The sequence below is a fragment of the Bradyrhizobium sp. WSM4874 genome (assembly GCF_055811835.1).
Genome location: NZ_JBVVPR010000054.1, coordinates 1 through 46,252, shown reverse-complemented (window position 1 = coordinate 46,252; position 46,252 = coordinate 1). Strand labels below are relative to the sequence as shown.

General features: G+C 64.6%; 49 protein-coding genes. 29 read left to right on the top strand and 20 right to left on the bottom strand.

Annotated elements, in window-relative coordinates; all coding sequences use genetic code 11:
* Nucleotides 1–198 precede the first annotated feature (198 nt).
* Nucleotides 199–921, top strand: coding sequence for a bifunctional nicotinamidase/pyrazinamidase (gene pncA / locus AC0L3P_RS34645; RefSeq protein WP_473308721.1), 723 nt, complete (start codon nucleotides 199–201; stop codon nucleotides 919–921).
* A 76-nt stretch (nucleotides 922–997) separates the two neighbouring features.
* Here pncA and grpE read toward each other — a convergent pair whose 3' ends face one another.
* The gene (gene grpE, locus AC0L3P_RS34640) at nucleotides 998–1,612 is read right to left on the bottom strand and encodes a nucleotide exchange factor GrpE (protein ID WP_275168934.1); all 615 of its coding nucleotides are present in this window, start codon (nucleotides 1,610–1,612) and stop codon (nucleotides 998–1,000) included.
* A 96-nt stretch (nucleotides 1,613–1,708) separates the two neighbouring features.
* The gene (hrcA, locus tag AC0L3P_RS34635) at nucleotides 1,709–2,797 is read right to left on the bottom strand and encodes a heat-inducible transcriptional repressor HrcA (RefSeq protein ID WP_007598483.1); all 1,089 of its coding nucleotides are present in this window, start codon (nucleotides 2,795–2,797) and stop codon (nucleotides 1,709–1,711) included.
* Between the two features lie 181 nt (nucleotides 2,798–2,978).
* Between hrcA and rph the strand changes: the two genes are divergently transcribed.
* The 3 genes from rph to hemW are packed head-to-tail and all read left to right on the top strand — an operon-like array spanning nucleotide 2,979 to nucleotide 5,480.
* A complete protein-coding gene (gene rph, locus AC0L3P_RS34630; protein ID WP_027514789.1) occupies nucleotides 2,979–3,692 on the top strand; it encodes a ribonuclease PH in 714 nt (237 codons plus the stop codon).
* An 11-nt stretch (nucleotides 3,693–3,703) separates the two neighbouring features.
* Nucleotides 3,704–4,339 (top strand): RdgB/HAM1 family non-canonical purine NTP pyrophosphatase, encoded by a 636-nt coding sequence (gene rdgB, locus AC0L3P_RS34625; RefSeq protein ID WP_473308718.1) that lies wholly within the window; start codon nucleotides 3,704–3,706, stop codon nucleotides 4,337–4,339.
* A complete protein-coding gene (gene hemW, locus AC0L3P_RS34620; protein ID WP_354064236.1) occupies nucleotides 4,326–5,480 on the top strand; it encodes a radical SAM family heme chaperone HemW in 1,155 nt (384 codons plus the stop codon). Before rdgB ends, hemW begins: the two co-directional genes overlap by 14 nt.
* Before the next feature lie 121 nt (nucleotides 5,481–5,601).
* Here the strand turns inward: hemW and AC0L3P_RS34615 are convergent, their stop codons facing one another.
* Nucleotides 5,602–6,855, bottom strand: a complete 1,254-nt coding sequence (locus tag AC0L3P_RS34615) for a penicillin-binding protein activator (RefSeq protein ID WP_473308717.1) — start codon at nucleotides 6,853–6,855, stop codon at nucleotides 5,602–5,604.
* A gap of 351 nt (nucleotides 6,856–7,206) precedes the next feature.
* Here AC0L3P_RS34615 and rsmI point away from each other — a divergent pair, with 351 nt between their 5' ends.
* The 7 genes from rsmI to AC0L3P_RS34580 all read left to right on the top strand — a co-directional run bounded on the left by rsmI (nucleotide 7,207) and on the right by AC0L3P_RS34580 (nucleotide 14,274).
* Nucleotides 7,207–8,157 carry a 16S rRNA (cytidine(1402)-2'-O)-methyltransferase gene (gene rsmI / locus AC0L3P_RS34610; protein ID WP_473308716.1) on the top strand — a complete coding sequence of 317 codons (951 nt, stop codon included), beginning with the start codon at nucleotides 7,207–7,209 and terminating at the stop codon, nucleotides 8,155–8,157.
* Complete coding sequence (locus tag AC0L3P_RS34605; protein ID WP_473308715.1) at nucleotides 8,144–8,545, top strand: YraN family protein; 402 nt, start codon at nucleotides 8,144–8,146, stop codon at nucleotides 8,543–8,545. Before rsmI ends, AC0L3P_RS34605 begins: the two co-directional genes overlap by 14 nt.
* 10 nt (nucleotides 8,546–8,555) lie before the next feature.
* Complete coding sequence (gshB, locus tag AC0L3P_RS34600; RefSeq protein WP_473308714.1) at nucleotides 8,556–9,500, top strand: glutathione synthase; 945 nt, start codon at nucleotides 8,556–8,558, stop codon at nucleotides 9,498–9,500.
* Nucleotides 9,501–9,864: 364 nt separating this feature from the next.
* The gene (gene cpaB, locus AC0L3P_RS34595) at nucleotides 9,865–10,668 is read left to right on the top strand and encodes a Flp pilus assembly protein CpaB (RefSeq protein WP_354205573.1); all 804 of its coding nucleotides are present in this window, start codon (nucleotides 9,865–9,867) and stop codon (nucleotides 10,666–10,668) included.
* Between the two features lie 10 nt (nucleotides 10,669–10,678).
* Entirely contained in the window at nucleotides 10,679–12,196 is a 1,518-nt protein-coding gene (locus AC0L3P_RS34590) for a type II and III secretion system protein family protein (protein WP_354064225.1), read from the top strand.
* A gap of 57 nt (nucleotides 12,197–12,253) precedes the next feature.
* Entirely contained in the window at nucleotides 12,254–12,988 is a 735-nt protein-coding gene (locus tag AC0L3P_RS34585; protein WP_473308713.1) for a CpaD family pilus assembly protein, read from the top strand.
* The gene (locus AC0L3P_RS34580) at nucleotides 12,985–14,274 is read left to right on the top strand and encodes a CpaE/TadZ family protein (protein WP_473308712.1); all 1,290 of its coding nucleotides are present in this window, start codon (nucleotides 12,985–12,987) and stop codon (nucleotides 14,272–14,274) included. Before AC0L3P_RS34585 ends, AC0L3P_RS34580 begins: the two co-directional genes overlap by 4 nt.
* 30 nt (nucleotides 14,275–14,304) lie before the next feature.
* Here the strand turns inward: AC0L3P_RS34580 and AC0L3P_RS34575 are convergent, their stop codons facing one another.
* A complete protein-coding gene (locus tag AC0L3P_RS34575; RefSeq protein WP_473308711.1) occupies nucleotides 14,305–15,090 on the bottom strand; it encodes a tetratricopeptide repeat protein in 786 nt (261 codons plus the stop codon).
* Nucleotides 15,091–15,169: 79 nt separating this feature from the next.
* Nucleotides 15,170–15,415 carry a PilZ domain-containing protein gene (locus tag AC0L3P_RS34570; protein ID WP_007598461.1) on the bottom strand — a complete coding sequence of 82 codons (246 nt, stop codon included), beginning with the start codon at nucleotides 15,413–15,415 and terminating at the stop codon, nucleotides 15,170–15,172.
* Nucleotides 15,416–15,643: 228 nt separating this feature from the next.
* On the opposite strand from AC0L3P_RS34570, the gene AC0L3P_RS34565 reads away from it, so the two are divergent.
* The 5 genes from AC0L3P_RS34565 (at nucleotide 15,644) to AC0L3P_RS34545 (ending at nucleotide 21,970) form a co-directional block, all read left to right on the top strand.
* Nucleotides 15,644–17,182: a YifB family Mg chelatase-like AAA ATPase gene (locus AC0L3P_RS34565; protein ID WP_473308710.1), complete on the top strand. Its 1,539-nt coding sequence runs from the start codon at nucleotides 15,644–15,646 to the stop codon at nucleotides 17,180–17,182.
* 109 nt (nucleotides 17,183–17,291) lie between these two features.
* On the top strand, nucleotides 17,292–17,759 hold the full coding sequence (locus AC0L3P_RS34560) for a hypothetical protein (protein ID WP_354064996.1): 468 nt from the start codon (nucleotides 17,292–17,294) through the stop codon (nucleotides 17,757–17,759).
* A 140-nt stretch (nucleotides 17,760–17,899) separates the two neighbouring features.
* Complete coding sequence (locus AC0L3P_RS34555) at nucleotides 17,900–20,125, top strand: ATP-binding protein (protein WP_473308709.1); 2,226 nt, start codon at nucleotides 17,900–17,902, stop codon at nucleotides 20,123–20,125.
* Nucleotides 20,126–20,227: 102 nt separating this feature from the next.
* Entirely contained in the window at nucleotides 20,228–20,857 is a 630-nt protein-coding gene (locus AC0L3P_RS34550) for a histidine phosphatase family protein (protein ID WP_473308720.1), read from the top strand.
* Between the two features lie 54 nt (nucleotides 20,858–20,911).
* Nucleotides 20,912–21,970 (top strand): AI-2E family transporter, encoded by a 1,059-nt coding sequence (locus tag AC0L3P_RS34545; protein ID WP_473308708.1) that lies wholly within the window; start codon nucleotides 20,912–20,914, stop codon nucleotides 21,968–21,970.
* A gap of 61 nt (nucleotides 21,971–22,031) precedes the next feature.
* Here the strand turns inward: AC0L3P_RS34545 and AC0L3P_RS34540 are convergent, their stop codons facing one another.
* From AC0L3P_RS34540 to hisB, 8 genes are all read right to left on the bottom strand, one after another.
* Nucleotides 22,032–22,271, bottom strand: a complete 240-nt coding sequence (locus AC0L3P_RS34540; protein ID WP_275168963.1) for a hypothetical protein — start codon at nucleotides 22,269–22,271, stop codon at nucleotides 22,032–22,034.
* A 106-nt stretch (nucleotides 22,272–22,377) separates the two neighbouring features.
* A complete protein-coding gene (gene coaA, locus AC0L3P_RS34535; RefSeq protein ID WP_027514807.1) occupies nucleotides 22,378–23,334 on the bottom strand; it encodes a type I pantothenate kinase in 957 nt (318 codons plus the stop codon).
* 20 nt (nucleotides 23,335–23,354) lie between these two features.
* Nucleotides 23,355–23,681 carry a phosphoribosyl-ATP diphosphatase gene (locus AC0L3P_RS34530; protein WP_007598445.1) on the bottom strand — a complete coding sequence of 109 codons (327 nt, stop codon included), beginning with the start codon at nucleotides 23,679–23,681 and terminating at the stop codon, nucleotides 23,355–23,357.
* Between the two features lie 100 nt (nucleotides 23,682–23,781).
* Nucleotides 23,782–24,558, bottom strand: a complete 777-nt coding sequence (gene hisF, locus AC0L3P_RS34525) for an imidazole glycerol phosphate synthase subunit HisF (protein WP_007604055.1) — start codon at nucleotides 24,556–24,558, stop codon at nucleotides 23,782–23,784.
* Between the two features lie 10 nt (nucleotides 24,559–24,568).
* Nucleotides 24,569–25,315 (bottom strand): 1-(5-phosphoribosyl)-5-[(5-phosphoribosylamino)methylideneamino]imidazole-4-carboxamide isomerase, encoded by a 747-nt coding sequence (gene hisA, locus AC0L3P_RS34520; protein WP_473308707.1) that lies wholly within the window; start codon nucleotides 25,313–25,315, stop codon nucleotides 24,569–24,571.
* Nucleotides 25,303–25,953: an imidazole glycerol phosphate synthase subunit HisH gene (gene hisH, locus AC0L3P_RS34515; RefSeq protein WP_027514809.1), complete on the bottom strand. Its 651-nt coding sequence runs from the start codon at nucleotides 25,951–25,953 to the stop codon at nucleotides 25,303–25,305. Before hisH ends, hisA begins: the two co-directional genes overlap by 13 nt.
* Nucleotides 25,950–26,480: a DUF2628 domain-containing protein gene (locus tag AC0L3P_RS34510; RefSeq protein ID WP_275168967.1), complete on the bottom strand. Its 531-nt coding sequence runs from the start codon at nucleotides 26,478–26,480 to the stop codon at nucleotides 25,950–25,952. The genes hisH and AC0L3P_RS34510 overlap by 4 nt, the downstream gene beginning before the upstream one ends.
* A 66-nt stretch (nucleotides 26,481–26,546) precedes the next feature.
* Complete coding sequence (gene hisB / locus AC0L3P_RS34505; RefSeq protein WP_473308706.1) at nucleotides 26,547–27,140, bottom strand: imidazoleglycerol-phosphate dehydratase HisB; 594 nt, start codon at nucleotides 27,138–27,140, stop codon at nucleotides 26,547–26,549.
* A 191-nt stretch (nucleotides 27,141–27,331) separates the two neighbouring features.
* On the opposite strand from hisB, the gene hslV reads away from it, so the two are divergent.
* The 5 genes from hslV to AC0L3P_RS34480 are packed head-to-tail and all read left to right on the top strand — an operon-like array spanning nucleotide 27,332 to nucleotide 31,502.
* Nucleotides 27,332–27,892: an ATP-dependent protease subunit HslV gene (hslV, locus tag AC0L3P_RS34500; RefSeq protein ID WP_354064981.1), complete on the top strand. Its 561-nt coding sequence runs from the start codon at nucleotides 27,332–27,334 to the stop codon at nucleotides 27,890–27,892.
* A gap of 3 nt (nucleotides 27,893–27,895) precedes the next feature.
* Nucleotides 27,896–28,378: a GNAT family N-acetyltransferase gene (locus AC0L3P_RS34495; protein WP_473308705.1), complete on the top strand. Its 483-nt coding sequence runs from the start codon at nucleotides 27,896–27,898 to the stop codon at nucleotides 28,376–28,378.
* Nucleotides 28,375–28,992 (top strand): DUF2585 domain-containing protein, encoded by a 618-nt coding sequence (locus tag AC0L3P_RS34490; RefSeq protein WP_473308704.1) that lies wholly within the window; start codon nucleotides 28,375–28,377, stop codon nucleotides 28,990–28,992. Before AC0L3P_RS34495 ends, AC0L3P_RS34490 begins: the two co-directional genes overlap by 4 nt.
* Before the next feature lie 52 nt (nucleotides 28,993–29,044).
* On the top strand, nucleotides 29,045–30,349 hold the full coding sequence (gene hslU / locus AC0L3P_RS34485; RefSeq protein WP_354064975.1) for an ATP-dependent protease ATPase subunit HslU: 1,305 nt from the start codon (nucleotides 29,045–29,047) through the stop codon (nucleotides 30,347–30,349).
* 28 nt (nucleotides 30,350–30,377) lie between these two features.
* Complete coding sequence (locus AC0L3P_RS34480) at nucleotides 30,378–31,502, top strand: hypothetical protein (RefSeq protein ID WP_473308703.1); 1,125 nt, start codon at nucleotides 30,378–30,380, stop codon at nucleotides 31,500–31,502.
* On the opposite strand, the gene AC0L3P_RS34475 is transcribed toward AC0L3P_RS34480, so the two are convergent.
* From AC0L3P_RS34475 to AC0L3P_RS34465, 3 genes are read right to left on the bottom strand one after another with little or no spacing between them, the layout of a single operon-like run.
* The gene (locus AC0L3P_RS34475; RefSeq protein ID WP_473308702.1) at nucleotides 31,499–32,089 is read right to left on the bottom strand and encodes a Smr/MutS family protein; all 591 of its coding nucleotides are present in this window, start codon (nucleotides 32,087–32,089) and stop codon (nucleotides 31,499–31,501) included. The two genes, AC0L3P_RS34480 and AC0L3P_RS34475, sit on opposite strands and share 4 nt — an antisense overlap.
* Nucleotides 32,086–33,612, bottom strand: coding sequence for a murein transglycosylase A (gene mltA, locus AC0L3P_RS34470; RefSeq protein WP_473308701.1), 1,527 nt, complete (start codon nucleotides 33,610–33,612; stop codon nucleotides 32,086–32,088). Before mltA ends, AC0L3P_RS34475 begins: the two co-directional genes overlap by 4 nt.
* Complete coding sequence (locus tag AC0L3P_RS34465; protein WP_027566245.1) at nucleotides 33,590–34,285, bottom strand: Tim44/TimA family putative adaptor protein; 696 nt, start codon at nucleotides 34,283–34,285, stop codon at nucleotides 33,590–33,592. Before AC0L3P_RS34465 ends, mltA begins: the two co-directional genes overlap by 23 nt.
* A 415-nt stretch (nucleotides 34,286–34,700) precedes the next feature.
* Here AC0L3P_RS34465 and secB point away from each other — a divergent pair, with 415 nt between their 5' ends.
* Nucleotides 34,701–35,183, top strand: a complete 483-nt coding sequence (secB, locus tag AC0L3P_RS34460) for a protein-export chaperone SecB (RefSeq protein ID WP_007598595.1) — start codon at nucleotides 34,701–34,703, stop codon at nucleotides 35,181–35,183.
* Here secB and dnaQ read toward each other — a convergent pair.
* The 4 genes from dnaQ to AC0L3P_RS34440 are packed head-to-tail and all read right to left on the bottom strand — an operon-like array spanning nucleotide 35,180 to nucleotide 38,014.
* The gene (dnaQ, locus tag AC0L3P_RS34455; RefSeq protein WP_354209771.1) at nucleotides 35,180–35,896 is read right to left on the bottom strand and encodes a DNA polymerase III subunit epsilon; all 717 of its coding nucleotides are present in this window, start codon (nucleotides 35,894–35,896) and stop codon (nucleotides 35,180–35,182) included. The two genes, secB and dnaQ, sit on opposite strands and share 4 nt — an antisense overlap.
* Before the next feature lie 28 nt (nucleotides 35,897–35,924).
* Nucleotides 35,925–36,524: a dephospho-CoA kinase gene (gene coaE, locus AC0L3P_RS34450; RefSeq protein ID WP_473308719.1), complete on the bottom strand. Its 600-nt coding sequence runs from the start codon at nucleotides 36,522–36,524 to the stop codon at nucleotides 35,925–35,927.
* A gap of 23 nt (nucleotides 36,525–36,547) precedes the next feature.
* The gene (locus AC0L3P_RS34445; RefSeq protein WP_473308700.1) at nucleotides 36,548–37,156 is read right to left on the bottom strand and encodes a Maf family protein; all 609 of its coding nucleotides are present in this window, start codon (nucleotides 37,154–37,156) and stop codon (nucleotides 36,548–36,550) included.
* An 18-nt stretch (nucleotides 37,157–37,174) separates the two neighbouring features.
* Entirely contained in the window at nucleotides 37,175–38,014 is an 840-nt protein-coding gene (locus AC0L3P_RS34440) for a pyruvate, water dikinase regulatory protein (protein ID WP_018459640.1), read from the bottom strand.
* Nucleotides 38,015–38,080: 66 nt separating this feature from the next.
* Here AC0L3P_RS34440 and AC0L3P_RS34435 point away from each other — a divergent pair, with 66 nt between their 5' ends.
* From AC0L3P_RS34435 to AC0L3P_RS34405, 7 genes are all read left to right on the top strand, one after another.
* Complete coding sequence (locus AC0L3P_RS34435) at nucleotides 38,081–38,296, top strand: hypothetical protein (protein WP_473308699.1); 216 nt, start codon at nucleotides 38,081–38,083, stop codon at nucleotides 38,294–38,296.
* A 176-nt stretch (nucleotides 38,297–38,472) separates the two neighbouring features.
* Nucleotides 38,473–38,907: a protoporphyrinogen oxidase HemJ gene (gene hemJ, locus AC0L3P_RS34430; protein ID WP_027514824.1), complete on the top strand. Its 435-nt coding sequence runs from the start codon at nucleotides 38,473–38,475 to the stop codon at nucleotides 38,905–38,907.
* 246 nt (nucleotides 38,908–39,153) lie between these two features.
* Nucleotides 39,154–40,419: a transcription termination factor Rho gene (gene rho / locus AC0L3P_RS34425; RefSeq protein WP_007598612.1), complete on the top strand. Its 1,266-nt coding sequence runs from the start codon at nucleotides 39,154–39,156 to the stop codon at nucleotides 40,417–40,419.
* 311 nt (nucleotides 40,420–40,730) lie between these two features.
* Nucleotides 40,731–42,089 carry a tRNA uridine-5-carboxymethylaminomethyl(34) synthesis GTPase MnmE gene (gene mnmE / locus AC0L3P_RS34420; RefSeq protein ID WP_354064963.1) on the top strand — a complete coding sequence of 453 codons (1,359 nt, stop codon included), beginning with the start codon at nucleotides 40,731–40,733 and terminating at the stop codon, nucleotides 42,087–42,089.
* Nucleotides 42,090–42,523: 434 nt separating this feature from the next.
* Nucleotides 42,524–44,404 carry a tRNA uridine-5-carboxymethylaminomethyl(34) synthesis enzyme MnmG gene (mnmG, locus tag AC0L3P_RS34415; protein ID WP_473308698.1) on the top strand — a complete coding sequence of 627 codons (1,881 nt, stop codon included), beginning with the start codon at nucleotides 42,524–42,526 and terminating at the stop codon, nucleotides 44,402–44,404.
* A gap of 139 nt (nucleotides 44,405–44,543) precedes the next feature.
* Nucleotides 44,544–45,185 (top strand): 16S rRNA (guanine(527)-N(7))-methyltransferase RsmG, encoded by a 642-nt coding sequence (gene rsmG, locus AC0L3P_RS34410; RefSeq protein WP_275168989.1) that lies wholly within the window; start codon nucleotides 44,544–44,546, stop codon nucleotides 45,183–45,185.
* A gap of 29 nt (nucleotides 45,186–45,214) precedes the next feature.
* A complete protein-coding gene (locus tag AC0L3P_RS34405; protein WP_007598621.1) occupies nucleotides 45,215–46,069 on the top strand; it encodes a ParA family protein in 855 nt (284 codons plus the stop codon).
* Nucleotides 46,070–46,252: the final 183 nt, after the last annotated feature.

Genomic DNA, 46,252 nt, shown 5'->3' with positions numbered 1-46,252 from the left:
CCCCCCCCCCCCCCCCCCCCCCCCCCCCCCCCCCCCCCCCCCCCCCCCCCCCCCCCCCCCCCCCCCCCCCCCCCCACGACGATATCCGGTCAGCAGCCCAACGACTCACCAAAGCTGGCTGCATTTTCGGGCTTCTGTTCGTATACGAACGGAACTAGGCTCCCCTTCCGTTGAGTTCATCCTGGAGGGAGGCGAATGATGCTGGATCGGCGACAAATCTTGGCGGCGCTCGGGACGAGCGCTCTCGTGGCCCTCGCGCCAACCGCAAGTCTGGCAGCGGCATCGATCAAGCCGGACGATGCATCCGCGCTGCTCGTGATCGACGTACAGAACTGCTTCCTTCCCGGCGGCAGCCTTGCCGTGAAGGAAGGCGAGCAGGTGGTGCCCGTCATCAACAAGATCTCGAAAGCATTTTCGAACGTGGTGATGACGCAGGACTGGCACACGCAGGGCCATATTTCCTTCGCGTCAGTCCACGCCGGCAAGAAGCCGTTCGAGACCGTAGACCTTCCCTACGGCAAGCAGGTGCTGTGGCCCGACCATTGCGTGCAGGGCACCGACGGCGCCGCGCTGTCGAAGGACCTTGCGATCCCGCACGCCGAGCTCATCATCCGCAAGGGTTTTCACAAGGACGTCGACAGCTATTCGGCCTTCCTCGAAGCCGACGGCAAGACCTCGACCGGCCTTGCCGGCTATCTGAAGGGGCGCAAGATCAAGCGTGTGTTCGTCGCGGGGCTGGCGACGGATTTCTGCGTCGCCTGGACCGCGCTCGACGCGCGCAAGGCGGGCTTCGAGGTCTATGTGGTGGAAGACGCCTGCCGCGGCATCGACAATCAGGGCTCGCTCGCAAAAGCCTGGGCCGATATGGCCAAGGCCGGCGTGAAGCGGATTCAGTCCGCGGATATCGCGGCGAGCGCGTAACAGGCGCGACCGAACTGCCAGACCCTCATCCTGAGGAGCGCGCCCTTCGCGCGCGCTTCCTCACCATGAGGATCGATCAGTTGGCCGCGCCGTTCGGCTCGTTGCTGTTGGCGGGCGCAGCCTTGGCGCCGCCCTTGGCGACACCGACCAAGGCGGGACGCAGCACGCGCTCGCCGATGGTGTAGCCGGCCTGCATGACCTGCACGACGGTGCCTGCGGGCACCGACGCATCGGGCACCTCGAACATCGCCTGCTGGAAGTTCGGGTCGAACTTCTGGCCCAAGGGGTCGAATTTCTTCACGCCGTGTTTTTCCAGCGCGCTGAGCAGCGAGCGCTCGGTCAGCTCGACACCTTCGATCAGCGAGGCCAGGCCCGCATCGGCCGCCGCACGGGCTTCGGCCGGAACGGCATCGAGCGCGCGCTGGAGGTTGTCGGCGATGTCGAGCACGTCGCGGGCAAAGCCGGTGACCCCGTAGAGCTTGGAGTCAGCGACCTCCTTGGCGGTGCGCTTGCGCAAATTCTCCATCTCGGCCAGCGTCCGCAGCATGCGGTCGCGCGCCTCGGCGGCTTCCTTCTGCAGGAGCTCGACCGAGCCGGGCTCGGGATCGTCGGGCATGATGTAGGGTTTTGACACCACGGGCTCGCCGGCCGCAGCACTCGTGTCTTCGGGTTGCCGGTCTCGATCGGTCATCGGCTCTCTTTTCGCATTCGTCTCAGGGGGTTTCTGGCCCGGATATCGTGCTTCGGGCGCCGAAAATCAAGCGCCCGTGATCGGGAGAGACGCCGGTCAGCCCCCCAGGAGCCGGCTGACGATGCGGGCAGCGTAGTCCACGGTCGGGATCACACGGGCATAATTCAGCCGCGTCGGCCCGATCACGCCCAAAACGCCGACGATATGGCCGGCGGCATCCCGATAGGGCGAGATGATGGTGGACGAGCCCGACAGCGAGAACAGCTTGTTCTCACTACCGATGAAGATCCGCACGCCTTCCGCGGTCTCGGCCCGGCCGAGCAGGTCGATCACGCCGCGCTTGGTCTCGAGATCGTCGAACAGCAGGCGAACGCGCTCGAGATCCTCCAGCGCATGCAAATCCTCGAGGAGATTGGCGTGGCCGCGGACGATCAGCTGGCGATCCTCGTTTTCGCCGCCCGACCAGCTGGCGATGCCGGCCGAGATCACCTTGTGCGTCAGCTGATCGAGCTCGGTCCGCGCCTCTCCGAGCGCGGTCTCGAGCTCCAGCCGGGCCTCGGCCAGGGTCCGGCCACGGATACGTGCATTGAGGAAGTTGCCGGCTTCGGTCAACGCCGAGGATGGAACCCCCGGCGGCAGCGTCAACACGCGGTTTTCGACCTGCCCGTCCTCGCCGACCAGGATCACCAATGCCTTTTCCGGTTCCAAGCGGACGAATTCGATATGTTTCAGCCGCGCATTGGATTTCGGCGTCAGCACGACGGCGGCTGCGCGGGTCAGGCCGGAGAGCCGCGTCAAGGCCTCCTCGAGCGCAGCCTCGACCGATTGCGCGTGGCCCACGGAGGTCAACTGGCTCTGGATCGCCTGCCGTTCACTGTCATTGAGGTCGCCGACCTGCATCAGGGCGTCGACGAAGAACCGCAGGCCGAGTTCCGTCGGCAGCCGGCCGGCGGAGGTATGCGGGGCGTAGATCAGGCCGAGCTGTTCCAGGTCTGCCATGACGTTGCGGACCGAGGCGGGCGACAGCGGCATGGCAATCAGGCGCGAAATATTGCGCGAGCCCACCGGCTCCCCCGTCGCGAGGTAGCTTTCGACGATTTGACGAAAGATGTCGCGGGAACGCTCGTTGAGCTGGGCGAGGCCCGCGCGCGGCGCGATCAGATGGATCGGATCGTGATGGGCCACAGACGGTAACTCCTCTCAGATACAGGTAATTTGTCTATCCCTGGGGCTTCTGACAAGCGTGGCGTTCGCGGATTGAAAATCGGGGGTGAATAAGGCCTCGATCTTCCCCCTTGCCGCCCACCCTCACCCCACCTACAAGCACCGCCAACAGCCCCTTTCCGAGAGTTTTGGAGGATTTCCCATGCGGCCAAGCCGCCGTGCGCCCGACGAATTGCGCCCCGTAACGCTGGAGCGCGGCGTGGTCAAATATGCGGAAGGCTCGTGCCTGGTGAAATTCGGCGACACCCACGTGCTGGTCACCGCCACGCTGGAAGACCGCCTGCCGCCATGGCTGAAGGGCCAAGGCCGTGGCTGGGTTACCGCCGAATACGGCATGCTGCCGCGCGCGACCTCGGAACGCACCCGCCGCGAGGCCTCCGCCGGAAAGCAGAGCGGCCGCACCGTCGAAATTCAGCGCCTGATCGGCCGCTCGCTTCGCACCATCATTAATCTCGAAGCGCTCGGTGAGCGCCAGATCACGGTCGATTGCGACGTGCTGCAGGCCGACGGCGGCACCCGCACGGCCTCGATCACCGGCGCCTGGGTCGCCCTCGCCGATTGCATCACCTGGATGAAGGCGCGCAACATGGTCAAAGCCAATGTGTTGCGCGACAACGTCGCCGCGATCTCCTGCGGCATCTACAAGGGCACGCCCGTGCTCGACCTCGACTATGCCGAGGACTCCGAAGCCGATACCGACGCCAATTTCGTCATGACGGGCGATGGCCGCATCATCGAAGTCCAGGGCACCGCGGAACGCGAGCCGTTCACGGAAGCCGAGTTCCTGGCGCTGATGGCGCTGGCGCGCAAGGGCGTCGCGCGTCTCGTGGACTTGCAGAAACTGGCGGTAGCGTAGTCAATAGGCCGATGCATCGCCGAATCACCGGAAAGCTCGTCATCGCGACCCATAATCCCGGCAAGCTCGCCGAGATGAAGGAGCTGCTCGCGCCTTACGGCATCGACGCGGTGTCAGCCGGCGAATTAGGCCTTCCCGAGCCGGAAGAGACCGGGAACGATTTCCGCAGCAATGCCGCGATCAAGGCCATCGCGGCAGCGCAGGCGACGAAGCTGCCGTCTTTCGCCGATGATTCCGGCATCGTGGTCGACGCGCTCGACGGCGCGCCCGGCATCTACTCGGCGCGCTGGGCCGGGCCGAACAAGGATTTTGCCGCGGCGATGGCACGGATCGAGCGGCTGTTGCAGGAGCGCGGCGCGACCACGCCCGCCAAGCGCAAGGCGCACTTCGTTTCCGCGCTCTGCGTTGCATGGCCCGACGATCATCTCGAAGAGGTCGAGGCGCACGTCGACGGCACGCTGGTGTGGCCGCCGCGCGGCACCGCCGGCTTCGGGTATGACCCGATGTTTTTGCCCGACGGCCACAGCCGCACCTTCGGCGAGATGGAGAGCATCGAGAAGCACGGCCTGCCGCCGCTCGGTCTCGGCCTGTCGCACCGTGCCCGCGCCTTCGTGAAACTGGCGGAGATCTGCCTTGAGCCGCGCTAAGGAAGCCTTCGGCGTCTACGTGCACTGGCCGTTCTGCCTGTCGAAGTGCCCCTATTGCGACTTCAACAGCCACGTTCGCCATGCCGCGATCGACGAGGCGCGGTTTGCGTCGGCATTCGCGCGTGAGATCGAAACGACCGCGCAACGTTCGCCCGGCCGCGAAGTCACCTCGATCTTTCTCGGCGGTGGTACGCCCTCGCTGATGCAGCCCGCAACCGTCGGCGCTGTGCTCGACGCCATCGGCAAGCACTGGACCGTGGCGAAAGACGTCGAAGTCACGCTGGAGGCAAACCCGACCAGCGTCGAGGCTACGCGCTTCGCCGGCTATCGCGCCGCCGGCGTCAATCGCGTCTCGCTCGGCGTGCAGGCGCTCGACGATGCCTCGCTGAAGGCGCTAGGCCGCATGCACAGCGCGCGCGAGGCACTCGATGCCGTCGCCATCGCGCGCCGCTCGTTCGATCGTTATTCGTTCGACCTGATCTACGCTCGTCCCGACCAGACGCCGGCGATGTGGGCCGATGAATTGCGTCTCGCGATCGACGAGGCAGCCGAGCATCTGTCGCTCTATCAATTGACGATCGAAGAAGGCACGCCGTTCTTCGGCCTGCATCAGGCCGGCAAGCTGAAGACGCCGGATGAAGCGATCGCACGCGCGCTCTACGACGTTACGCAGGAGACCTGCGACAAGCTCGGCCTGCCCGCCTACGAGATTTCAAATCACGCGCGGCGCGGCGCCGAGTGCCGGCACAATCTGGTCTACTGGCGCGGCGAGGAATATGCCGGCATCGGCCCCGGCGCCCATGGCCGGCTCGACATCGATGGTATCAGGCACGCAACCGCCACCGAAAAGCGTCCCGAAGCCTGGCTGATGCGGGTCGAGACCAACGGCCACGGCAACGTCACCGACGACCTCCTCAACAGCGAAGAGCGCGCCGACGAATTTTTGCTGATGGGACTTCGCCTCGCCGAGGGCATCGACCCCGAGCGCTACCGCGCACTGTCAGGCCGCTCGCTCGATCCCAAGCGCATCACGCTGCTGCGCGAAGAAGGCGCGATCACGGTGGATGCAACGGGTCGGCTGCGCGTGACCAGCAGCGGTTTTCCGGTGCTGGACGCAGTGGTCGCGGATCTGGCGGCGTAGCGAGCTGCCGTAGGGTGGGCAAAGCGAAGCGTGCCCACCATTTTTACCACATGTGCAGAAAGATGGTGGGCACGGCGCGCAAAGCGCGCCTTTGCCCACCCTACGGCACCGTCGTCTTGAGCTACGCTCCAAAACTCTTCGGCGAGCCCGCCACGGCCACGCCGCCGCCGGTCGTGACCTTCATTACCGCGAGGCCGCGCTCGTTGGTGCCGTCGGCGCGAAAGCGGAACAGGCCGTCGATTCCGGCAAAGCCGGAGGGATTAGTGAGCACGTCCGACGAAAAGCGCGTCGTGCCCTGCGTACGCGCCAGCGCGGCGACCAGGGCGACGGCGTCATAGGCGAGCGTTGCGGTGCGCACGGGCTCGGCGCCGTATTTGGTGCGATAGCGGCCCGAGAAGGCGCGGAAGCCGGCCGGGTCTGGCGCGGCGTAGAGGCCACCTTGCAAGCTGGAGCTGGCATAGACGCGCGGACTGTCCCACAGGCCGGTGCCGAGCAGCTGGATATTGCGGAGGTTCGCACCCGCCGCGCTCATCGCATCGGCGACCGAGACAACGGCGTCGCCATCATCGGCGATGAACAGCGCATCGGCGCTGCCGAGCTGCTGCGCCACGGTCCGGGCCGGCGTGGCGCGATCGGCGCCGTATTTCTCGAACGCGACGATGCGTCCGCCGCGGCGCGGCACCGCCGCCTTCACCGCGGCCTCGACCACATTGCCATAGGCATTGTCAGGCACGAGCACAGCGACGGAGCGCTTTCCGATGCTGGCGGAATATTCGACGATGCGGTTGACGTCCGACTCCGGCAGGAAGCTCAGCAGATAGACACCGCGGCCGGCGATGCTGGAATCGGTCGAGAACGCCATCACCGAGATGCCGCGCGTGCGCGCGATCTGCGCCACCGCGGGCACCGACTGCGCGAACAGCGGCCCCAGGATGATCTCGGCGCCCTCATCGACCGCCTGCTGCGCACTCGCCTGCGCGCCCTGCGGGCTGCCATTGTCGTCCTTGATCAGGAGCTGGATGTTGGGATTCTGGAACTCGGCCAGCGCCATCTCGGCGGCGTTACGCATCGACTGCGCGGCGAGGCCGGCATTGCCGGATGCCGAGAGCGGCAGGATCACGGCAACCTTCACCCCGCCGGTGCCGGCGGTCGTTGCCTGCTGCGGCGGGCCGGCCGGCTGGGCCGGAGGCGGGGAGGAACTGCTGAACGGATTGGAGAACTGGCTCAGGCTCTGCTGCACGCCGGCGCAGGCCGACAGCAGCGGCGTACCGAGCAACAGGCCGAGCGCGCTTCGCCGGGTTGCCCCCGATATCAGGGGCCCCTGAACGGGAGACTCCTCCGAAAAGGAAGATCTGGGATCACGTGGGCCCGTCATGACAGTTTCTCTTCTGACCGACCGTCGCCAGTCGCTCACGATATTCTTTCCACGACACCAGCCATGGATTCAGGCATATTGTCGGCAAATAGTTAACTCAAACAAAAGGATAATGCCCGCTTAACGCGGCTTCCTCTCAAGTTCTGCTAGCTGTCCGCCGTCCGTCACCCAGCATCAAGGCGGCGTTTCCGCCGCGAATATGGCGCTGACGCTTCATTCCCGTCGGAATGTGATGCCGAATGGATCACATTCCAGTCCTTCCTCGCCCCTTGCCTCGCCCCTTACCCAGGCACGATCTTTTTCCGGGGACCGGTTCCCAGCCTCGGGGATCATGCCTAAGTTCGTCTGATTATGCGCGCAAAGCCGTCCCCGATAAATACACCTGAGACGATGGAGCCCGCCTCGCGCGGTTTCTCCATCGACGCCCATCGGCTTGCGGCGCCGAAGGCCGCGCCGGGCCTGCACCTGGTCGCGACCCCCATCGGCAATCTCGGTGACATCACGCTGCGGGCGCTGCAGACCCTCGCCGGGGTCGATGTCATCGCCTGCGAGGACACCCGCATCACGCGGCGTCTGACCGAGCGCTACGACATCTCCGCGCAGCTCAAGCAATATCACGAGCACAACGCGGAAGCGGCCCGCCCAAAGATCCTGGAGCGGCTTTCGCAGGGCGGCTCGATCGCGCTGGTGTCGGACGCCGGCACGCCGCTGATCTCGGACCCCGGCTACAAGCTGGTGCGCGAGGTCTGCGCTGCCGGCCACGCCGTCTACGCGCTGCCCGGCCCGTCCTCGGTGCTGGCGGCGCTGTCGGTCGCAGCGCTGCCGACCGACCGCTTCTTCTTCGAGGGCTTTCTGCCGGCCAAATCGGCCGCGCGGCGGTCGCGCCTGACCGAGCTTGCGCGAATCGACGCGACACTGGTGATGTTCGATTCTGGCAACCGCGTGCAGGACACGCTCGCCGAGCTTGCCGAGATCATGGGGACCCGCGAAGCCGCGATCTGCCGCGAGCTGACGAAACTGCACGAGCAGATTTCTCGCGCCACGCTGCATGAGCTCGCGCGCGATGCCGACACGCTGGAGACGCGCGGCGAATTCGTGCTGGTGATCGCTCCGCCTGCGGCGGATGCCGAGATGCTGACATCGGATGCGCTCGACGACGTTCTGCGCGAGCAGCTCGCCGCCAACAGCGTCAAGGATGCGGTGGCGCATGCGGTCGCGCTCTCGGGCCGGCCGCGCCGCGAGGTCTATGCCCGCGCGCTCGAGCTTGCCAAAGATCTGCGGGGCGGCGATGGCGAAGACTAACGTTCCGGCGGAACCGAAAATCGCTTCGCCCGAGCGCGTCGCCGCGTTTCGCACGGGCATCTCCGCGGAAAGCCGCGCCGCGGCCTATCTCATGGCCAAGGGCTACCGTATCCTCGCCAAGCGCTTCCGCACGCCGCATGGCGAGATCGACATCGTGGCGCGCCGCCGCAATTTGATCGCTTTCGTCGAGGTCAAGGCGCGCGCGACGCTGGACGACGCCGCCTTCGCCGTGACGCCGCGCCAGCAGCAGCGCATCATCGATGCTGCGCAAGGCTGGCTCGTCGCGCATCCCGAGCATGCGGAATTTGAAATGCGATTCGATGCCATGCTGATTGCGCCGCGGTCACTTCCACGCCATGTGTTGGCGGCATTCGACGCCTCGACCTGAAAGGCAGACCATGAAACTGAACGTCGCCGTCCAGATGGACCCCATCGCCCGCATCAACATCAAGGGCGATTCCACCTTTGCGCTGCTCCTGGAGGCGCAGAAGCGCGGCCACGGCCTGTCCTATTACACGCCCGACAAGCTCTCGATGGTCGGCGAGGAGATCGTCGCTCCCGTTCAGCTGCTCACCGTGCGCGACGAGCCCGGCAATCATTTCACCTTGGGCGAACCCAGGCGCGAGGCGCTCAACGGCTTCGACGTGGTGCTGCTGCGCCAGGATCCGCCGTTCGATCTCGCCTATATCACCTCGACGCACCTTCTCGAACGCATCCATCCGACGACACTCGTCGTCAACGATCCCGCCTCCGTGCGCAACGCGCCGGAAAAGCTGTTCGTGATGAACTTTCCGCAGCTGATGCCGCCGACGCTGATCTCGCGCGACCTCGACGAGATCAACGCTTTCCGCGACAAGCATGGCGCCGTCGTGATGAAGCCCTTGCACGGCCATGGCGGCGCGGCGGTGTTCCGCGTGATGCCGCAGGACATGAATTTCGGCTCGCTGTTCGACATGTTCTCGGTGACGTTCAAGGAAGCCTGGGTGATCCAGCAGTTCATTCCCGAGGTGAAGCACGGCGACAAGCGCATCATCCTGATCAACGGCGAGTTCGCCGGCGCGGTGAATCGCGTCCCGGCCGCCGACGACCTCCGCTCCAACATGGTGCGCGGCGGCGCCGCGCAGGAGACCGAGCTCACGCCGCGCGAGCGCGAGATCTGCGCCACCGTCGGTCCGGCGTTGCGCGAGCGCGGGCTGTTGTTCGTCGGCATCGACGTCATCAACGGCAATCTGACCGAGATCAACGTAACCTCGCCGACCGGCATCCGCGCCATCGCGCGGCTCGGCGGACCGGACGTTGCCGCAAAGCTCTGGGACGTGATCGAGCGGAAGCGGACGAAGTAGGCATTGGCCCGTAGCCCGGATGGAGCGCAGCGAAATCCGGGATGCCACACCATCTTCAGCGGCCCCGGATTGCGCTTCGCTCCATCCGGGCTACGTAATGCATGCGCGGCATCACCTCACCCATCACTAACGACCCATTCACCATGACGCGGCGCGCATCATTCGAACGCAGCGGCAGCACTGCGTGAAACTACGGGGCCAGTGGCCGACCGGCTAACGCGACGTTCACCATCTGCCGAAAGACCACAGCGCGGCCGTCGATCACGTTCGGCCTCGCAACACCGCTTATACTTTTACTGCCTACTCATCGACACGGGGAACCCGCCAGGTGCGGTTCGAGTGCCCCGCGTAAGAGTAGAAGCGTATGAACACCGCACGCATTGTCGTTCTCGTCATCGCACTGGGCGCCGGCGGCGTCGCTGCGTATCTGGCGAGCGGCTATGACAACAAGCCCGCGCCCGTTCTCCCCGTCGCCGAGAAGCTGCCGACGGTCGAGGTCCTGGTCGCCAAGAACGACATCCAGCTCGGCCAAGCCGTGAAGCCCGAGGACCTGCAATGGCAGGTCTGGCCGGCGGCGACCGCGAGCAGCGCCTTCATCCGCCGCGACAACAGGCCCGAGGCGCAGACCCAGATCGCAGGCTCGATCGCACGCGTGCCGTTGATGCAGGGCGAGCCGATCCGCGAGCAGAAGCTGGTCAAGGCCGACGGCTCCGGCTTCATGGCCGCGATCCTGCCGTCGGGCATGCGCGCCGTCTCCACCGAGATTTCAGCCGAGACTGCCGCCGGCGGCTTCATCCTGCCGAATGACCGCGTCGACATCATGCTGACCCGCCGCCTGAAGAATCCTGACGGGGCCGGCGGTAACGACCTCATCCTGTCCGAAGCGATCCTGACCAATATTCGCGTGCTCGCGATCGACCAGGCGCCGAAGGAAAAAGACGGCCAGAACGCCGTCGTCGGCAGGACCGTCACGCTAGAGCTCAAACCCGACCAGGTCGCCACGCTATCGGCAGCGCGCCAGGGCGGCACGCTGACACTCGCGCTGCGCAGCATCGTCGATGCCAACTCGATCGACAGCGCGCCCGAGGACCAGGCGAGCAAGCGGTCCGGCGGAGTCAACGTGATCCGCTACGGCGTACAGGCGCGGCAACTGACGTCACAGAAGTGATGGGGATATGATGAACTTTGGGGATGATCGGACGAGCATGCGCATTCGGGGGAATCGCGCACGCTCGTTCTGGACGGGGACGATGCTGATCCTGGGGCTCCTCGCAGCCCCCGATGTCGCCAGCGCCGCAGATGCACCGGTCGGCGACCAGGCACCGATGCAGGCAACGGATCTCGATCTGTCGCCGGTCGGGACGATCGTGCCGGCGAAGACGCGCTTCCTGTCGCTCGGCGTCGGCAAGTCCGCCGTCATCGATCTGCCGCGCGACGTCAAGGACGTGCTGGTCGCCGATCCCAAGATCGCCAATGCCGTGATCCGCTCGGCCCAACGCGCCTATATCATCGGCGGACAGGTCGGCCAGACCAACGTCGTGTTCTTCGCCGCCGACGGCCAGCAGGTGGCCGCCTACGACATCGCGGTGAAGCGCGATCTCAACGGCATGCGCACGGCACTGCGTCAGGCGCTGCCGGGCGTGCAGATCGAAGGCGTCGGCGACAGCGTGATGCTGACCGGCTCGGTGTCGAGCCCGGTCGAGGCCCAGCAGGCCGGCGACGTCGCCGCGAAACTGGTCGGCGGCTCCGACAAGGTGGTCAACAACATCGTCGTGCGCGGCCGCGACCAGGTGATGCTCAAGGTCGTGGTCGGCGAAGTGCGCCGCGATATCGTCAAGCAGTTGGGCGTCGATCTCAGCGCCAGCCTGAACGCCGGCACCGCGGTGGTGAACTTCAACAATTCCAACCCGTTCTCGGTCAGCGGCGGACCGATCGTCAGCAACAACGGATTAGGTGTCGCCGGCCTCACCAAGGGGTTCGCGACCGTCAGCGCCACGATGCGCGCGATGGAAAGTGCCGGTGTCATGCGCACGCTCGCCGAGCCGAGCCTGACCGCGATCTCCGGCGAATCCGCCACCTTCATCGCCGGCGGCGAATTCCCCATTCCGTCGGGCTACGCCTGCGATCCCGTCACCCACGTTTGCACCACCCAGATCACCTACAAGAAGTTCGGCATCTCCCTGAACTTTACCCCGGTCGTGCTGAGCGAGGGCCGGATCAGCCTGCGGGTGATGACCGAGGTGTCCGAGCTGTCGAACCAGAGCGCCATCACGGTTACCCAGGCGCTGTCCTCGACCTCGACCAACTCGATCACCATCCCCTCGATCCAGACCCGCCGCGCCGAAACAACGCTGGAAATTCCCTCGGGCGGTTCGATGGCGATGGCCGGCCTGATCCAGCAGCAGACCAAACAGGCGATCAACGGCCTGCCCGGCGTCGACCAGGTGCCGATCATCGGCGCGCTGTTCCGCAGCCAGGACTTCGTCAACAACGAGACCGAGCTGATGGTGATCGTGACCCCCTATGTGGTGCGCGCGGTGGCTCAGAAGGAACTGTCCCGGCCCGACGACGGCTTCGCGCCGGCGTCTGACGCACAGACAGCGCTGCTCGGCCGCATGAACCGCCTCTATGGCATCGCTCGCCGCGTCGATCCGATCGCGGGCACGCCGGGCGATTTCGGCTTCATCATCGACTGATGACGAACGGACGGCTTGGGGAACGGGACAAGAGACGGGGCACGAGGGGATGAAGCGATGACGAAAACCATGGCCGATCGACGTCGCAAGTTGAGCGTCGCGCTGACGCTGACGGGGCTCTCCGTCGTGCTGGGCGCCTGCAACACCACCGGCGAGATCGTCACCCAGACAGTGCCGACCGACTATCGCCAGCGTCACCCGATCGCGGTCGAGGAAGCCAAGAAGTCGATCGTGATCTTCGTCGGCAAGGCTCGCGGCGGCCTCTCGGCCGCGCAGCACGCGGACGTCGCCGGCATTGCCCGGGACTGGGTGCGCGAAGGCACCGGCTCGGTCGTCGTCGACGTCCCCGTCCACGCCGCGAATTCGCGCGCGGCGGCAGCGACCTATCACGAGATCCGTTCCGTGCTCGCATCCGGCGGCGTACCCGCGCGTGCCATCGTCCAGCATCCCTATCGGCCCGAGGATCCCGGACTGCTGCCCACCATCCGCCTGAGCTATTCCCGGATCGCCGCGGTCGCCGGCCCCTGCGGACTGTGGCCGGAAGATATCGGCCCCTCCATCCTCGACCCCGGCTACAACGAGAACCGGCCCTATTTCAATCTCGGCTGTGCCAACCAGCGCAACCTCGCGGCAATGATCGACAATCCGGCCGACCTCGAGCAGCCGCGGTCCGAGACGCCGGCCTATAACGCACGGCGTGACATGGCCTTCGAGCGCTATCGCAAGGGGACGCCGATCGCGACCATGAATCCAGACGCCGACAAGGCCAAACTCAGCGACACAGGCAGATGACACGCGTCCACGACGAAGAAGCGGACGATCCGCAGCACCCCGAGGAACATATTGCGCCGGTTCCTCGCATCTCCGTGCAGGCCTTTTGCGAGACCGAGCAGACGCTCGCCGCGGTGACCGCGGCCGGGCAGGATCGCCGTCTCGCCAAGGCGCATCTCACCGCCAAGGACGGTGGCCTCGCTGCGGCCATCGAAGTCTATGAAACGATGCCGACGCCGAACGTCATCGTGATCGAATCCGACGGCACGCGCGACATCCTCGAGGGCCTCGACGATCTCGCCGGCGTTTGCGATCCCGGCACCCGTGTGGTCGTGATCGGCAATCCCAGCGACACCGCGCCCTATCGCGAGTTGGTCCGCCGCGGCGTCAACGACTATGTGGTGGGACCGGTCGAAACGCTCGACGTCGTCCGCTCGATCTGCAGCCTGTTCTCGGCATCCGAAACCATCATCACTGGCCGCGTCATCGCGGTGGTCGGCGCCAAGGGCGGTGTCGGCGCCTCCACCGTCGCGCACAATGTGGCCTGGACTATCGCCCGCGACCTCGCGCTCGATTCCGTCGTGATCGATCTCGACCTCGCCTTCGGCACCGCGGGTCTCGACTACAACCAGGACCCGGTGCAGGGCATCGCCAATGCGGTGCTGTCGCAGGATCGGCCGGACACGGCCCTGATGGAGCGCCTGCTCTCCAAATGCACCGAGCGTCTCAGCCTCCTTGCTGCGCCCGCCACCCTTGACCGCGTTTACGATTTCGGCGCGGAGGCCTTCGACGCGGTATTCGACACACTGCGCATGACCACGCCCTGCATCGTGCTCGACGTTCCCCACCAATGGTCGGGCTGGACGCGGCGTGCGCTGGTCAACGCGGACGACATCGTGATCGTGGCCGAGCCCGATCTTGCGAACCTGCGCAACACCAGGAACATGCTGAGCGTGTTGAAGGCGGCGCGGCCGAACGACCGGCCACCGCTCTACTGCATCAACCAGGTCGGCATGCCCAAGCGGGCGGAGATCGAGGTCAAGGCATTCGCCAAGACCATGGAGAGCCAGCCAATCGCGGTGATCCCGTTCGATTCGAAGCTGTTCTCGACCGCGGCCAACAACGGCCAGATGATCGCGGAGGTCTCCAAGAGCCACCGCACCACCGAGCTGTTCCAGAACATGGCGAACCGCCTCGCCGGGCGCGGCGAAGTGAAGAAGCCGAAGCGTTCGCTGCTCGGGCTGCTGCTGAAGAGGCTGAAGGGCAGGTCGGGACGCGCGTCAGCCCCGCATCGCAAAGCGTCCTGACCAAGGCGTCCTGACACGCGCGCGGGCGGGTTACTTCTCGGCCCGCTGCTGCTTCTTCACCAGCAACTGCCGCAGCGCCGTGACCTTTGCCGCCGCCTGATCCGGCGGCAGGTCCGCCTTCACCATGGTTTCGGCCTCGGCCTGCTTTCCTTGCAGTCCCAGCACGAGCGCGAGATTGGCGCGCACGCGGGAATCAGCGGGATTGCGCTCGTGCGCCCGGCGCATCGTTTCCTCTGCTCGCGGCAGATTGTTCTGCAGCATGTAGGACAGCCCGAGATTGGACAGCACCGACGGCTCCTCCGGCACGATCTTCAGCGCGGCGGCGTAGTATTGCTGGGCCTCCTCGTTGCGACCGAGCTGATCGAGCGCGGCGCCCTGCGCCGACAGGATATGCCAGTCGGGATCCTCGGGCGAATGCGCCCGACCGAGGACGTCGAACGCCTGCTGGAAACTGCCGCTGTCGGCGAGCGCGCGGCCATAGCCCGCGAGCAGCGCCTTGTTGGTGGAATGGGCGAGCACGGCCTGCTCCAGCACCGCGAGCGCCTGCGCGCGCTGGCCAGTCTGGCGCAACGCCTTGCCGTATTCGAGCGCGACGTTGGGATCGCCAGGCTTGGCGCGATAGCGCTCGCGCAGCGCATCCATGTCCGGCTTTGCTTCCGGCTTGGCGTCGGCCCTGCCGGCCGTGTCCGACTTTCCGCCGAGCGCGCCGGTGATGTCCTCGATGCCGGTAGTCTGACAGCCGCCGAGGGCCAGGATCAGAAGCGCGGAAAACAGATATCTCGCCGGAGGAGAGGCGACAGACAAACGCTTGGACATACTCTGATCACTCGGCGACTGATCAGAGATGCTTACCGATTAACGCTAAAGTCCCGTTAAGGCGGGGCGCTTCCGTAGCTCAGTCGGTGAATTCAGCGCCGAACTCGCAGCCGATGCGCCAGCGCAGGCGGCACTGGCGGGAATAGTCGGGCGCGAAGATGATGGTGAATTGCGGCGGCACTTCCAGAAATTCCGCGACGACTTTCACGCCGCCATCCGAAATATCCGTGATCGTGCAGTCCCGCGGCAGCGAACCCGCGCCAAAATGAATCTTGGCGAGCCGCGTGCACATCCGTCGTTCGCTTCTCCGGCGATTTGCAAGCATTTGAATTGTTCACCCGTTAGACCACGGCCCATCCCGCAGCCCTAGGAGTAGCGGACATTCGTTGGAATGTGCTGAGCGGAGCAGTTTGCATTCGAGGCGTAGTGTCTTCGTCGTGTTTACGATGGGTTAGGGTCTTGCGGCCCCCCTCGACACGTTCCCGTATTGTTCTTGCCAGAAGTGGCCCGCTCTGCTACCCCTAATTGTGCAAAAGGGCAGGCTGGTTCGGGCATGGTTCAGCGGGTTTCTACCGTCGCCTTTGAGGGGATCGAGGCCCGCGCGGTCGACGTGCAGGTGCAGGTCGCGCCGGGTCTGCCGGCTTTCGCGATCGTAGGGCTCCCGGACAAGGCGGTGTCGGAAGCGCGCGAGCGGGTCCGCTCGGCGCTGATCGCCTCGGGGCTGGCGCTGCCGGCGCGGCGGATCACCGTCAATCTCGCGCCCGCCGATCTGCCCAAGGAGGGCAGCCATTATGACCTGCCGATCGCGCTCGGGCTGATGGGGGCGATCGGCGCGATTCCACCGGATGCGCTGACCGGCTTCACCGTTCTGGGCGAGCTTGGCCTCGACGGATCGATTGCGCCCGTGGCCGGCGTTCTTCCCGCCGCGATCGGCGCCAACGTGCGCGAGGAGGGGCTGATCTGTCCGGCGGCTTGCGGCTCGGAAGCGGCGTGGGCGAGCCCGGACATCCAGATCATCGCCGCAAGTTCACTGATCCAGATCGCCAACCATTTCAAGGGAACGCAGGTGCTGTCGCGGCCCGTGCCGAAGGTGCACGAAGCCGCAGCCTCGCCGCTCGACCTGCGCGACATCAAGGGACAGGAGAGCGCCAAGCGGGCGCTGGAGATCGCGGCCGCCGGCGGCCATCACCTGCTCATGATCGGCGCGCCCGGCGCCGGCAAATCGATGCTGGCGGCACGCCTGCCCTCGATCCTGCCGCCGCTGTCACCGGGCGAGTTGCTCGAGGTCTCGATGATCGCCTCTGTTGCCGGCGAGATCGAGGGCGGCGCGCTGACGGCGCGGCGGCCGTTTCGCTCCCCGCATCATTCCGCCAGCATGGCCGCGCTTACCGGCGGCGGCATGCGCGCGCGGCCCGGCGAGATCTCGCTCGCGCATCAGGGTGTGCTGTTCCTCGACGAGCTCCCCGAATTCGATCCGCGCGTGCTGGATTCGCTGCGCCAGCCGCTGGAGAACGGCGAAGTCTCGGTGTCCCGCGCCAATCACCGCGTCACCTATCCCGCACGCTTCATGCTGATCGCGGCGATGAATCCGTGCCGCTGTGGCAATGCGTTCGAGCCCGGCTATGCCTGCAAGCGCGGCCGCATCGATCGCTGCACCGGCGATTACCAGGCCCGCATCTCGGGGCCGCTGATGGACCGCATCGATTTGCGCATCGAGGTTCCCGCCGTGACCGCGGCCGATTTGATCCTGCCGCCGCCGGCGGAGGGCTCTGCCGAAGTCGCCGCGCGCGTGGCCGCCGCGCGCGACATCCAGCTCGCGCGCTACGCTAATGCCGGCCTGCCGAAGGTCCGCACCAATGCCGAAGCCCCGGCCTCGGTGCTGGAGGAGATCGCCAAGCCGGATGCGCAAGGCCAGAAGCTGCTGCGCGACGCCGCCGAGACCATGCGGCTGTCGGCGCGCGGCTATCACCGCGTGCTGCGGGTGGCGCGCACGCTTGCCGATCTCGACGGCGCCGACAGGATCGGCCGGCTGCATCTCGCCGAGGCGCTGTCCTACCGCGCACTCGCAGAGGATGTGCGCCAGTTGGCGTGATCATCCAGCGCATCAACCCGGCGGTAACGAGTTTCCTTTACGCTCTGCAAACCATAAGGCCCATCAGTTCCCGCCATGAGTTTCCCCAGGGCCCGGCGAGTAGCGTGTCATGTTGCGTTTCAAGATCCTGGCCTCGGTTGTTCCCCTGTTGGCGGCCGCGGTGTTCGCGCGCAGTGAGATCGGATCGGTCTCGCATCCCTGCATCGTCCTCGGCGACACCTCGGTCGAGCTGACGTCGCTGTTCTGGACCGCCGGCATGCATGTCGCCTTCACCGATGATCCCGCGCGCGCCACGGTGCGGGTTCAGATCACCGAGGACGCGGACGCTGCCGACTTCGCCGTCGTCGACGACGGGCCCGGTTCGGAATCGGAATCCTGCCAGGCCAACCCCTCGACTCGCCTGATCTCGATTGCCGCACAACCCGTCGACGGCGGTCAGGTGGTCTATCTCTCCACCGAGGGGCCGGCGGATTACCGCATCTATGTCCGCTCGAAGACGTTCTCGCAGCGCGAGGCGGCGGCGCTCATCGTCGGCGCCCGCGGCGGCCACCGCCATCTCCAGGCCGCTTCGCTTTGAGCCCCCTCGCTTGGCGCCGTTAACGCATCGTCAACCCTGTTTGGAGGCGGTCGCAGGGCATCAAACTGTTCGCAAGCTCGGCGGCACATCGTCGTTTACAGCGAGCACAGCGTTTTAAGAAAAGAGTCGGGTCGGTGGCGATGGATCGGACGTTCCGGATCAAGGTGCGCATGCGCCGCTTCAGGCGACAGTACCCCAGAAGCGCCTTCGCGATCCGCTCCTTCATGATCTTCTCGGCGACCTTCGGCGGCGCCTATGGGTTTGTCTCGGGCAGCCGGTCCGAGACGTCCGGCTACGATCCCAATGCGTTTGCGATCGGCGTCAGCTTCCTGTTCGCGCTCGCCTGCCTCGGCCTCGCCACGCTCAGCATGCGCCTGCGCTTCGTCAACAAGCGCATGCGTGCGCTGGCCGCCCACAACGAAACGCTGATCGACCGCAATTGGGAGCTGAAGGAGGCCGAGGAGCGCGCCCGCAGCCTGTTCGAACAGCAGGGCGATCTGATCGTGCTGCGCGACACAAGCGGCCGCATCACCTTCGCCAACGACGCCTATTGCGCGCTTGCCGGACAGGCGCGCGGCGCGCTGGTCGGCACGCGCTTTGACTTCGATGTACTGGAGCAGGGCGACAGCGCTCGCGAGAGCAACGGCACGCGCATTCACGACCAGAAGATCGCAACCCAGCTCGGTGCGAGCTGGATCGCCTGGCGCGAAGGCTATGTCCGCCTCGACGCCGGCCAACCCGCCGAATTGCAGAGCGTCGGACGCGACGTCACCGACCGCACCGAGACCGAGCGTGCGCTGTCCGACGCCCGCGACCAGGCTGACGCCGCCAACCGCGCCAAATCGCGCTTCCTGGCGATGGCGTCGCACGAGATCCGCACGCCGCTCAACGGCATCATCGGCATGGGCGGGCTGCTGCTCGACACCACGCTGACGCCGGAGCAGTCGACCTACGCCAAGGCCGTGAAGACCTCCGGCGAAGCGCTGATGGCGCTGATCGAGGAGTTGCTCGACTATTCCAAAATCGAAGCCGGCAAGCTCGATCTCGAGCAGCGACCCTTCGCGCTCTCGACCCTGATCGAGGACATCACCGAGCTGCTCGCGCCGCGCGCGCAGGCAAAGCAGCTCGAGATCGCCGCCTATGTCGACGAGCGGCTGCCGCTCGAAGTGGTCGGCGATGCCGCGCGGCTGCGCCAGGTGCTGCTCAACCTCGCCGGCAACGCCATCAAGTTCACTGCGAGCGGCGGCGTTGCGCTGATCGTCGAGCCCGGCATCTGGCCGAACGAGATCAGTTTTCTGGTGCGCGACACCGGCATCGGCATTGCGCCGGAAGCGCAACAGCGCATCTTCCGCGAGTTCGAGCAGGCCGACGAACGCGTTGCCCGCACTCATGGCGGCACCGGCCTCGGTCTCGCCATCAGCGAGCGCATCGTCAAGCGCATGGGCGGCCGCATCACGCTCACGAGCGAACCGGGCGAGGGCGCGACCTTCGAGGTCGCGGTCCCGCTGGCGTCATCCGCCGTCGGCGCGGAACAGACGGCGTTCCCGAGTCCCGATCTCGCGGGCAAGTCGATCCTGCTGATCGCCGACGGCATCGAGGCCTCCCTGATCGCGCGGCGGCTGGAGCGCTGGGGCGGCCAGACCTGCATGGTGACGGACGCGACGGTGGCGGAAGCGCTGCTGCCCGAGCGCTCATGGCATTCGGTGCTGATCGATCGCGCGCTTGGCGCTGCCATCGCCGACCGTCTCGGAGAAGCCGCACGCATGCACGCGACGCAACGCCTCGTGCTGCTGACGTCGGGCTCGCGCCACGAGAAGCTCTCGCCGGCCTTCACCGGCTTCCTGGTGAAGCCGCTGCGCGCGGCCTCACTCGCCGCACGCTTGACGCTGCCACCCGAGGTCGCCTCGCCCGATCTCGCGCCGGAGCCATCGACCCCATCCATCGGCGCGGTACCGGCGAAAGGTCTGTCGATTCTCGTCGCCGAGGACAATGAGATCAACGCGCTGTTGATGCGCTCGCTGCTGACGAAACTCGGCCACCGCGTTGTCATCGCCGTCCATGGCGAGGCCGCGCTGGAATCCTGGCTCGGCGCGGCATCGGCCGGCACGCCCTATGATCTCGTGCTGATGGACATCCAGATGCCGCAGCTCGACGGCATCGAAACGACGAAACGAATCCGTGCGCATGAGGCCGCCACAGGCAGCCACCACACGCCGATCCTCGCGCTCACCGCCAATACGCTGGTGGAAGATCGCTATGCCTGCTTTGAAGCGGGCATGAACGGGTTTCTGATCAAGCCGCTCGATCGCGAGAAGCTGGAAGAGGCGCTGGCCGGACTGGCGGCGGCGCGGCAGCTGGCGGTTTGACCGGGATTCCGTAGGAACTCAATCCCGGCCGGCAATCGACAATTGAAATCGACCGCGTCGCGCGTCACCATCCTCTGGGGCATTTTGAACAGAGGATTTCGCATGAACGTGCTGTGCTGCCTCGCTTTCGTGATCCTTCTCTGTGGTTCCACTCACGCCACCGCGGCCGCCAGCCCGGAACTGATCGCCTCGCTCAAGCAAGGCGGCTACGTGCTGGTGTTTCGCCACACCGCCACCGACGACAGCCAAAAGGATCTTTACCCTTTCAAATTCGACGACATGAGCGCCCAGCGTCAGCTCAGTGAGAAGGGTCGCGACATGGCGCGCCAGATCGGGGCGGCCATCAAGGAACTCGCGATCCCGATCGGCGACATCTACACCAGCCGGCTGAACCGCGCGATCGAGGCGGGGAGACTGATCTCCGGCCGCGAGGTCAAGCCGATCGATGCGTTGACGGACAGCAGCAACGCGAATGAGTCGGGCATGGCAAATCCGACGGGTGCAAATGCAAAGGCGGGCCAGGCCGTGCGGCAGCTCGTCGACGCGCCGCCAAAGGCCGGCACCAATACCTTCCTGGTCACCCACAAGACCAACATCGCCGATGCCTTCGGCAAGGATGCCGGGGACGTGCAGGAAGGCGAAGCTTTCGTCTACAAGGCCGGCAGCTCGGGTCCCGCAACCCTTGCAGGACGCATCAAGCTTGCCGACTGGACTGCGAAAGCAGACAAGTGACGGCCCGGACATCAGTCCGGATCATGCTTTGGCAACAGAAGGGCTGGCGAACCAGTGAGAACATCGGAAGACCGCTCATTCCTCATCTTGCTTGCCGCGGTCTCCCTTGCGTTCGGGTGGGTGCTTTGGCCGTTCTCCGGCGCGCTGTTGTGGGCCACGCTTCTAGCGATCATCTTCGCACCACTCTATCGACGCGCCCTGGAAACCCTTCCGGGAAGGCGCAACTTGGTCGCATCGTTCACTGTCGTCGTCGTGATCGTCATGGTCCTCATCCCCGTGGCGGTCGTCATCGCCTCGCTCATCGATCAGGGTGGGGAGCTGTATCAGCGCGCGCAGACTGGGGAGATCAGTTTCGCTCATCCCCTGCAGCAGCTGAAATCCGCGCTGCCCGGTTGGGCCGCTTCCCTGGCGGATCGCTTGGCCGGCATCGACTTTTCGGCCCTGAAGGAACGTCTGTCGAGTCTGGTCGTCCCTGCCGGCCAACAGCTGGCGGGGCACGCCATCAACATCGGTCAGTTGACGCTGGAGTTCGTCGCAAGCTTGCTCGTGATGTTGTACCTGCTGTTCTTCCTGCTCCGCGATGGTGACGAGCTCAACGCACGGATCCGTGACGCGCTCCCGCTGCGGCCGAGCCACACCACCGAGATTCTGAATGCGTTCACCCTCGCGGTTCGCGGGATGATCAAGGGGATCGTTCTCGTTGCCCTGATTCAGGGAGCGCTTGGCGGGCTGATTTTCTGGCTGCTCGGCTTGACGGCGCCGCTGCTCGCGGGCGCCCTCATGGCGCTGCTCTCGCTCCTGCCCGTGCTCGGCTCCGCCCTGGTTTGGGTTCCGGTCGCGCTCTATCTGCTTGTGGCAGGCTCAGTCACGAAAGGGATCATCCTGCTCGCATTCGGAACCTTCGTGATCGGTCTTGCGGACAATTTTCTCCGCCCGATCCTGGTCGGCCAGTCGATCCAAATGCCGAGCTATGTCGTGCTGCTCGCCACCTTGGGCGGCCTTGCGGCTTTCGGAGCGAACGGGTTCGTCATCGGCCCACTCGTCGCGGCGATGTTTCTCACGACGTGGCACATCTTCATCGGCTCGAAAGCGCGACAGGAGACCCGGAAATGACGGTCATGTCGAGCGACGACCCGGCGGTCAGCCGAGCGCCGAATTCGGCCGACGCCGAATGCTAGGCGGCGTGAGCAGCAAAGCGCGGCGCGGACAGCTTGGCCGGCGGCACTGCCGTGCCCTTGAATTTGGTGTCTGCCTGGACCGCGCGCTTGCAATGCGGACACACGAAGAGATGCGCGATGATCGGGGTCGGCTCGTCCGCCAGCAGCTCGGAACGGAACCACTTCATCTCGATATGGCAGTCCGGGCATATCGGTGCTTCGAGATGCTCGGCAGCGCTTCTGAGACGATCAACCATGGGGCCCGTGTGCGTTTCCGAAAGCCATAACCAACTACCCCTCGCCGGTCTGCAACAAAAGATACTCAGCCCGAAATTTAACAAAGAGCCGCGTTCATCAAGGCGGTTACAGCCGCCTCAGCGCCACGCTCGACACCGTGTGGTCGGCGCCCTTCTTCAGGATCAGGGTCGCGCGGGGGCGGGTCGGCAGGATATTGTCCTCGAGATTGGCAAGGTTGGTGCGTTCCCAGATCGCGATCGCGGTGGCGGTGGCCTCCTCGTCCGACAACAGCGCGTAGCGGTTGAAGTAGGATTTCGGATTCGTGAACGCGGTGTCGCGCAGCGACAGGAAGCGCCGGATGTACCACTGCCGTAGCGCGGCCTCGTCGGCGTCGATATAGACCGAGAAATCGAAGAAGTCGGACACCACGGGCACGGCCTTGCCGTCACGCGGCAGCTTGCCGGTCTGCAGCACGTTGACGCCCTCGACGATCAGGATGTCGGGCTGGTCGATCTCGGCCCACTGGTTCGGCACGATGTCGTAGGTCAAATGCGAATAGACCGGCGCGCGCACATGGCGGCGGCCGGCCTTGATGTCGGAGAGGAAGCTGAGCAGCAACGGCAGGTCGTAGCTCTCCGGAAAACCCTTCTTCTGCATGATGCCCTGCCGCTCCAGCACGGCGTTGGGGTACAGAAATCCGTCGGTGGTGATCAGCTCGACTTTGGGGCGCGGCGACCAGCGCGCCAGCAGCGCCTGAAGCACGCGGGCCGTGGTGGATTTTCCAACCGCGACCGAACCGGCGACGCCGATGATGTAGGGCATCTTGCGGTCGCGGATGTTGAGGAACTGGCGCTCCGCGTAATAAAGCCGCTGCATCGCATCGACATAGATCGACAGCAGGCGCGACAGCGGCAGGTAAATGTCCTCGACTTCCTGCAAGTCGAGGCGGTCGTGCAGCGAGCGCAGCCGGTCGAACTCGCCCGGCTCCAGCGTCATCGGCGTGTCGTCGCGGAGTCGCGACCACTCCTCGCGCGTATAGACGCGGTACGGATTATACTGCTGCTCGGGTGCGCGGATATCCATGACGCGATTCTCCACCTCGGCTAGCTGCCGCCCTTGCGCGACGCCTTTTCTTCCAACCCTGACATATTGGTCCGCTTGTCCAATGCGGCCTCGACCTCTTCCAGCTTTACGCCGCGGGCCTTGAGCAACACAAGGAAATGGTAGAGCAGGTCGGCACCTTCGGCGATCAGATGCGCGCGATCGTTTTCGACTGCTGCGATTACGGTTTCGACTGCCTCCTCACCGAACTTCTTGGCGCAATGTTCGGCGCCCTTGTCGAGGAGCTTGCGGGTATAGGACGCCTCGCCACCCGCTGCCGCGCGGGCGTCGATGGTCTCGGCCAGATCGTGGATCGTGAAACGCGGCATACAAATACTCGGAAAACGCGCCTTGGCCGGTATTGGCCGTCTATCCGGCGGGATAAGTCGCTCCCCGCCGATCATGTAGCATTTTTATGGACGGGAGTCGTCAGGCATCGAGGCGCATGGGCAGCCCGCGCCGGGACATGTGCTCCTTGGCTTCGCGGATGGTGAATTCCCCGAAGTGGAAGATCGAGGCAGCCAGCACGGCGGTGGCGTGGCCGTCGCGAATACCGTCGACGAGGTGGTCGAGATTACCGACGCCGCCCGAGGCGATCACGGGAACGGGAATGCTGTCGGCGATCGCCCGGGTCAGCGGGATGTCAAAACCCTGCCGCGTGCCGTCACGGTCCATCGAGGTGAGCAGGATTTCACCGGCGCCGAGCGAGACCACCTCCTGGGCATATTCGATGGCGTCGATGCCGGTCGAGTTGCGGCCGCCATGGGTGAAGATCTCCCAGCGCTCTCCGCCACCGGCGCGCTTGACCCGCTTGGCGTCGATCGCGACCACCACGCACTGCCCGCCGAATTTCTCGGCGGCTTCCTTGACGAACTCACGCCGAGACACCGCGGCGCTGTTGATCGAGACCTTGTCGGCGCCCGCGCGCAGGAGGGTCTTGATGTCGTTGACCTCACGCACGCCGCCGCCCACGGTCACGGGCATGAAACAGGCTTCAGCGGTGCGCCGGACTACGTCCAGCATGATGCCGCGATTCTCATGGGTCGCGGTGATGTCGAGGAAGGTGAGCTCGTCGGCGCCGGCGGCATCATAAGCGATCGCCGCTTCAACGGGGTCACCGGCATCGCGCAAATCGACGAAGTTGACGCCCTTGACGACTCGGCCGTCCTTGACGTCGAGGCAGGGGATCACGCGCACCTTGAACATTGGATGTCTCCTAGGAGGCGCGCGCGTTGCGGATCAAGGTTAGGGCGGAAGCGGGATTGAGCCGGCCGTCATAGAGCGCGCGGCCGGCGATCGCGCCGGCGAGCTTCTTGGCGCGCGGCGTCAGCATCGCCTTGACGTCCTCGATCGAGGCGAGGCCGCCGGAGGCGATCACCGGGATCGAGATCGCATCCGCCAGCGCAATGGTCGCATCGAGATTCAGGCCCTTGAGCAGGCCGTCGCGCGCGATGTCGGTGAAGATGATGGCCGCGACGCCGGCATCCTCGAAACGCCGTGCGATCTCCAGCACCGTCACCTGCGAGGTCTCGGCCCAGCCTTCGACCGCGACCTTGCCGTCACGTGCATCGAGCCCGACCGCGACGCGGCCGGGGAATTTCTTGGCGGCAGCCTTCACCAATTCGGGGTCGCGGACCGCGGCGGTACCGATGATGACACGGGTGATGCCCTTGCCGAGCCAGGCTTCGACAGTCGCGAGATCGCGAATGCCGCCGCCGAGCTGCACCGGAATCGTGATCGTCTTCAGCATCGCCTCGACGGCCTGCGCATTCACCGGCTTGCCGGCAAACGCGCCGTCGAGATCGACGACGTGGAGATACTCAAAGCCCTGCGCGACGAAGCTCGCCGCCTGCGCGGCGGGATTGAGGTTGAACACGGTCGCGCGCGCCATGTCGCCCTGTTCGAGGCGCACGCATTGGCCGTTCTTGAGGTCGATCGCGGGAAAGAGGATCACGGTTTCCATCGCAAAAAATTCGAGATCAGGGCCAAACCAAAGCGCTGGCTCTTCTCGGGGTGAAACTGTGTACCGATGGCGGTATCCTTGCCGACGATCGCGGTGACAGGCCCGCCGTAATCGGCGCGCGCGAGCACGTCCGCCTCGTTGGCGGCATTGAGGTGGTAGGAGTGCACGAAATAAGCGTGCTGGCCCTTGGGGCCGAGCGGCAGCTTGTCCAGCACCGGATGCTCGCGCAGCACATCGAGCGTGTTCCAGCCCATGTGCGGGATCTTCAGGCTCTCGTCGCGCGGCGTGATCTTCTCGACGTCGCCGCCGATCCAGTTCAGGCCTTGCGTGATGACATGCTCCTTGCCGCGGGTGGCGAACAACTGCATGCCGACACAGATGCCGAACATCGGCCGCGCCTTGACGCGCACCGCTTCGGTGATCGCCTCGACCATGCCGTTGACGGCATCGAGCCCGCGCCGGCAATCGGCGAACGCACCGACGCCCGGCAGCACCAGGCGGTCGGCGCTGTAGGCCTGGTCCGGATCGCTGGTGACGAACACCTTTTGCGGGTTGTCCATGCTGCGCGCGGCGCGCTCGAACGCCTTGGCAGCCGAATGCAGATTGCCGGAACCGTAATCGATGATGGCGACGCTCATCTTGACCCTCCCGGTTCTGGAAACAAACCAATGATGCCACCCGCCGGCATCGGCGGCGGATTGGAGAATTGCTGACCCGGCACGTTGCGGGTCGGCGGTGGGCCGCCGCGATCGACGGCCCATTGATCGTTGACGATGCCGCGCTGCTTCTGGCTCCAGCGCTCGAAGAAGCGGTGCTCGGCGGTATCCTCATCGTCGGAAATGACCACGTCGAGCTGCCGCCATTTACCGCGCGACAGCGTCCAGCGGCGCAGGCTGGAGGCCTCGAATCCCATCAGGAGCGCGACGATGACGTCGGCGAAGAAGATCGACGATCGGCCGACGCCGAGGCTGGACAGCCCGACATTGAAGGCGGCAACGAAGATCAGCCAGCCGATCAGCGCCAGCCACAGCCGATTCCACAGCAGCCAGAACGGTCCGAAGATCATCGCCCAGAAATGGAAGCCGTCGCGCACGAAGACGAACTTGTCGGTCGCGCGCAGATCGGCTCCGGCAGGTGAGGGAGCATGAACTGTGTAGACGGACATGGCGATGCCCCGTTCCCTAGGAATTCAGTGATACCGCAAGCGGCGTGCGCCGCCGGCCGAAAGACGTCAGCCGCCGAGCGAGCCCTTGGTGGAGGGGATTTCGCCCACCGTCTTCGGGTCGATCGCAACGGCCGTCCGCAGCGCCCGCGCCAGACCCTTGAAGCAGGACTCGGCGATATGGTGGCTGTTATCGCCATATAGGGTCTCGACGTGAAGAGTCACGCCGGCATTCATGGCGAAGGCCTGGAACCACTCCCGCACCAGCTCGGTGTCGAACTCGCCGATCTTGTCGCGGGGGAAGTCGACCTTGAACACCAGGACCGGGCGGCCCGAGATGTCGATGACCACGCGCGACAGCGTCTCGTCCATGGGCATGTGCACGCCGGCATAGCGGGTGATGCCCGCCATGTTGCCGAGCGCCTGCTTGATCGCCTGGCCGAGCGCGATGCCGGTGTCTTCGGTGGTATGGTGATGATCAATGTGCAGATCGCCGACCGCCTTGACCGTGAGGTCGATGCGGGAATGGCGGGCGAGGAGATCGAGCATATGGTCGAAAAAGCCGATGCCGGTCGCGATATTGGACACGCCGGAGCCATCGAGGTTCACGGTGACCTCGATGTCGGTTTCCTTGGTCTTGCGCTTGATCGTCGCGGTGCGCATCAAAACTAGCTTTCATCCTCGTTCGGGGCCGAAAACGCCGGTCTTTTAACAGCCAAATGACGCCTTCGCTACTGCGGGAACGGCTGGCCGGGCCTCTACTTCTGCCTATGGTGAGCGAAATTGGTCCCGGAGCGGCCCGTTGTGCCTCCGCTCCGGACCGCCTAAATCAGCCCGGACAACGAGGGTCACTTATGCAGGCTTCCCAGAACAGCTCGCCGGTCTGGCACGGCACCACGATTTTGACGGTCCGCAAGGGCGGCACGGTGGTGGTCGGCGGCGACGGCCAGGTCTCGATCGGCCAGACCGTGATCAAGCACAACGCCCGGAAGGTCCGGAAACTCGGCAAGGGCGACGTCATCGGCGGCTTTGCCGGCGCAACGGCCGACGCCTTCACGCTGTTTGAGCGTTTGGAAGCCAAACTCGAGCAATATCCGGGGCAATTGACCCGGGCCGCGGTCGAGCTCGCCAAGGACTGGCGCACCGACCGTTATTTGCGGCGGCTGGAGGCCATGATGATCGTGGCCGATAAGGACGTCTCCCTAGTGCTGACAGGCACCGGCGACGTGCTGGAGCCCGAAGCCGGCGTGATGGCGATCGGCTCCGGCGGGAATTACGCGCTGGCAGCCGCCCGCGCCCTGCTCGACACCGACAAGGACGCCGAGACCATCGTCCGCCGCTCCCTCGACATCGCCGCCGACATCTGCGTCTACACCAACCGCAATGTAACCGTCGAAGCGCTGTCGGCCGGGTAGGACTTGGCCCTCGCCTACACCTTCCGCCCGATGACCGCGGACGACCTGCCGCTGATCCGGCGATGGCTGGGCGAGGCACATGTGCGGGACTGGTGGGGCGATCCGGACGAGCAGTTCGCGCTCGTGAGCGGCGATCTTGATGAGCCGGACATGGACCAGTTCATCGTGTTGGCCGGCGACAAGCCGTTCGGCTATCTTCAATGCTACCGCCTGACCGCCTGGAATACGGGTCTTGGGCCGCAACCGGAGGGCACGCGTGGCATCGATCAATTCATCGGCGAAAGCGACATGATCGGGCGCGGGCACGGTTCGGCATTCATCCGCCAATTCGCCGACGCGCAGTTGCGGCAGGGCCTGCCGCGCATCGTCACTGATCCTGATCCGCTCAACGCGCGCGCCGTGCGTGCCTATGAGAAGGCCGGCTTTGTCCGCGACCGCATCGAGACGCCCGACGGGCCGGCGCTGCTGATGGTGCGCGCGCCATGACGCTGGCAACCACGCATGAGAGCAGGGCCGCGTTTCCGCCGCTCGCCTGGGTCGGCATCGCGCTGCTGCTGCTGGCGATGCAGGCCTCGATCCTGCTCGCGATGGGTCGGGTGCCGATCTGCACCTGCGGCTACGTCAAGCTGTGGCATGGCGTGGTGAACAGCTCGGAAAATTCGCAGCACATCGCCGACTGGTACACCTTCTCGCACATCCTGCACGGCTTCCTGTTCTATGGCTTGACTTGGCTGCTGTTCGCGCGGCTGCCATTCGTGTCTCTATCCTGGCCCGCGCGCCTGATCATCGCAATGCTGATCGAAGGCGCCTGGGAGATCGTCGAGAACTCGCCTTTCATCATCGAACGCTACCGCGCCGACACGATCTCGCTGGATTATTTCGGCGACAGCATCGTCAATTCGGTCTCTGACAATCTGTCCATGATGCTGGGCTTCCTCGCGGCGCGCCTGCTGCCTGTATCAGTGACCGTTCTGCTCGGGCTCGCCTTCGAAATCATGCTGGCGCTCCATATTCGCGACAATCTGACGCTCAATATCCTGATGCTGATCCATCCGATCGAAGCCGTGAAACAATGGCAATCGGGTCCGCCGATCATCTGACGGCAAAAAAAGCGGCTTGTCCCGCCCCGCATCTGATCCTAGCTAAGGTCCCATGACAGACTTCTCCCCCCGCGAAATTGTTTCCGAACTCGACCGTTTCATCGTCGGCCAGGCCGATGCCAAGCGCGCCGTCTCGATCGCGCTGCGCAACCGCTGGCGGCGGCAGCAACTCGAAGGTTCCTTGCGCGAGGAGGTGCTGCCGAAGAACATTTTGATGATCGGCCCGACCGGCGTCGGCAAGACCGAGATCGCGCGGCGGCTCGCCAAGCTGGCCAACGCGCCGTTCCTGAAGGTGGAAGCAACGAAATTCACCGAGGTCGGCTATGTCGGCCGCGACGTCGAGCAGATCGTGCGCGATCTCGTCGAGGTCGCGATCGCCCAGGTCCGCGAGCGCAAGCGCAAGGACGTGCAGGCACGCGCGCAGCTCGCCGCCGAGGAGCGCGTCCTCGACGCCCTGGTCGGCGCCAATTCCAGCGCGGCGACGCGGGACTCCTTCCGCAAGAAGCTGCGCGCGGGCGAGCTCAACGACAAGGAAATCGAGATCGAGACGCAAGGCGGCGGCAGCGGCTTTCCGATGTTCGAGATCCCGGGCATGCCCGGCGCGCAGATGGGCGCGGTCTCGATCGGCGACATCTTCGGCAAGCTGGGCGGACGCAGCAAGACGCGGCGGCTGACGGTGGAGAGCTCGCACGAGATCCTCGTCAACGAGGAATCCGACAAGCTGCTCGACAGCGATCAGTTGACGCTGGAGGCGATCAGCGCGGTCGAGAACAACGGCATCGTGTTTCTGGACGAGATCGACAAGATCTGCGCCCGCGAAGGCCGCGCCGGCGGCGACGTCTCGCGCGAGGGCGTGCAGCGCGACCTGCTGCCGCTGATCGAGGGCACCACGGTCTCGACCAAGCACGGCGCGGTGAAGACCGACCACATCCTGTTCATTGCCTCCGGCGCCTTCCACGTCGCCAAGCCGTCCGATTTGTTGCCGGAACTGCAGGGCCGCCTGCCGATCCGCGTCGAGCTGCAGGCGCTGACCCGCGACGACATGCGTCGCATCCTGACCGAGCCCGAGGCCTCGCTGATCAAGCAATATATCGCGCTGATGCAGACCGAGGGCGTCACGCTCGACATCACCGACAACGCCATCGACGCGCTGGCGGACGTCGCAGTGGCCGTCAATTCCACCGTCGAGAACATCGGCGCGCGGCGGCTGCAGACCGTGATGGAGCGGGTGCTGGACGAGATCTCCTTCACCGCCCCCGACCGCAGCGGCGAGACCGTCAGGGTCGATGCCGATTTCGTGCAGAAGCACGTCGGCGACCTCGCCAAGAACGCGGATTTGAGCCGGTTCATTTTGTAAATCCGGGCGGCCGCGCTATGGATGCGGCGTGACCGCACGCATCCTGCAAAACCCCTGGCGCATCCTGCTCGCGGTCAACGCAGCGATCATCGTCGGCGTCTTCGTTCACAAGATCCAGCTGCCGCCTTACGTCCCCTACATCCACCTCCTCGTCGACTATCATTTCGGCTTCATCAAGCGCGCGCTGATCGGGGCGATCGTCGCGCTGTTCACCAACAAGGTGCCGCTGTGGCTGGTATTCGCGCTCGGCGGCGCGACATGGCTGGTGACGCTGGGGCTTTACGCGAGACTGTTCCAGAAGACTTTCGGCTTCACCACGAAGACATTGCCGCTGTTCGTCTTCATCGCGGGTTCGCCGTTCTTTCTCAAGAACTTCATGCACACGCTCGGCCATTTCGACATCTATGGCTGCGCGCTGGCGATCGTCCTGCTGCTGCTGCCGGCAGGATCGCTGCTGTTCGTTGCAACGGCTGCGCTGTTCTCGATCGTTCTCGTCCTGATTCACCACATCCATCTCTTGATGTATGTGCCGACCATCATCACTATCGTCGTGATCAGGCATTATCTGACGCAAGGCTGCGATCGCACCAATGTCGCGTTCGGCATCATCGCCCTGCTTGCCGTCTCCGCGCTGTTCTTCGCCGCGCAATTTTGGGGAACGATGCCGATCCCGGAGGCGGATTTCGTTGCCTACCTGAAGAGCCGGATGGCCGATCCGTCGCGGGCCGATCTGCTGCAATTCGCCTACATCTGGTACCAGCCGCTGGCGAAGGAGATTTCCGACACCTGGGGCCGCCTGCCGCACAACGTCCTCGGCCTGCCGGTGTTCGCGCTGCTGATCTGGCTGCACACGCCGCTGTGGCGCTATTTTGCGAATCTGATCGGCGCGCTCGCCAACAACACGCATCGTCGTCTCGTGGTCGCCGCGCTCGCCGGCGTCAGCCTCGCCTGTCTCGTGATGTTCGCCATGGTGTTCGACTATTCGCGCTGGATCTCGAACTGGGCGGTCTGCATGTTCCTGATCCTGCACGCGGTGAAGATGCTGCCCGCAGTTCGCGAGACGCCGCTGATTCCGGCGGAAGATCAGAAGACAAATATCTTCGGTCTGATCCTCACGCTGATCCCGCGCGTCGGAATCGTGCGGCCGTTCTAATATCTCGCCCGCCTGATCCGCACGTAAAGCGCGCCCTCGCCGCCATGGCCGATACCGGCTTCTTCGAACCCCACGACGAACGCGCGGAATTCCGGCAGGCTCAGCCATTCCGGCACCTGACGGCGCAGCACGCCGCTTTCGCCGCCGCTGCGGCCTTTGCCGGTGATGACGAGCACGAAAGTCAGGCCGTCATGATGGGCGCGGTGCAGGAAGCCGCTCAGAGCGCGATGGGCCCGCATCTGGGTCATGCCGTGCAGATCGAGGCGCGCCTCGATCTCGCTGCGCCCGCGCGACAGCTTTGTGCGCTCGCGCTTGCCGAGCGGCGCCAGCGGCGGCACCGCCGGCTTCGCCGCACGCGGTGCCGGGGCAGCGGCAATCGGACGTGGCGATGGCGCAAGCCGCGTGGCGGGCGCTGCGGGGGAAGGCTCGGCGCGCGGTGAAGCCTGTGCCTTGGCGACACGAGGCTTCCTGAGCGGCTTGACCTGCTTTGCGATCGTATCCCACAGCGCGCGCTCTTCCTCGCTCAGCGCGCGACGGCGCGGCGAGGGACGAGGCTCCAGCACGGGCGGACGGGACGATCGCTTCATTGCTGCCGATGGGAACGACTTTTCACCGGCCGCCGCGGCTCCTGAACTGGCTCGATCACGGGACGCGGCACCGGCAGCGGGACTGGACCGGCGACAGCGACCGTCTCGCTCTTACTTTGCGCCACGGCTGCCGCCGGCTTGTCCTTCGCAGGATCGGTTTGCGGAAACAGTTTTGCAATTTTCTCCGAGGGCCGCGGGTCCGGCACAGGCAGCCGCGCGCCGCGCGCTGTGGGATCGAGGCCCTTCGGCACCAGCATCACGAAATGCATGGCATGGCGCAGCCGCCCGGAGACGCGGCCGGCCTCCTGACCCGCGCCGAAATAGAGATCGGCGCGCGCCGGACCGATGATGGCCGAGCCGGTGTCCTGCGCGATCATCAACCGATGGAACGGCGTCTTCGCGCGTTCGGAATCGATCGGGAGCTCGCCTTCGATGAAAAACGGGGTGCCGTAGACGTGGAGCGACTTGTCGACCGCGATCGAACGTCCGGCCGTCAGCGGAATGCCCTGCGCGCCGACCGCCTCTTCCTTGTCGGACAGATTGACCTCGCGGAAGAAGATGTAGGAGCGGTTCTGGCGGCGCAGCTCCCTGGCGCCGTCAGGGGTCTGCGCCATCCACTCCCTGATCTTCTGCATCGACATCTCTTCCTTCGGAATGATGCCGCGCTCGATCAGGATGCGACCGACCGCCGTGTAGGGATAGCCGTTATAGGCGTCGTAGTTGAGCCGGACCGTGCCGCCGTCGTCGAACTTGATCCGCGCTGAGCCCTGGATCTGGGCGAACAGCAGATCGGTCGGGTCCTTCAGCCAGGCAATCTCGAGTCCGCGGCCGGCGATCTTGCCGTCCTCGATCTCGGCGCGGTCATAATAGGGTACGAGCTTGCGGCGGCCGATCTTGCGATAGACCGGGCCCTTGTTGGGCAGGCTGACCGAATCCTGCTTGTAGCCGCGCACGAACAGGTTCGAGGGGCGGCGATAGACCGGGACGTTGTAGACCTCGGTCTGCGTGCGCGATCCCTCCAGCACCGGCTCGTAATAGCCGGTGACGAAACCGTCGGGCTCGCCGAGGCGCGAGATCCGCAGCGGTGCAAAATTCTCTTCGAAGAAGGTTTTGGCTTTGGCGTCGTCGGCAAGCTCGAGCGACTTGGCGATCCGGCAGGGTTCGCCCAGCGAGGCGCCCAAAGCCTTGGGTTCGGGAGCGCCGGTCTGCGCGCTGATCGGACGGCAGCTCGCGCGAAACGTCTTGTAGGCAGCGAGATGATTGTCATCGCTCCAACCCTTCACGTCGGCCCAGGCCAGCGGCAGATATTGCGCGCCGGGAATTTCGAACGGCAGGGGAAGCTGCGGATACGGCAAGGCGCGCGGCGGCGCGGCAGGCAATTCCGGGAGATGATGGTGATGGCTGCGATAGTGGCGCCGCGCCGCCTCGGCGCCGAGTGAAAACGACGACAGCGCGACGGCACCTGCGCAAAGCGCCGTCGCGCTGGTCTTCAGGAAAACCTTAATTCGCGCTTCCGGTGCCAACCAGCTTCCAGTTCGGATCGCGAGAGGTGATGTCGCGGGCGAAAGTCCAGATGTCGGTGATGTCGGCGACCGTGTCGGCGCTGCCGTCGACGATGTTGCCGGCCTTGTCTCGGGTGGCCGAGATCATCTGCGAGACGAAGCGGATCGTGAGCTGGGCGGTGCGGTCGCGCAGCTCGGCGCCGACGAGCTCGGCCTTGTCGATCGAGACAAAGCGCGTCTCGGTCTTCTGCTCGTTCTTCTCGCGCTCCTTGATCGCGGCGTCGAAGCTTTCATAGACCTCCGACGACAGCAGGTCGCGCAGCGCGCGGCGGTCGCCATTGGCAAAGGCCAGCACGATCATCTCATAGGCGCCGCGGGCGCCGGAGATGAAATGGCGCGGATCGAAGGTGGAATCCTTTTCGACGATGGAGTCGAGACCCTGGGCGAGCACGGTGCCCGGCTCGGTCAGGCCCTTCCAGCGGTCGGAGGGCGGGGTCGGTTCGGCTGTCGGCGCCAAGGGGGCCTGGTCGATGACCTTGCCCGGCATGGTGACGACGTTCTTGTCCTGGGCACCCTGGAGCGCGTTGCGGTCGAACGGCGGCCGCTCGTTGCCGGTGCGCTGCCCCAGCACGCTACGCAGCCTCAAAAAGATGAAGACCGCCAGCGCCAGGAAGATGATGGTGTAGATGTCCACGTCGTATTCGCTTTCTGGTCGTCTGTAGAAGGGGCCGTCTCGAAAGGATCGTGCCGGGAAAATCGATCCGGCCAGTAGACCGTTCCATACCGGAACGGCAAGTCTACATCACCATTTCGGGTCCGCGCGTCCGGTCCGTGGGATGTAGGCACGAAATCTTGCCCGGCCAATGGCGCCTTTTGGCACAGCACCGAGTGTAGCGCGTTTTATGCTTAAGGGGAAACCCGATCCTGCCGGGAAATCGCGCATCTTCAATCGTTTAAGGCGCGGTTTCGCTGGATCGGCGGGATGGACGCCACAGTTGTGGGCGTGGCCGGAATTCCCCATCCGGGACCGTTCGTCCTTGTGGAACGAGGTAGCCCTATGTTAGCCAACCGCCGCGAAATTCAGCCCAATCGGGTAAGGAGACACTCTTATGACCAACGGTAACGGCACCCCTCCCGAGGCGGCCCAGGCTCCCCAGCTCAACGTCCTGGCGCAATATACCAAGGACCTCTCCTTCGAAAATCCGAATGCGCCCAGCTCGCTCCAGCAGCAGAGCCAGCCACCCCAGATCAACATCCAGATCAATGTCAGCGCCAACAACCTCAGCGAACAGGAGTTCGAGGTGACGTTGTCGGTCGAGGGCAAGGCCGAGACCGCCGGCAAGATCATGTTCTCGTTCGAGCTCGCTTATGCCGGCGTGTTCCGCATCTCCAACGTGCCGAAGGACAATTTGCATCCGCTGGTCATGATCGAATGCCCGCGCCTGCTGTTCCCGTTCGCCCGTGAGATCATCGCCACTGCCGTGCGCGACGGCGGGTTCCCGCCTTTGATGCTGGATCCGGTCGACTTCGTCGGCCTCTATCGTCAGAACATGGAGCGGCAAATGGCCGCTCAGCCGAGCGGCCAGGCTTAACCAGCCGAAGCGACCGCTGGAGCGGGCAAGAACTCGTTCCAGATCGCCTTGTCGCCGAGCGTTGCGATGAAGGCCCGGTGGGCCTCGCGCTCGGCGTCTGAAATCCGCGGTGGAAGCGGCGCCGGCCGCTGCCGCCGTGGCGCATCGGCAGCCCCATTGGCGCGAGTTTCCTCGGATTCGGAAGCCAGCAGCAGCTGCGATTGCCGCGCCCCGACCAGATCCACATAGACTTCCGCGAGCAACTCGGCGTCGAGCAAGGCGCCGTGCTTGGTGCGGCGTGAATTGTCGATCGCATAGCGCGAGCAGAGATCGTCGAGCCGGTTCGACACGCCGGGATGCTTGCGCCGTGCCAGCAGCAGCGTATCGACCAGCCGCTCACGCGGGATACCCGGGCGCTTGATCCGGTCGAGCTCGGCATTGATGAAGCTGATGTCGAACGAGGCATTGTGGATCACCAGCGGCGCGTCGCCGATGAACTCCAGAAAATCGTCGACGACCTCGTGAAACAGCTGCTTCGTCGCCAGAAACTCGGCCGACAGCCCGTGCACCGCAAAAGCTTCTGCCGGCATGTCCCTTTCGGGATTGATGTAGACGTGGAAACTCTGCCCCGTCGGCATGCGATTGAGCATCTCGACGCAACCGATTTCGACCAGGCGGTCTCCCCGCAGCGGATCGAGGCCGGTGGTTTCGGTGTCGAGAACGATTTCGCGCATAGTCCAGCAAGCCGTGTAAGGCGGCGAATCAGGCTCGCCGCTGCGGCATCTTAACGACCTCGGCCAGGATGTGCGCGATTTGGGCGCGCACCGGCTCGAGTCCATGCGACGTATCCACCACGAAATCGGCACGCTTGCGCTTTTCCGCGTCGGGTGTCTGCTTGGCGATGATGGCGTCGAGCTTGGCCTCGTCCATCGTGCCGCGCGCCAGCACCCGCTCGCGCTGCAGTTCCGGAGACGTGGTCACGACGACCACGGCATCGACCCGCGTCTCGCCGCCCGTCTCGAACAGCAGTGGAATGTCCAGCACCACCACCGGCGCGTTGGCGGCGTCGGCGTCGGCGAAGAATTTCTTCCGGGAAGCGCCGAGCATCGGATGGACGATCTGCTCCAGCTGCTTGATGGCGGCAGGATCGTGCACCACACGCGCCGAGAGTTTTGGCCGATCGACCTTGCCGTTCGCGGTGGTGCCGGGGAAGGCCGCCTCGATCGCGGGCGCAGCCTCACCCTCATAGAGCTGATGGACGGCCGCATCGGCATCGTAGACGGGGACGCCAGCCTCCGCGAATAATTTCGCGGTGGTGGATTTGCCCATCCCGATCGAGCCGGTCAGTCCCAGGATCCGCATCAGCGCCCAGCCATCTCTGCCATTCACACCGCAACTAGCCGCTCGCGCCGCAGGAACGCAAGCAGCGGCAGCAGCGGCAAGCCGAGAATGGTGAAGTGGTCGCCCTCGATACGCTCGAACAAATGGATACCCAGGCTTTCGAGCTGGTAGCCGCCGACGCTGGTGGTGACGGCATCGCCGGCGATGTCGAGATAGGCCGAAAGCTCGGCCTCGGTCATCTGCCGCATGGTGAGGCGGGCAACCGAGACGTCCTCGAAGATGATCTCACCGTCACGTGCTACCGCCACGGCGGAATTCAGCTCATGGCTATGGCCGGAGAGATCGCGCAGTTGCGCCAACGCCTGGGCGCGGCCCGCAGGCTTGTTGAAGAGGCGATCGCCAAGCGCCAGCGTTTGATCCGCACCGATGACGGTGCTTCCGCCGTGATGGGCCGACACTGCCTTGGCCTTTTCGCGCGCCAGCAGCAGGGCAATCTCGCGCGGATCAGAAAGCCCGGAGCCGGTCTGGATCCCGCGCTCGTCGATATCAGCCGTGATCGCCTTGAAGTCGAGCCCGGCATTCGCCAGCAGCATCTTTCGCGCGCTGCTCTGCGAGGCCAGGATCAACGAAGATTTGCCGAGCCACAGACCCATCGCGAAACTATCCCAAAACTATTCAGAAGGCCGGTTACGCTGGCGATCGCTGTAGAGTTTCATGATCGCCGCGGCAGTTTCCTCGATCGAGCGCCGCGTGACGTCGAGCAGCGGCCAATCGTGCTTGGCGCTCAGCTTGCGGGCAAATGCGACCTCCTCGGCGACCGACTGCTTGTCGGTATAGGTGTCGCTGCTGGAATCGGCGCCCATGGAGAGCAGGCGGTTCGTGCGTACCTGGATCAAGCGTTCCGGCGTCGCATGCAAGCTCACCACCAGCGGTCGCGTCAGCGTTTCCAACTGCGACGGCACCGGAATTCCTGGAACCAGCGGCACGTTGGCAGTGCGGATGCCACGGTTGGCAAGGTAGATCGACGTCGGGGTCTTGGAGGTGCGGGAGACACCGACGAGCACCACGTCCGCGTCGTCGAGACCTTCGACATGCTGGCCGTCATCATGGATCATCGTGTAGTTCAGCGCGTCGATGCGCTTGAAGTATTCGGCGTTGAGCACGTGCTGGGCGCCGACCCGGCCGGTCGTGGCAGCTCCGAGATAGGCCTCGAACAACTGCATGACCGGGCCGATGATCGACAAGCTCGGAACATTGATCCCCTTGCACTTGTCCTCGAGCCTGGAGACCAGATCCTTTTCGAGCAGCGTGAACAATACGATTCCCGGTGCTTCCTCGATCTCGTCGAGCACGCGATCGAGCTGTTTCTGGCTGCGCACCAGCGGATAGACGTGCTCGACCGGCGTGACGTTGGCGTACTGGGCGGCAACGGCGCGAGCGACCGTAATCAGCGTCTCACCGGTGGAGTCGGAGACGAGGTGCAGATGGAAATAATTGTTCGAGGTCGGCACAAAAGCCCTTTGTATGAAGTCGGTGTGGTTTGTGGATTTCTGTGGACCTTAACCGCTCGGAAAGGGATGCGCGACACCGGGGGCGGGACAAGTGCCGATTTTCTTCACACCACTGCCCCTGAGAACAAGTTCGACGCCCCGTCTAAAGGGAAACGGGATTGCGTCGATAACCCTCTTGATAAGCTGGCGACAGAAACGCGCAAGCCTTTGAAGCTGACCGACTTATCGAAAGCGGCCAGAGCGATCAGGGATATGTTGATGGATGTGAACAAGCGCGTGTGAACGGGCGGACGGAAATGTGTGAGTCCAATTCACCGTCACATAGACTCAAACCTTAAGAATCTAAGATTCTTATTGGAGAAGGGCGCTACGGACGGATATGTGTGCAGGTAAGACCTTAACGACTCCTTACTATCCCCAGCGTTCCCTTCGGCTGGGGAGGAATCCGGACCCCAGACATGTTTGAAGACGTCTACCTCTGGATCAAGGCGCTGCATGTGATCGCCGTCATCTCCTGGATGGCCGGCATGCTCTATCTGCCGCGGCTGTTCGTTTATCATTGCGAGGCCGAAATCGGCTCGAAGCAGTCGGAAACGTTCAAGGTCATGGAACGGCGGCTGTTCAAGGCGATCATCAACCCCGCCATGATCGTGACCTGGCTCGCCGGGCTCTATCTCGCCTGGGCCGGACACTGGTTCACTTTCGGCTGGCTGCACGTAAAACTGGCACTGGTCCTCGCGATGTCCGCGGTCCACGGCTTTTTTTCGCGCTGGCTGAAGGATTTCGCGGCGGACCGACGCCCCCGGAGTCAGAAATTCTATCGGATTATCAACGAAGTACCGACTGCCTTGATGATTCTGATCGTCATCATGGTGATCGTGAAGCCGTTCTAGGCAGGGTCGTGAACAATCGCTCAGTGCTTCTGCTTGCGGAGTGTGAGGCGATTTTCTATATTAGCAATATCCCACCCAACGCAGGCGGATGTGGTTGTGTCTGAGCTTTCCAGAGGCCGGACACCCCATCAGGTTTGAAGCCTCACCGGCACTCTCCTTGCCAGACCTGCGGACCTTGCCTTTTCGCGTCCGCATTTCAGAGCCTCCTCGCACCCCCTCCCCAGGTTACCCCACAGGACCACCCCAATGCGGGAAATCAAACTCCAGGACCTCAAGTCGAAGACGCCGGCCGAGCTCGTCTCGTTCGCGGAAGAGAACGGGGTCGAGAATGCCAGCACCATGCGCAAGCAGGAGCTGCTGTTCGCCATCCTCAAGCAGCTTGCGCTCGCTGAGACCGACATCGTCGGCGAAGGCGTCGTCGAGGTTCTCTCCGACGGCTTCGGCTTCCTCCGCTCGCCCGATGCGAATTATCTGCCGGGACCGGACGACATTTACGTTTCGCCCTCGCAGATCCGCCGTTTTGGCCTGCGCACCGGTGACACCATCGAAGGCCACATCCGCAGCCCGAAAGAGGGCGAGCGCTATTTCGCGTTGCTGAAGGTCAACACGCTCAATTTCGAGGATCCGGAAAAGGCCAAGCACAAGGTCAATTTCGACAACCTCACGCCGCTGTTTCCGAATCAGCGCTTCCGTATGGAAATCGACGACCCGACGCGGAAAGACCTGTCTGCAAGGGTGATCGACATCGTCGCGCCGATCGGCAAGGGCCAGCGCGCGCTGATCGTCGCGCCGCCGCGCACGGGCAAGACCGTGCTGATGCAGAACATCGCGCATTCGATCGCGCACAATCATCCCGAGTGCTATCTGATCGTGCTCCTGATCGACGAACGTCCGGAAGAAGTCACGGACATGCAGCGCTCGGTGAAGGGCGAGGTGGTGTCCTCGACCTTCGACGAGCCGGCGGTGCGCCACGTCCAGGTCGCCGAGATGGTGATCGAGAAGGCCAAGCGTCTGGTTGAACATGGCCGCGACGTCGTGATCCTGCTGGACTCCATCACGCGCCTCGGCCGCGCCTACAACACGGTGGTGCCGTCATCGGGCAAGGTGCTGACCGGCGGTGTCGATGCCAACGCGCTGCAGCGGCCGAAGCGGTTCTTCGGCGCCGCCCGCAACATCGAAGAGGGCGGCTCGCTGACGATCATCGCGACCGCGCTGGTCGATACCGGCAGCCGCATGGACGAAGTCATCTTCGAAGAGTTCAAGGGCACCGGTAACTCCGAGCTGATCCTCGACCGCAAGGTTTCAGACAAGCGGACCTTCCCGGCGATCGACATTTCGCGCTCCGGCACCCGCAAGGAAGAGCTGATCACCGATCCGGTGGTCCTGAAGAAGATGTACGTGCTTCGCCGCATCCTGAACCCGATGGGGACGATGGACGGAATCGACTTCCTGCTCGACAAGCTGCGCTCGACCAAGAGCAATTCCGAGTTCTTCGACTCGATGAACACCTGATTGCAGTGCAACATGATCAAAGGGCGCCTCCGGGCGCCCTTTTTTCGTTGTGCGGCTTTGCTGCAGCGAAGGTGCAACACGGCGGGGTTTTCGTCGCTTGGACTACATGTCGTCTAACATATTGATATAGTTGTTGAATGATTTGATAGAGGAGCGCTGCTCATTCCGTTGGGAGTGGCTTTTGCAGCAGACGCTCGCGAATTGATGCATCGCAACATAGGTTTTGCTGCAGGAATTGGTGCAGCAAAATCGCGCGATTTGTCGGCCAAAACGGACGTTTGCCTTTTTCCTGTCAGCCGGACAAATAGGCCATGCATCCGCGAGACCACACGATCTTTGCACTGTCGTCCGGCCGTCCGCCAAGCGCGCTTGCGGTGGTGCGCGTCTCCGGGCCATGCGCCAGCCTGGCGCTGACGACGCTGGCGGGCAAGCTGCCGGCGCCGAGACAGGCCAGCCGCCGGCTGCTTCATGACGGCGCGGGCCGGCCGATCGACGATTCGGTGGTGTTGTGGTTTCCAGGCCCCGCCAGCGCGACTGGCGAGGACGTCGCCGAATTTCACGTCCATGGTGGTCGCGCGGTGCTGGCCGCACTCCTCACCGCTATGTCCGCCATTCCGAATATGCGGGCCGCCGAGCCCGGCGAATTCACCCGGCGCGCCTTCGAGAACGGCAAGCTCGATCTGACCGAGGCGGAGGGCCTCGACGATCTCATTCATGCCGACACCGACCGCCAGCGCCGCCAGGCGTTAAGGCAGTTGCAGGGCCTCCTCGGCAATCGCGCGCGCGACTGGCGCGAGCGCATCATCGAGGCTTCGGCTCTGATCGAGGCCGGCATCGATTTCTCCGACGAGGGCGATGTACCCGCCGAGTTGATGGCGCCTGCCGTGAAGGCGATCAGTGCGCTGCACGACGAAATCGCAGAAGTCCTTGCGGCACAGGGACAAGCTGAACGTTTGCGCGACGGCTTGGTGGTCGCGATCGCCGGCGAGCCGAATGTCGGCAAGTCGACGCTCATCAACCAGCTCGCGCGCCGCGACGTCGCGATCGTCTCGCCGCATGCCGGCACGACACGCGATGTGATCGAGGTGCAGCTCGATCTCGATGGCTACCCCGTCACGGTGATCGACACCGCCGGCATTCGCGAGACTGACGATCCGGTCGAGCAGGAGGGTGTACGCCGGGCGCGAGCGCGAGCCGAAGACGCCGACCTCGTATTGTGGCTGGTGGAGGCTGGGCGCGCCGTCGACCAAGCCGCGATGCCGCTGCTGGGGAAGTCTGGCAACGCAAGCAGTCCCTCCGGCGGCTCGGTCTGGATCGTGCGCAACAAGATCGATCTCGGCGGGGTCGAGGACGTCGGCCTGCGCGGTGAATTCGGAATTGCGGCGAGCCGGGGGGACGGCATTCCCGAGCTGGTCGATGCCCTGGTGAAATTCGCCGCCGAGTTTTTCGGAACAACCGAGGGCGCGTTGGTAACCCGGGCCCGGCAGCGGGATTTGCTGCGCCGGGCGTCGGACAGCTTGCGCCGGAGCCTAGAGCTTGTAGAAGACGGCGAGGAGCTTGCCGCCGAAGAGCTGCGCGCCGCCGCCTATGCCTTGGGCCGGCTGCTGGGTCGGGTGGATGTCGAGGACGTCCTTGGGGCCATTTTCCAGAAATTCTGTGTTGGAAAGTAGAACTAGTTCTTCATTGTAGAACTAGCCTTTTGTTCCAATTCTCGTTTCACGTGAAACGCAGCCGGCGCTGTTCCAAGATGTTTCACGTGAAACATTGAGGTTCACTCGTTCGCCTGCGGGAGTGACTGCTCTGCGTGAGATGGCGCCTTAAGGAGCGGGTGTGCGGAAGGGGCGCAATGTCGATAGTACGGCTCTGCCGGGGCCTTTCCAATCGTCCCCCTCGCGCGTTGCGACCTACGGACCACGCTTTTCCCTTCATAATCCCCATTTTCCTCTCACTGAAAATGGTAATCTTTCCAACGGCCATTCTACTGTGCATGGGGTTGTTTTCGCAGAAAACACTTGGGCCTCTGCTTTGCCCCGTTTCACGTGAAACAACCGCCCCCTCCAGTTTCCACTTCCGGCTTCCCTGCCTGTGAGTTAGAAGTCCGCCCATGCGAACAGAGCGAGAGAGCTTCGACGTCATCGTGATTGGCGGCGGCCACGCCGGCTGTGAGGCTGCTTCTGCCTCCGCCCGGATGGGTGCGGCGACCGCTTTGGTGACGCACCGTTTCTCCACGGTCGGCGCGATGTCCTGCAATCCCGCCATTGGCGGCCTCGGCAAGGGTCATCTGGTTCGCGAGGTCGACGCGCTCGATGGTCTGATGGGCCGGGTCGGCGACGCCGGCGGCATCCAGTTTCGCGTCCTCAATCGCCGTAAGGGCCCGGCGGTGCGTGGGCCGCGCGCCCAGGCCGACCGGAAGCTCTATGCCGCCGCGATGCAGGCGGCGATCCGGGAGACCGAGGGCCTTTCCGTCGTCGAAGGCGAGGCCGACGAGCTGATCGGGGTCGAGGGACGGGTGATCGGCCTGCGCCTGGCAGATGGCCGCGAACTCCGGGCAGGGGCTGTCGTCGTCACCACCGGCACCTTCCTCCGCGGTCTGATCCATCTGGGCGAGAAGAACTGGCCGGCCGGCAGGGTTGGCGAGGCGCCTGCGATGGGCCTTTCGACCTCGTTCGAGCGCGCCGGGTTCACCCTCGGACGGCTCAAGACAGGGACCCCGCCGCGTCTGGACGGCACGACGATCGATTGGTCGGCGGTCGAAATGCAGCCGGGGGACGAGCCTCCGGAGCCGTTTTCGGTGATGACCGAGCGGATCACGACGCCGCAGATCCAGTGCGGGATCACCCGGACCAATTCCGCCACCCACGACGTGATCCGGGCCAATGTCCATCGCTCTCCGATGTACTCCGGCCAGATCAAGAGCTCCGGACCGCGCTATTGCCCCTCGATCGAGGACAAGATCGTTCGCTTCGGCGATCGCGACGGTCACCAGATCTTCCTGGAGCCGGAAGGGCTCGACGACAGCACGGTCTATCCCAACGGCATCTCGACTTCGCTGCCGGAGGAGGTCCAGCTCGCCATCCTCGCAACCATTCCGGGCCTGGAGCGGGTGAAGATGGTCCGGCCGGGCTATGCCATCGAATACGACCACGTCGATCCACGGGAGCTCGATCCGACCCTCCAGACCAAGCGTCTGCGCGGCTTGTTCCTGGCCGGGCAGATCAACGGCACGACCGGATACGAGGAAGCCGCCGGCCAGGGCATCGTGGCCGGGCTGAACGCGGCGTTGGCGGCGAGCGGCGCCGCGCTGACGGTGTTCGACCGGGCAGACGGCTATCTCGGCGTCATGATCGACGATCTCGTCACCCGCGGCATCAGCGAACCCTATCGGATGTTCACCTCGCGGGCCGAATACCGGCTGACGCTGAGGGCCGACAATGCCGATCAGCGTTTGACCGAGAAGGGCATCGCCTTGGGATGCGTCGGGAGCGGCCGGACCGCGCATCATCGCGCCAAGATGGACGCCCTGAATGCGGCTCGAGCACTATCGAAGTCGCTGACGATCACCCCGAGCGAGGCCATCAAGCATGGTTTGTCCCTGAACCGGGACGGCCAGCGGCGGTCGGCCTTCGAGCTGATGGCCTATCCCGACATCGGCTGGAGCCAGGTCCGTGCGATCTGGCCGGAGCTCGCGGCCATTGATCCCGTCATTGCCACCCATCTCGAGATCGACGCGAAGTACGATGTTTATCTGGAGCGCCAGAGTGCCGATGTGGAAGCCTTCAGGCGAGACGAGGGGATGGTGCTGTCCGACGTCGATTACCAGCAGGTCCCCGGTCTCTCCAATGAGGTCAGGGCCAAGCTGGAGAAGGCGCGGCCGTTCACCGTTGGCCAAGCCGGTCGAATCGACGGCATGACGCCGGCGGCCCTCGGTATCCTTGCGGCCTATCTTCGCCGCGAAGCGCGGAAGACTTCCAAAGCAATCGCATAGGTTTCACGTGAAACAGCGCGGGCCGGGCGGCGGCAGATCGTCATCAGGAAAACCCTCGGCGGATGAGGGTCCCGGTCGTCGCTCCGACCCGGCGCCGACCCGGCCGAAGATCGACAAGGCCAGCGCCAACGATCGATCCTTGGACGCCGTCATCGCGGCCGACAAGGTTGCGGCGCTCAAGCTCGCGCCCGTTTCACATGAAACCGAGGCCCGGCTCGATCGCTACATCGCACTGCTCCGGGAGTGGCAGGCCAAGACCAACCTGGTCGCGCCCTCGACATTGCCGCATCTCTGGACCCGGCACATCGCCGATTCGCTTCAGCTCGTCGCTCTCGCCCCGTCCGCCCAACGCTGGGCCGACCTCGGCAGCGGCGGCGGCTTTCCGGGAATCGTCCTGGCCTGCGCCATGGCGGGGACCGTCGGGGCGAGCGTCCATCTGGTCGAGCGAATCGCCAAGAAGGCGGCCTTCCTCCGCGAAGCCATTCGCGTCACGACATCTCCGGGAGTCGTACATCTCGCTGAGATCGGGGATAATGTGGATAGAATCACCGGCCCTGTCGATTGCGTCACCGCGCGTGCGCTGGCTCCGCTACATCAACTTATCGGCTTTGCGGAGCCGCTGATGCGCCAGGGCGCAAAAGCGTTGTTTCTCAAGGGTCAAGATGTAGAGTCTGAATTGACCGAAGCCACTAAATATTGGAATATTCAGCCGCAGCTTCACCAAAGCCGGACAGGCGACGGTTGGATCGTCGAGCTGGCTTCCGTCGAACGGCGCGGGTGAGGCGTCAGGGGCCGAGTGGGGAATTTGCGATGAGCGTGATTGACGAGCCGCAGCAAGAACAGACCGCCGCCGTCCCGCAGGGCCATCCGCGCATCCTGGCGCTGGCGAATCAGAAGGGTGGCGTGGGAAAAACAACCACCGCGATCAATCTCGGGACGGCGCTCGCTGCGATCGGCGAACGTGTCCTGATCGTCGATCTCGATCCGCAGGGCAACGCCTCGACCGGCCTCGGCATCGATCGCCGCAATCGCTCCTGCTCGACCTATGACGTTCTTGTCGGGGAGGCGAGCCTGCGGGAAGCGGTGGTCTCGACGGCTGTGCCGCGGCTGCATATCGCGCCCTCGACCATGGATCTCTCCGGCCTCGAGCTCGAGCTCGGCACCACGCCCGGTCGTGCGTACAAGCTCCGTGACGCGATCAGCGCGCTCAACAACAACGTCTCTCCCGACGCCGATTACACCTACGTGCTGATCGACTGTCCGCCCTCGCTCAACTTGATCACCGTGAACGCGATGGCGGCTTCCGACGCGATCCTGGTGCCGCTCCAGTGCGAGTTCTTCGCGCTCGAAGGTTTGTCGCAATTGCTGCAGACGGTGGAGCAGGTGCGCTCGACGCTCAATCCGAACCTGTCGATCCACGGCATCGTGCTGACCATGTTCGACTCGCGCAACAATCTCTCGAACCAGGTCGTTGCCGACGTCCGGCAGTTCATGGGCGAGAAGGTCTACAAGACCATGATTCCGCGCAACGTGCGCATCTCGGAGGCGCCGTCCTACGGCAAGCCGGTGCTGGTCTACGATCTCAAATGCGTCGGAAGCGAAGCTTATCTGCGGCTCGCCACCGAAGTAATCCAGCGCGAGCGCGAGCTGCGGACGACACATTGATGTTGCCGTAGGGTGGGTTAGCCGAAGGCGTAACCCACCACTGTCGATCTCCGCGGAAACAGAAGAGGTGGGTTACGCCGAGCAGATACGCTTCGCGCATCTGCAGGGCTAACCCACCCTACGATTCGAAATTCAGTTCTGGAGTGCTGCAGCGTGAATCCAAGGGAGCTGGCGATGGCCGAC

Coding starts and splice junctions, on each gene's coding strand:
- pncA (WP_473308721.1), top strand. CDS start 199: ATGCTGGATCGGCGACAAATCTTGGCGGCGCTCGGGACGAGCGCTCTC.
- grpE (WP_275168934.1), bottom strand. CDS start 1,612: ATGACCGATCGAGACCGGCAACCCGAAGACACGAGTGCTGCGGCCGGC.
- rph (WP_027514789.1), top strand. CDS start 2,979: ATGCGGCCAAGCCGCCGTGCGCCCGACGAATTGCGCCCCGTAACGCTG.
- rdgB (WP_473308718.1), top strand. CDS start 3,704: ATGCATCGCCGAATCACCGGAAAGCTCGTCATCGCGACCCATAATCCC.
- AC0L3P_RS34615 (WP_473308717.1), bottom strand. CDS start 6,855: ATGACGGGCCCACGTGATCCCAGATCTTCCTTTTCGGAGGAGTCTCCC.
- rsmI (WP_473308716.1), top strand. CDS start 7,207: ATGCGCGCAAAGCCGTCCCCGATAAATACACCTGAGACGATGGAGCCC.
- AC0L3P_RS34605 (WP_473308715.1), top strand. CDS start 8,144: ATGGCGAAGACTAACGTTCCGGCGGAACCGAAAATCGCTTCGCCCGAG.
- gshB (WP_473308714.1), top strand. CDS start 8,556: ATGAAACTGAACGTCGCCGTCCAGATGGACCCCATCGCCCGCATCAAC.
- cpaB (WP_354205573.1), top strand. CDS start 9,865: ATGAACACCGCACGCATTGTCGTTCTCGTCATCGCACTGGGCGCCGGC.
- AC0L3P_RS34590 (WP_354064225.1), top strand. CDS start 10,679: ATGAACTTTGGGGATGATCGGACGAGCATGCGCATTCGGGGGAATCGC.
- AC0L3P_RS34585 (WP_473308713.1), top strand. CDS start 12,254: ATGACGAAAACCATGGCCGATCGACGTCGCAAGTTGAGCGTCGCGCTG.
- AC0L3P_RS34580 (WP_473308712.1), top strand. CDS start 12,985: ATGACACGCGTCCACGACGAAGAAGCGGACGATCCGCAGCACCCCGAG.
- AC0L3P_RS34575 (WP_473308711.1), bottom strand. CDS start 15,090: ATGTCCAAGCGTTTGTCTGTCGCCTCTCCTCCGGCGAGATATCTGTTT.
- AC0L3P_RS34570 (WP_007598461.1), bottom strand. CDS start 15,415: ATGCTTGCAAATCGCCGGAGAAGCGAACGACGGATGTGCACGCGGCTC.
- AC0L3P_RS34565 (WP_473308710.1), top strand. CDS start 15,644: ATGGTTCAGCGGGTTTCTACCGTCGCCTTTGAGGGGATCGAGGCCCGC.
- AC0L3P_RS34560 (WP_354064996.1), top strand. CDS start 17,292: ATGTTGCGTTTCAAGATCCTGGCCTCGGTTGTTCCCCTGTTGGCGGCC.
- AC0L3P_RS34555 (WP_473308709.1), top strand. CDS start 17,900: ATGGATCGGACGTTCCGGATCAAGGTGCGCATGCGCCGCTTCAGGCGA.
- AC0L3P_RS34550 (WP_473308720.1), top strand. CDS start 20,228: ATGAACGTGCTGTGCTGCCTCGCTTTCGTGATCCTTCTCTGTGGTTCC.
- AC0L3P_RS34540 (WP_275168963.1), bottom strand. CDS start 22,271: ATGGTTGATCGTCTCAGAAGCGCTGCCGAGCATCTCGAAGCACCGATA.
- coaA (WP_027514807.1), bottom strand. CDS start 23,334: ATGGATATCCGCGCACCCGAGCAGCAGTATAATCCGTACCGCGTCTAT.
- AC0L3P_RS34530 (WP_007598445.1), bottom strand. CDS start 23,681: ATGCCGCGTTTCACGATCCACGATCTGGCCGAGACCATCGACGCCCGC.
- hisF (WP_007604055.1), bottom strand. CDS start 24,558: ATGTTCAAGGTGCGCGTGATCCCCTGCCTCGACGTCAAGGACGGCCGA.
- hisA (WP_473308707.1), bottom strand. CDS start 25,315: ATGGAAACCGTGATCCTCTTTCCCGCGATCGACCTCAAGAACGGCCAA.
- hisH (WP_027514809.1), bottom strand. CDS start 25,953: ATGAGCGTCGCCATCATCGATTACGGTTCCGGCAATCTGCATTCGGCT.
- AC0L3P_RS34510 (WP_275168967.1), bottom strand. CDS start 26,480: ATGTCCGTCTACACAGTTCATGCTCCCTCACCTGCCGGAGCCGATCTG.
- hisB (WP_473308706.1), bottom strand. CDS start 27,140: ATGCGCACCGCGACGATCAAGCGCAAGACCAAGGAAACCGACATCGAG.
- hslV (WP_354064981.1), top strand. CDS start 27,332: ATGCAGGCTTCCCAGAACAGCTCGCCGGTCTGGCACGGCACCACGATT.
- AC0L3P_RS34490 (WP_473308704.1), top strand. CDS start 28,375: ATGACGCTGGCAACCACGCATGAGAGCAGGGCCGCGTTTCCGCCGCTC.
- hslU (WP_354064975.1), top strand. CDS start 29,045: ATGACAGACTTCTCCCCCCGCGAAATTGTTTCCGAACTCGACCGTTTC.
- AC0L3P_RS34475 (WP_473308702.1), bottom strand. CDS start 32,089: ATGAAGCGATCGTCCCGTCCGCCCGTGCTGGAGCCTCGTCCCTCGCCG.
- secB (WP_007598595.1), top strand. CDS start 34,701: ATGACCAACGGTAACGGCACCCCTCCCGAGGCGGCCCAGGCTCCCCAG.
- dnaQ (WP_354209771.1), bottom strand. CDS start 35,896: ATGCGCGAAATCGTTCTCGACACCGAAACCACCGGCCTCGATCCGCTG.
- coaE (WP_473308719.1), bottom strand. CDS start 36,524: ATGCGGATCCTGGGACTGACCGGCTCGATCGGGATGGGCAAATCCACC.
- AC0L3P_RS34445 (WP_473308700.1), bottom strand. CDS start 37,156: ATGGGTCTGTGGCTCGGCAAATCTTCGTTGATCCTGGCCTCGCAGAGC.
- AC0L3P_RS34435 (WP_473308699.1), top strand. CDS start 38,081: ATGCGCGACACCGGGGGCGGGACAAGTGCCGATTTTCTTCACACCACT.
- hemJ (WP_027514824.1), top strand. CDS start 38,473: ATGTTTGAAGACGTCTACCTCTGGATCAAGGCGCTGCATGTGATCGCC.
- rho (WP_007598612.1), top strand. CDS start 39,154: ATGCGGGAAATCAAACTCCAGGACCTCAAGTCGAAGACGCCGGCCGAG.
- mnmE (WP_354064963.1), top strand. CDS start 40,731: ATGCATCCGCGAGACCACACGATCTTTGCACTGTCGTCCGGCCGTCCG.
- mnmG (WP_473308698.1), top strand. CDS start 42,524: ATGCGAACAGAGCGAGAGAGCTTCGACGTCATCGTGATTGGCGGCGGC.
- AC0L3P_RS34405 (WP_007598621.1), top strand. CDS start 45,215: ATGAGCGTGATTGACGAGCCGCAGCAAGAACAGACCGCCGCCGTCCCG.